We start from the raw sequence: 57028 nt of genomic DNA, 5'->3' as shown, positions 1-57028 counted from the left end.
CGTACTCACCGGACTGCTTGGCCTTGGCCAGCGACTCGTTGACCTTGGTCAGCAGCGCGGTGTTGCCCTTGCGGACACCGATGCCGTACTTGTCACCGGTCACGAACTCCTTGGTGACCTCGGTGTCCGGGTTGTTCTTGGCGAAGTTGTAGAGCACGCCGTTGTCGTTGATCGCGGCGTCGACCGCGCCGGTCTTCACGGCGGTCTGCTGCAGGGCCAGGTCGTCGAAGTCCACGACCTCGTAGCCGAACTCGGCCTTGTGGGCCTCGGCGTAGTCCTTGCCCGTGGTGCCGACCTGCACGCCCAGCTTCTTGCCGCGCAGCTGGGAGAGGTCGGTGAAGCCCGCGCCCTTCTTGATCATCAGGGCCTGCTCCGCGTCGAAGTACGGGTCGGAGAAGTCCAGGTTCTGCTTGCGGGAGTCGGTGATGGTCATCGCCGCGGCGGCCACGTCGCACTGGCCGCTGTTGAGCGACTCACCCGACTGGATGCCCTCGTCGAACGGCGCGTCGACGATCTTCTGCTGCACGCCGAGGTCGCGCGCGACCAGGTCCACCAACTCGACGTCGAAGCCGACGATCTTGCCGCCCTCTCCGGGGAACTGGAACGGCTCGTAGGGCAGGTGGGTGCAGGTGGTCAGCGAACCGGGAGCGATGAGGCTCAGTTCGCCGCCGCCCTGGGCTCCGCCGCTCGTCGTGGATTCGACACAACCTGTCACTGCCACAGCCAAGGTCAGCGCAGGCAGCACTGCCAGCGCACGGAGGGTTCTGCGACGCGCCACGATGTAACTCCTAGTAGGTGAGAACGCGGGTGCTCGAATGGTGCCACTCGATCGGACGTAAACCCAATAGCTCACGTTGCGAATCCATCAAGTTCGTCGAAATCCGACATCAACCTTCCGGTCATCGTTCGGCAAACCTGACGCGACCGCAGCCCTCGAGCGAAAGAATTTCCCGTCCTCGGCATCAGCGCGCATCAGAACCACGTCCTCCCGACCAGCCGGAACCTCGTCCACTGTGGCCACCGCCACGACTCCGCGGCCGCCTCGCCCACCACTCGCAGTGCCCGGCGCACAACCGCGTGGCGACATCTCGCCACCCGTCGGGCGGATTCCGGGGAGCGCCATGTCGACATGTCCCCAGAACGACGGAAGGGCCCCTCCCGGTGCGGGAAGGGCCCTTTCGCCGAAGCTGATCAGCGCGGCGGTGGCGGGGGCGGGCAGTGGATGATCGGCTGCGGGTTGTACTTGACCTTCTGGTTCTCGGTGCGGACCTCACCGGTCGTGATGTCCCGGATGGTCCGGGTGTCGACGACGGTGAAACCGGGCGCGCCCTTGCTCGGGCTGCACGGACCGGTCGCCGGGCCGGGCTTCTCCATCGGCGGCGTCGGCTCGGTGCGCGGACCGGTCGTCGACTGCACGTCGAACTGCTTGGTGCCCCACAGCTTCACCTTGATCGACGACGGAGTCCACTCCGTGGTGATCATGATCCCGCTCTTGGCGACGTTCTTGAACTTCACGTCGATGATGCTCTGGCCGCTCGGGCCCTGGAACACCGTGGCCTCGCGACCGGCCGGGTAGCGGCTGATGTAGTAGCTGTGCGCCTTGTGCTCGACGTCCTTCATGCCCGCGAAGTACGAGGCGTTGTACAGCGTGGTCGCGAACTGCGAGATGCCGCCGCCGACAGCCTTGCCCGGGTGGCCGTCCTCGATGATCCCCGACTCCACGTAGCCCTGCGGGACACCGCGCGGACCGGTGTAGCCGTTGAGGCTGAACGTCTCGCCCGGCCGCAGGATCGCGCCGTTGACCTGCTCGGCGACCCGGCGGATGTTCACGCCCGAAGCCGGTTCGAAGCCACCGGTCTGGAACTCGCCGACGACCTCGCGGATGCCGAGCTGGTTGGCTTGGTCGGTGGTGAACTGCGCCGGAGCCGGCACGTACACCGCCGGCACCGACCGCTGCTGCGGCTTGCGCAGGGTGTCGAGCATCGGGCTCAGGCTCTTCTCCCAGTCCACGCCGAGACCGTCCTCGGACGGGTGCACGACCGGGGCGCCGTTCTCCAGCTTGATCTCGGCGTTCTTGCCGGGCTTCGTGGTGTCGCGCAGCTGCGGTTCGAGGGCCCCGACCAGCGTCGGGCCGTCGAGCGAGGCCTTCAGGCCGCCCTGCCCGTCGGGGGTGAAGCGCAGCGCCTCGGCGATCGCCTCCGGCTCCAGCGTCGCGTCCTTGCCCTGACCGCGAACGGTCACCGGCGAGGCCACGGCGGGCTCGGCGATCTCGTGCAGCGCCTTCTGCACGCCCTCGCGGGTGGTGCTCACCGGCAGCTGGGTGACCGGCAGCTGGATCGGCCCGCCCTCGGCCCAGTGCGCCTGGATCTTGTTGGCCGCGTGCTGGATGTCGAGGTTCTGGCCGGGCACCGGGTTCACCGCGATCGGCGTGGTGCCCTCGAAGCGGATGTTGCCGTCGGTGGGCTCCAGGCCCAGCTGCGGGCTGACCTCCTGCAACGCGGCCACCAGCTGCTCGCGGTCGCTGGTGCTGACCGGCGTGACCTCGTGGGTGCTGAACAGCGAGCCGATCCGGGTGAAGGGGTTCAGCGGCTGGTCGTTGGCCTTGTCGACGGTCGCCGCCCAGTCCATCTGCAGACCGACGTCGTCGGGCTTGACGGTGGCGCCGCGGTCGCCGACCTGCAGCCGGACCGGCTTGTCGAGGCCGGGTTCGAGCTCGTCGCGGAGCTTGGTCTCGGCGGCGGCCGGGTCGAGGGTGCCGACGTCCACACCGGCGACGACCGTGCCGCGCGGCAGCGATCCGCTGGTGAACAGCAGGTCGCCGACGTAGATCAGCACCAGCGCCGCAGCGGCGGCACCGGCGATCAGCCCGCCCTTGAGCAGGCTCTGCCGCTTCTGGTCGGCGGGCGAGGGCTCGCCGGGCGCGTTCCAGCCGAGCTGGGTGCCCGCGACACCGCCCTGCTGCCCGCCGATCATCGCGGTCTGCGCACCGCCCGCCTGGGACGTCTGACCGTGGTAGGCCGTGGGCTGGTCGGCGCCGACGGTGGGGATGGTCTGGGTGGCGCCGATGGGGAACCCGCTGAAGTCGGTCGGCAGCGCTGCGATCTGCTGGGTGCGCTCGCTGTCGGACTCGGGAGCCGACTGGTCGCTGCGCGCTTCGGGGTCCTGGACGGGCCAGGCCTGCGTGGTCTCGACGTCCGACGCGTCCTGCTGGCCCGAGTCGGTGCGCAGCCGTTCGGTGGACGGATCCGCACCTCTGCGGTTCTCGTGGTTTTCCGGCACCGCTTCCCCTTCTCCTGTCGGTCCTGCGGTGGGGCGTTGGAGGTGTTCGCTCGCCCGCGCTCGCCGGGGGCCCGGCTCGGGGCGCCGACTACAGGTACAGACCCGTGCCCTGCTCGGTCTGTTCCGTGGCCACGGCGTGCAGATCCCGTTCCCGCATCACCAGATAGGCCTGCCCCTGGACTTCGACCTCGTACTGCTCGTCGGGGTTGAACAGGACCTGGTCGCCGACCTTGACGGTCCGCACGTGACTGCCCACGCCGAAGACCTCGCCCCAGATCAGCCGCTTGGCCATCTGCGCGGTCGCCGGAATCACGATGCCGCCACTGCTGCGGCGTTCCCCGGACTCAGCGGCGATGCGCACCATGACCCTGTCGTGCAGCATCTGGATTTCGAGCTTGGCATCGGTCACCCGAAAAGTTTACTTGCCCCCACCGGGAGACTTGAGGGCCAGGGGGCCCTCGAAACACCGCGTTGACCACGCGATTCGCGATTTCGCAGGGCACAGCGCGCGGACGGGGCCGGTCCTGGTCGGAGCCGGCCCCGTCCGCGTCGTCACGACCTGGGGTTTTCCGGAGCTGATACCGGTACGGTCTCAATTCGCCCCGGCGCGCTGATCAGGCGTCGAGACCACCCATCACCAGCGGGAGCCGGTCCGGCCCGTCCGCCGTGATCTTGATCGGCACGCCCCAGTCCTGACGGGTGAGCCGGCACGCGGGGTGCTCGATCCGATCGTCGTCGTCGCAGCTGGCGGCCTGGGCGACCACGTGCAGCACGCCCTGCTCGACGCCCTCGGCCAGCACCAGGCGGCGGGTCAGGTCGGTGCCCACGCCCGCGCCCTCGACCAGCAGCTCCTCCGGCGTCGAGGTGACCTCCAGGCGGGTGGAGGGCCCGTAGCGCTCGTCGAGCTTGGTGCCCGGCGGCGGCGTGAACACCACCGCGAGCTCCACCTCGCCCGTGCCGATCTCGGTGGCGGGCCGCTTGACCTGCTGCGACGCACCGTCGATCAGCTTCGCGGCCAGCCCCGGCGGGACCGGGCGCTCCAGCCGGTGGGCCGCGGAGGCGACCACGACCAGCTCGCCGTCCACGACGGTCGCGCCGGAGGGCTCGGAGACGTCGGTGGCCAGCGTGGACACCTCCTCTGTGGCGGGCTCGTAGCGGCGGATCGCGCCGTTGTAGGTGTCGCAGACCGCGACCGAACCGTCCGGCAGCACGGCCACCCCCAGCGGGTGCTGGAGCAGCGCCTTCGCGGCCGGGCCATCGGCGTGGCCGAAGTCGAACAGCCCGGTGCCCACGGCGGTGCGGATCGCGAACCCGTCGCCGTCGGCCTCGACCCAGCGCAGCGCGGAGGTCTCGGAATCGGCCAGCCACAACCGGTCGCCGCCGTCGGCGAGGCCGGAGGTCTGGGCGAAGAACGCCTGGTCAGCGGCGCCGTCGCGAAGGCCTTCCACGGTGGTGCCCGCGAACCTGCGGACCTCTCCGGTGCGCGGGTCGAACAAGCCGAGCGTGTGGTTGCCCGCCATCGCGATCACCACGCCCCCGGCGGGTTCCCACCAGGCGACGTCCCACGGGCTTGTCAGCGGCGTCTCCAGCCCGGGGCCGCTGTCGGAACCGTCGCGCCACTGGTCACCGGTCCCGGCCAGCGTGGTCACGCTGCCGTCGGCGAGCCGCAGACCGCGCAGCAGGTGGTTGACGATGTCGGCGACGACCACGTCGTAACCGACCTCCGCCGCCAGTTCCTCGGGCAGCAGGGCGAGCCCGGCGGGCTCGGCGAACGTCGGCGCGACGCCGTCGGCACGGCCGCGCTCGCCGGTGCCGATGCGGCGGACCACGGTCTCGCCGTCGGACTCGAACTCCACCAGCGAGTGGTTCGCCGAGTCCGAGACCAGCAGGTTCCCGCTGTTCAGCGCGATGACCTTGCCGGGGAAGCGCAGCGTCGTCTCCGGCGCGGGCGGCGGCACGTAGGGCCCGTCGCCGCGGTGCAGCGTGCCCTTGGCGTCGTGCTCGGCGACGACCTCGGAGATCACGCTGCGCAGCGCCTCGACATGCCCCTCACCTGCGGCGACGTGCACGACGTAGCCCTCGGGGTCGATGACGACCAGCGTCGGCCAGGCCTTGACGGCGTAGTTCTGCCAGGTGGTCAGCTCCGGGTCGTCGAGCACCGGGTGGTGCACGGCGTAGCGCTCGACGGCCGCGATCAGCGCGTCCGGATCGGCCTCGTGCTCGAACTTCGGCGAGTGCACGCCGACGGTCACGACCTCGTCGGCGAACTCGGCCTCCAGCGGGCGGAGCTCGTCGATCACGTGCAGGCAGTTGATGCAGCAGAAGGTCCAGAAGTCGAGGACCACGACCTTCCCCCGGAAGTCCTCGAGCCGGAGTTCCCGGCCCCCGGTGTTCAACCACTGCCGCCCCACGAGCTCGGCGGCCCGCACCCGACCACGACGTTTCTGCTGCTCAGTCACACCAGAAGTCAACAACACACCCGAACACAGTGTTCCCGGGGTGCCCACCCGGGAGGCCCACCTCACGCGATCCCCCCAGCCCCACGGGCAAACCGGCCCACGACCACGACCAGCCCCCGGATCACCGCCGCGATCAGACCCCCGAAAACTCCGGTAATCAGGTCCCCGAATACCGGCGTAATCCGGGTGCGGACGGCGGCTCCGGGTCGGTCCTGCTGGTCACGGTGGGGGGAGGAGGGTTTCGGCCGTGGTCGTGAGGGTGGTGAGGGCCGTTCTGGTGACCGGGTGCTGACCGCCTCCGAGGCGGGTGGCGGCGAGGATCCGCCGGGCCGGGGCAGGTTCGCCGCGGAGCGGGATGCGCACGACCGGCCAGTCGTGGAGACGGGCCAGGCGCGGGACCAGGATGATGCCGAAGTGGTGCGCGACCAGGGCCGTTCCGGTGTCCCACTCGTCGGCGTGGTGCGCGATGTTGGGGCTGAAACCGGCTGACGTGCAGGCCGCGCGCACCAGCTCGTGGTAGGTGCTGCCGGGACGGCCGACGATCCACTGCTCGTCGGCGACGTCGGCGAGCGAGACCCTGCTGCGCTCGGCCAGCGGGTGACCGGCGGGAACGACCAGGTCCAGCGGGTCGTCGACGAGCGGCTGCTGGTCGAAGCGCTCGTCGGCGGAGGGTGGCAGGTCAGCGGTGTTGATCACCAGCGCGAGGTCGGCGTCGCCGGAGAGCAGCAGGTCGAAGCAGCGCGCCGGTTCGGCCTCGATCACCCGGACGCGGATCTGCGGGTAGCGCTCGCGCAGCGCGGCGGCGGCCGGCGGCAGCAGGTGGGTGGCAGCGGTGGAGAACCCGCACAGCGTGAACGACCCGCTCGGTTCCTCGGTCGTGGCGGCGAGTTCGGCGTAGGCGCGCTCGACCTGCGCGTGCAGCACCTCGGCGTGGCGCAGCACCGTCCGGGCGGCCGCGGTGAGCTTGATGCCCCGGCCGGACTGGATGATCAGCTCGGTGCCGAGCTCGTCGGCGAGCTGTCGCAGCTGGTACGACACCGCCGACGGCGTGTAGTTCAGCGCCGCAGCGGCGGCGGTGACGGTGCCGTGGTGGGAGACCATCTGCAGCACCTTGAGCCGAGGATCGATCATGCGGCCATTTTGCACGGTCTGCTGAAGGACCGTTTGATTTTCTTCAGCGGTTTTCGTCGGCAACCTGAACCCGTGATCCCCTCGGCGTCTCCCGCTCGCTCACTGCGCACCGGCCTCTACGTCCTCGTCGTCCTCACCGTCGGCGCCTACCTCCCGAGCCCGCTGCTGCCCGGCTACCAGCACGACTTCGACTTCAGCGACCTGGCCATGACCCTGATCTACGCGACGTTCGCGCTGGTCAGCGCACCTGCTCTGCTGCTGCTCGGACCGGCCACCGACGTCGTGGGGCCGCGCTCGGTGCTGCGCGCGGGCCTCGTCGCGGCGGCCATCGCCTCGGTCTGCTTCGCGCTGGCCTCCGGGCCGATGTGGCTGGTGGCCGGGCGTGCCGCGCAGGGCATCGCGCTGGGTGCGGCGACCGGCGCTGCGGGAGTGCTGATCAGCGAGAACGGACGCGGGACGCTGCTGGTCAGCACGGCGTTCGCGGCGGGCACCGCCGCCGGGCCGATCGTGGGCGGGGTGCTCGCGCAACACGCCCCGGCGCCGTTCGTCCTGCCCTTCGTCCTGCACCTGGCGCTGCTGGCCTACGGCTGGTCGCGGGTGTCCGAGCTCGCCGCGCCAGCGCCGAGCGGACGCCGGTGGCGTCCCGTCCGGCCCCGGATCCCGGCGGGCATGCGCTCGGTGTTCGCGGCGTCCGCCGCGACCGGGTTCCTCGCCTGGACCGCGGTCGGGCTGTTCCTCGCGCTGATCCCCGCCCTGCTCGACCGCGCGGGCCACACCGATCTCGCCGTGTCCGGCTGCGTGCTCGGCTCGGTGCTGATCGTTTCCGTGCTGACCCAGCCGCTGGTGACCCGGCTCGGGGCGCGGCGGGCGCAGCTCCACGGCCTCGGCGCGCTGTTCACCAGCCTCGTCCTGCTGGCCCTGACCGGCGGCGGGTCGGCGACGTTCGCGCTGGTCGCAGCGGTCACCGCCGGCGCCGGGCACGGGCTGGCCTACGGGGGTGCCGCCGCTGCCGTCGAGGCCACCGCGCCTGCCGGGCAGCGGGGTGCGATCACCGGCGCGCTTTACCTCGCCTTCTACCTCGGCGCCGGTTGCCCGGCGATCGCGGTCGGGCTGATCACGCTCGGGAACCCGCTGGAGACCGCGATGTCCTGGGTGAGCGCGGTGGCGGCGGGGCTGGTGCTGCTGGCGGCGGTGTTCGTGAATTCGCTCGCGCGCGCTTCCACTTCCCGGCAACATCGGCGGAATGCAAGCGGACATCCCAGATCGCACTTCACGAGCGCTGAGCGCGGCGGTGGCCGCCGGCCGGGACCTCGGACTCGACGTGAGCGAGCCTCAGGTGCTGCACGACCTGTTCTCCGTCGTCGTCCACCTCGCACCGGCACCGGTGGTCGCCCGGGTGCCGGTGGTGCTGCCCCGGTGCAACGACGCCACCGTCCAGGCGGCGCGCCAGCGGACGGAGCTCGACGTGGTGACGTGGCTGGCTGAGCAGGGACATCCGGTGATCCCGCCGAGTCCGCTGGTTCCGCGGGAACCCGTTCAGCGCGACGGCTTCTCGATGACGTTCTGGCAGTTCACCGAGATCCTGGAGACGGTCGAGCCCGACTACGCCCGCAACGCGGGCCTGGTCGCCGACCTGCACCGGGCGCTGCGCGACTACCCGGGTGAGCTGCCGTTCCTGGCGGCCGCGGAACCGCAGATGATCACCGACGCGCTCGCCGACCTGGAAGCCCGTCCCGACCTGCTGGATCCGGCGGATCTCGATCGCGCCCGGAAGGAGTGGGAGGTGCTCGAACCGCTGGTGAGCTCCCGCGCGACCTTCGAGGCGGAGTTCCCGGTCGACCTGCAGCCGATCCACGGCGACGCACCGCCGTTCAACATCGTCCCCACCCCGCAGGGCGAGCTCTGCGCCGACTTCGAGCTGGTCGCGCTCGGACCCGTCGAGTGGGACCTGGCGGCCTTCGGCCCCGAGTGCGAGGCGTCCTACGACTCCCGCGCGCGCGAACTGGGTCTGCGGGATCTCGACGAACGGGTCCTGCGGTTCGTCAACGCCGTCGGGATGCTGCGGTCGGTGTCGTGCCTGGCGCTGGTGCCCCAGCTGCCGATGCTCGCCGAGGCGGTGAAACCCGCGATCGATCAGTGGCGGGCGATGCCGTTCGCGGGCGGCCTGACCAGCTGAATCAGGACGTCCGCGCGCCGAAGAGCGCATGACGAGATGCAGGGCTGAGGGCGGGAAAGGCCCTAGAAATTGGAAAGCCCCGCGATGCTGCCAGGTCGGGGGTCCGACAGCACCGCGGGGTCATCTGGAATATCGACACCCACCCTGCGTTCGTTACACCCCTTGCGGAATGTGTCCTACGTCACTCCACATCACCTGTACCGGGGACGGGAGTCGGCGCCGGCGCACGGCTCGTGGCGATGTTGCCACCCGGCCCATCGGGCCGTATTCCCGAATCTAGCCCTGGAGCTATAGATCGGTAGACAGAGGAATCCTCGCCGGAGGGCTGCGTTCGGCCCTAGTCCTGGGTCAGCAGGTAGCGGCCGAAGTGGGGGACCGTGAAGGCGATCTGGCCGCGCTCGCCGGAGTAGACGAGGCCCTTCTTGATCAGCGCGTCGCGTGCCGGGGACAACGACGACGGGCGGCGCTCCAGGTACTCGGCGATCTTGGCCGTGGGCGCCGGTTCGTCCTTGCCCTCGACCAGTTCGGCCATCGCGCGCAGGTATTCGCGCTCGGCCGGGGTGGCGCGCTCGTAGCGGGAGCCGAAGAAGCCCACCGCCAGCTCCGACTCCGCCTCCGGTGCGGCCAGGCGGACGTCCTCCTCGGCGATCTCGGTGCGCACGGCCGCGTCCCAGGTCGCCTTGCCGTAGGCCTGGACGAAGTACGGGTAACCGCCGGAGACGGTGAACAGCGTGTCGAGCGCGGCCGGGGTGATCTCGGCTTCCTCCCGCTCGATCGGAGCGATCACCGCGCGGTCGGCGTCGGAGCGGTCCAGCCGGTCGATGCGGACGTAGCGGAACAGCCGCTCGGAGTAGGACTTGCTGGCCGACAGCACGGCGGGCACGTGCGGCAGACCGGCACCCACGACGACCAGCGGAGCACCGGACTGGGACAGCTCGTGGCACGCGGCGCACAGCGCGGAGACGTCCTCGGCCTGCACGTCCTGCATCTCGTCGAGCAGCAGCGCGATGCCCGTCCCGACGTCGGCGGCCAGGTCGGCGACCTCGGTGAACAGCTCGACCAGGTCGATCTCGATGTCGCCGGAGTCGGCCCGGCCGACCGCGGCCGGCACGTCGATGCCGGGTTGCCAGCGGTCGCGCAGCTTCGCGTCGTTCGGGTTGGCCTTCAGCGCGAAGGCCTTCAGCACCGCCAGGACCTCCTCGACCCGGTCCGGCGCGCGGTGGCGGACGGCCAGGTCGCGGATCGCGCGGTGCAGGGCCGCCGACAGCGGCCGCCGCAGACCGGCTTCCGGACGGGCTTCGACCTTGCCCGCGCCCCAACCGCGCCGGACCGCCATCGAGCGCAGCTCGCCGAGCAGCACCGTCTTGCCGACTCCGCGGAGGCCGGTCAGCACCAGGCTCCGCTCCGGACGGCCTCGGGAGACGCGTTCCAGCACGACCTCGAAGGCGTCCAGCTCGCGGGTGCGTCCGGCCAGCTCAGGCGGTCGCTGTCCGGCGCCGGGGGCGAAGGGGTTGCGGACCGGGTCCATAACCGTCGGACTGTATCCCCGTTTCTAGCTCAGATTCGATACTTGCCGAGATTCCGGTAGCGCGTGTTCGCCGCCGCGCCACCGCCGGGGACCGGATTTCACCAGTCTGGACACCCCTCGACTCGCCACCGCCGAAACCGGACATCCACCCAGGGCCGACACGGATTACCGCCGTAATCACGGTCCCGATTACCGGCGTAATCCGTCCCCACCCGGAATACCGCCGTAATCCGGTGCCGGAATACCGCCGTAATCCGGTGCCCTCGGGGGTATCCGGGTGTATTGGATATTTGCTAGATAGTGGTATGCGGGGTGATGGACGTGCGAAAGCCCCCGGTGGCCCATGGAACTGAAGGGTCATCGGGGGCTTTTCGACGGGTGAGTGCGGGTCAGCGTTCGATGATGGCGGTGAGGCCTTGGCCGCCCGCCGCGCAGATCGAGACCAGGCCCTTGCCCTGGCCCTTCTCGGCGAGCAGCTTGGCCAGGGTCGCCACGATGCGCCCGCCGGTGGCGGCGAACGGGTGACCGGCGGCCAGCGACGAGCCGTTGACGTTGAGCTTGGCCTCGTCGATCTCACCCAGGACCTTGTCGCGGCCCAGGCGGTTCTTGCAGAAGTCCGGGTCCTGCCAGGACTTCAGCGTCGCCAGCACCTGCGAGGCGAAGGCCTCGTGGATCTCGTAGAAGTCGAAGTCGCCCAGCTGCAGGTCGTTGCGGTCGAGCAGCTTCGGCACCGCGTAGGCCGGGGCCATCAGCAGGCCCTCGTCCCCGCTGACGTGGTCGACGGCCGCCGGAGCGATGTCCGAGAGGTAGGCCAGCACCGGGATGTTGTTGGCCTTGGCCCACTCCTCGCTGGCCAGCAGCACCGTGGAGGCGCCGTCGGTGAGCGGGGTCGAGTTGCCGGCGGTCATCGTGGCGCCCTCGCCCTTGCCGAACACCGGCTTGAGCTTCGCGAGCTTGTCGACCGAGCTGTCCGGGCGCAGGTTCTGGTCCTTGGACAGGCCCTGGAACGAGGTGATCAGGTCGTCGAAGAAGCCGCGGTCGTAGGCGGCGGCGAGCCGGTGGTGGCTGCGAGCGGCCAGCTCGTCCTGGGCCTCGCGGGTGATCTCCCAGGCCAGCGCGGTCTTCGCGGCGTGCTCGCCCATCGACAGGCCGGTGCGCGGCTCGGAGTTCTGCGGGATCTCCGGCACGACGTGCTGCGGCCGGGCGCCGGCCAGCGCCTTGATCTTGGCGCCGGTGGACTTGGCGTGGTTGGCCTTGAGCAGCACCCGCCGGAAGTCGTCGTTGACCGCGATGGGCGCGTCGCTGGCGGAGTCGACGCCGCCGCCGATGCCGACCTCGATCTGGCCGAGCGCGATCTTGTTGGCGACCGAGACGACGGCCTCCAGGCCGGTCGCGCACGCCATCTGCACGTCGTGGGCGGGGGTGCGCGGGTCGAGCTTGGAGCCCAGCACGGTCTCCCGCGCGAGGTTGAAGTCGCGGCTGTGCTTGAGCACGGCGCCGGCGACGAACTCGTCGACGGTCTTGTCCGCCAGGCCGAAGCGGGCGACGAGCCCGTCGAGCGCGGCGGTGAGCATGTCCTGGTTTGAAGCGCGAGCGAAGGGACCGCCGGATCGCGCGAACGGGATCCGATTGCCGCCGAGGATCGCGACTCGCCGAACGGTGGCCATACCTACTCCCTCGTTGCTGGTTCGTTCCTGGCCAATCTAACCTACCCGCGGGTAAGTTAGCCGTCGAGTGACCGCGCGACTTCGTGTCCGAACCCTCATGAACCGCCTCCTCGGGAGTGTCCAGAGATGTCCGATCGATACCTGCAGTTCACCCAGTCCGCGTTCGGGCGCCAGTTCGTCAAGAAGCTGGGGCTGCCCGACCCGACTCCGCTGCGCCGCTTCACGCCGGGCGAGCCGCTGATCGCCGGGCCGGTGCTGCTCGGCGGTTCGGGCCGGCTCGCCGACTCGGTCAACGCGACGCTGCAGGACGTCGGCGCCGACGCGCGCAAGGAGCGCGTCGACGGCGAGCGCTACGCCGCGCTGGTCTTCGACGCCACCGGCATCACCTCCAGCGAGGGCTTGCGCGAGCTGTACGACTTCTTCGCCCCCTCGATCCGCCAGATCGACCGCTGCGGACGGCTGATCGTGCTGGGCACCCAGCCGGAAACCCTGTCCGACCCGCGCGCGGCCACCGCGCAGCGCGCGCTGGAGGGCTTCACCCGCACCGCGGGCAAGGAGCTCAAGCGCGGCGCCACCTCGCAGCTGGCCTATGTCGCCGAGGGCGCCGAGAAGGCCACCGACTCGACGCTGCGGTTCCTGCTGTCCGGCAAGTCCGCCTACGTGTCCGGCCAGGTCGTCCGCATCGGCGCGGCCGAGGTGCCGGAGATCGCCCAGGACCGCCCGCTGCGGGACAAGATCGCGCTGGTCACCGGCGCTTCCCGGGGCATCGGCGCGGCCATCGCCGAGACGCTGGCCCGCGACGGCGCGCACGTGGTGTGCCTGGACGTTCCCGCGCAGGGCGGTGAGCTCGCCGAGGTGGCCAACCGGATCGGCGGCTCGACGCTGCAGCTCGACATCACCGCTGCGGACGCGCCCGCCAAGCTCGCCGAGCACTTCACCGAGCGGCACGGGGGCCTGGACGTCGTGGTGCACAACGCGGGCATCACCCGCGACAAGACGATCGGCCGGATGAGCGAGGCCCAGTGGGACTCCGTGCTCGCCGTGAACCTGGCCTCGCAGGAGCGCATCGACGAGAAGCTGCTCGGTGAGGACTCGCCGCTGCGCGCGGGCGGCCGGATCATCTGCGTGTCGTCGATGAGCGGCATCGCGGGCAACGTCGGCCAGGGCAACTACGCCACCTCGAAGGCGGGCGTGATCGGCCATGTGCAGTCCACCGCGCCGCTGGCCGCGAAGAAGGGCGCGACCATCAACGCCGTCGCGCCGGGCTTCATCGAGACCAAGATGACCGCCGCGATCCCGCTGTTCGTGCGGGAGGCCGGTCGCCGGATGAACAGCATGTCGCAGGGCGGCAAGCCGATCGACGTCGCCGAGACCATCGCCTGGTACGCCAACCCCGCCTCCGCCGGGGTGAACGGCAACGTGGTCCGGGTCTGCGGCCAGAGCCTGCTCGGCGCCTGAGGTCAGGAGACGAGATGCCGGAACTTTTCACCGCTCCCAGCCTGGGGCCGCTCTACCTCAAGGCCGCTGCGACGGGCCCGACCCGCCGCGGCGGTGAGCTGCCCGAGACCGAGTACGTGCGGCGCGGGATCACCGTCGACCCGGCCGAGCTCGCCGAGTACAACCGCGTCTGCGGGTTCGGGCTGCGCGACGAGCTGCCGATCACCTACCCGCACATCCTGTCGTTCCCCGCGTCGGTGCAGCTGATGACCGACAAGCGCTTCCCGTTCCCGCTGGTCGGGCTGGTCCACGTGGCCAACCGGATCCAGCAGGACCGGCCGGTGCTGGTGACCGACGAGCTGATCCAGGCGGTGCGGGTCGCCGACCTGCGTCCGCACCCGAAGGGCAAGCAGTTCGACGTGGTCACCGAGACCAGCGTCGGCGATGAGGTGGTGTGGCGGGAGACCTCCACCTACCTGCGGGTGGGCAAGCGGGACGACAGCGCCCCGCAGAAGCAGCGCCGGGAGGTCGAGCCCGGTTCGGCCTCGGCCGTGTGGCGGGTGCCCGCCGACATCGGCCGCGAGTACGCGGCGGTCTCCGGCGACCGGAACCCGATCCACCTGCACGCGCTGACGGCGAAGGCCTTCGGCTTCCCGAAGGCGATCGCGCACGGGATGTGGTCCAAGGCCCGCTGCCTGGCGGCCCTGGAGGGCCGGCTGCCGGAGGCGTACACCGTCGACGTCGACTTCGCCAAGCCCCTGCTGCTGCCGGCGAAGGCCGACTTCACGATGCGCCCGACGGCATCCGGCTGGGACTTCGCCCTCCACTCCCGCTCCGGGAAACCCCACCTCAGGGGCTCGGTCACGGCCTGACCCGAGGATCGGGTGCTCCTCGCGACCACCCCCGACGTCGCGAGGGGCGCCCGGTCCGGCCTCCGGGCTCCGCCGGGTTCACGATTTCAATTGGAAACCTGTTTCCCCGGTCAGGAGGGGGTGCTGGTTTCCGTCTTCGCGGAGGGGAACCAGGAGCGGCCTTCGACGAGTTCGCCGAAGCCGAGCCAGAGCAGGTTCATCAGGCGCATGGCCATGCCCTCGGCGGTGAAGTCGGGGTGCTGGAACCACCACTCGACCAGGGCTTCACCGGCGCCGACCAGGGCGGCCGCGAAGGGTTCGGTCTGCTCGGGCTGCATCGGCTGCTTCTGATCGGTGGTCGCCTCGGCGAGCAGGCCGGCGATCAGGGCCGTGGCGCGTTCCCGCCACTCGGAGAGCTCCTGGACGTAGGGCTCGCCGGGGACGTCGCCCTGGCGGTGCAGCAGCTGCCAGCCCGCCTTGTTGACCTGCACGTACTCGAAGAACATGTGCAGCCGGTGCCAGAGCTGGTCGGCCGGGGCCAGGCCGGTCCCGATGTCGGCGCCGATGGCTTCGACCAGCTTGGCCGCCTCGCGCCGGACGCAGGCGATGAACAGCGCGTCCTTGGCTCCGAGGTAGGCGTAGAGCATCGGTTTCGAGATGCTCGCCGTCTCGGCGATCTCGTCCATCGATGCGTTGTGGAACCCGTGCTTGGCGAACACCTCCACGGCGGCGTCGAGGATCTGCCGCTCGCGCACCTCCCTCGGCAGGCGCCGGGACCGGGGGCGCTCGCTGTCCCGATGATCTTCCATCTCACCTCATACGCTGGTAATTCGCCTCAGATTAGTGGAGCGGCTCAAGTTTGCGTGGCTTGCCCGCCAACCTACTCGCACGTAGTCTTACTCCCCAGTAGGCAATGGAGGTGGCAGCGTTGCCGCAGAGCCCGACCGACCCCGTCGCAGTCCTCGGCGAGATCGACCCGCGGGAGATCGGCAAGACCGAGCTGGTCGAGCTGCTGCGCGCCGCCGCCGAAACCGCCGCCACCGGCGGTGCCGACCTCAGCGGGCTGAGCCCCGAGCAGTTCGCGCGACTGATCTCGCGCGCCTCGGTCGACCAGCTCAACGCCGTGCTCGCCGCACCCGCGCTGCGCGCGAGCATCATCGACGAGATCTTCCGGCGCATGAGCGAGCACTACCAGCCCAAACAGGCCAAGCGCAGCCACGCGGTGGTGAACTGGCGGATCGGCAAGGACGACGACCTGCTGCACTACGAGTGCGCGCTCACCGACGGCCGCTGCCAGGTCACCGAGGGCGCCCAGCACGAGGCGCCGACGGTCACCATCACCATGACCCCGCTGGACTTCCTCCAGCTGACCTCCGGGAACACCACCGCGCCGAAGCTGGTCATGGCGCGGCGGGTCAGGCTCTCCGGCGACATCGGCTTCGCCGTCAACCTGCCCGAGCTCTTCCAGATCCCGAAGGCGTGAACCTCACCCCACCCGACACCGGGTCCGCGGAAAGCCCCCGCGACGACCCGGGCCCATGCGAACGGTCCGCGCTCCCAGCCCCCAGTGGAGCCCGGTCCGTTCGCGTTTTCCCGTTCGATTCAGTAGCAGATCAACTTGATATCCGGGTTAACCGCAGGTCAGTGTCGTATGACACGGTGCGGAATTGCACAACGGGTACCGATGTTGCCCTTGTAGAGGGCAGTATGCGGCCTGGCTGATGTGTGAGATCGATTCATCCGGCTGGATCGTGATCGCTGTTGCACCATGTGCGTGGGCAGGTGCAAGGGCACTGGTCCGATCGGATGAACTGCGCGTCGTCGCGTCAGGATGAGCGACGGCACGCGTCACACCGATGAGCGAAGGGCCGATGGCCCGGACCTCATCGGACGAGCCCCGCGGGGAGAGCTCGGCTCGGCCAACGCTTCGATGACGAACGGGAGGGCGAAGCGGTGAAGAAGTTGACGACCCCTGAGGTGGAGACGCCGATCTTCCGGGAGCTCAACAACGAGCTCGGCGAACTGCCGGAGATCGACATCCACGACTTCGACAAGCACGCGTTCGACTTTCTCCGCGAGTACGACGAGCAGAAGTCCAAGGAGCCCGAGCAGGAGGCCCCGGCGGAGGCGGCGGAACCCGTCGCCGTGTCGGCCGGCTCCGCGTCCTCGGAGTCCGGTTCTTCCAGCTCCGGTACTTCCGGAAACCGCCGCGGCGGACGCCGCCGCAAGGGCAACTGAGTCGGACGCCGCTGAACAGACTTGGCCGAACGGCCCGCACCATCCGGGGGGATGTGCGGGCCGTTCGGCTGTCCGGACGCTGTCGGTAGCTCATGTCACGCTGACCGGCGTGACCGGATGGCAGGAATTCACCGAGCAGGCGCCCGAGCTGGCCGCGACCGTGCGGGCACGGCTGGAGTCGGCGCAGCACCACGTGCTGGCGACGCTGCGCAAGGACGGTTCACCGCGGGTCAGCGGCACCGAGGTCGGCTGGCACCGGGGCGAGTTGACCCTCGGGTCGATGCCCGGCGCCCGCAAGGCCCGGGACCTGCAACGCGACGGCCGATTCGCGCTGCACGCCAACCCGGGCGACGGCTCGATGGCCGAGCCGGACGTCAAGATCTCCGGTGTCGCCACCGAGGTGACCGGCACCGATCAGCGGGCGTGGGTGGACGAGGTCGGACCGCCGCAGGACGACGCGCACCTGTTCCGCTGCCGGATCACCGAGGCCGTCACCACCGAGGTGTCCGCCGACCAGACCCACCTGGTGATCACGCTGTGGACCCCTGAGCGGGGAGTTCGGACGTTCCAGCGGGCATGAGCAGGGGGCACCCCCGCAACGCGGAGATGCCCCCTGCCGGCGATCAGTAGGTGAAGGCCATGCTCAGGTTGGCCAGCAGCGCGCCGACGTCGGCGAGGTACTGGGAACCCTGCTGGCCGTCGACCACCCGGTGGTCGAAGCTCAGCGCCAGCTGGCAGACCTTGCGCGGCACCACCTGGCCGTCGACCACCCACGGCATGTCGCGGATCGCGCCGAAGGCGAGGATCGCGGACTCACCGGGGTTGATGATCGGCGTGCCGGTGTCGACGCCGAAGACGCCGACGTTGGTGATGGTGATCGTGCCGCCGACCATGTCCGCCGGGGTCGTCTTGCCCTCCCGAGCGGTGTTGGTCAGCTGCTCCAGGGCTTCGGCGAGCTCGCGCAGCGACATCCCGTCGGCGTCGCGGACCTTGGGCACCACCAGGCCGCGCGGCGTGGCCGCGGCGACCCCGAGGTGCACGTAGTCCTTGTAGACGATCTCGCCGGCCGCCTCGTCCCAGGTCGCGTTGACGTCCGGGGTCCGGCGGGCGGCCAGGCACATGGCCTTGGCCGCGAACGCCAGCGGCGTGATCTTCACGCCCTGGAACGCCGGGTCCGACTTGAGCTGCTCGCGCAGCTCCATCATCGGCGTGACGTCGACGGTCAGGAACTCGGTGACGTGCGGCGCGGTGAACGCGCTGTCCACCATCGCCTGGGCGGTCGCCTTCCGGACGCCCTTGATCGGCACCCGCCGCTCGCGGTCACCGGAAGGGGTGGCCGGGGCGGACGGGGCCGGAGAGGCCGCGGTCTGGACGTCCTCGCGGGTGATCACGCCACCGGTGCCGGACCCGGCCAGCGAGCGCAGGTCCACGCCGAGGTCCTTGGCGAGCTTGCGGACCGGCGGCTTGGCCAGCGGAACGGTCCCGCCGACCTCCTCGACCTGCGGTGTCGCCGGTTCCGGCGGTGCGAGTGCGGTGCCGGTCGCAGTGCCGTTGGCCGTGCCGTTGGTCGCCGCGTGCCGGTCCTTGCGGGGACGCCGCTTGGCCGCCGAGGTCCGGGGGCCGTAGCCGACGAGCGTGGCGATCCGGCCGTTGGACTCCTCGCCGATCTTGCCGGAGCTCTCGTCCGGCTCGGGTTCCGGTTCGGGCTCGGCACCGGCCATGTCGATGCTGATGATCGGCGTGCCGACCTCGACGGTCTGGCCCGGCTCCACCAGCAGGTCGCGGATCGTGCCCGCCCACGGGCAGGGCAGCTCCACCGACGCCTTGGCCGTCTCGATCTCCACGATCACCTGGTTGACGGTGACGTTCTCGCCCGGCTGCACCTTCCAGCCGACGATCTCCGCCTCGGTCAGGCCTTCGCCGACGTCGGGCAGCGGGAACTTCTTGAGCGCCATCGATGAACTCCCCTCAGTACGCCAGCGAACGGTCGACGACGTCCAGCACCCGGTCGAGGTCGGGCAGGAAGCCCTCCTCCAACTTCGACGGCGGGTAGGGCGTGTCGAACCCGGTCGCCCGCAGCACCGGGGCCTCCAGCGAGTAGAAGCACTCCTGCTGCACCCGGCTGGCGATCTCCGAGGTGATCGACGACTCCGACGGCGCCTCGCTGACCAGCACCAACCGGCCGGTGCGGCGCACCGACTCGAACACCGGACCCAGGTCGAGCGGGGACAGCGCGCGCAGGTCCACGACCTCCAGGTCCAGCCCGTCCTCGGCCGCGGCGGTCGCCGCGTCGAGGCAGGTGCGCACCATCGGGCCGTAGGCCGCGACGGTCACCGCCGAGCCGGGCCGCACGACGCGGGAGCTCAGCAGCGGCAGCGGGTCGACGGAGGTGTCGAGCTCGGCCTTCTCGTAGTAGCGGCGCTTGGGCTCGAAGAACAGCACCGGGTCGTCGCACTCGATGGCCTGCTGCAGCATCCAGTAGGCGTCCACCGGGTTCGAGCAGGACACCACCTTCAGGCCAGCGATGTGCGCGAACAGCGACTCCGGCGACTCCGAGTGGTGCTCGACGGCACCGATGCCGCCGCCGAAGGGAACCCGGATGACGATCGGCACCCTGACCTTGCCCTGGCTGCGGTAGTGCAGCTTGGCCAGCTGGCTGATGATCTGGTCGAAGCCGGGGAAGATGAAGCCGTCGAACTGGATCTCGCACACCGGCCGGTAGCCGCGGATGGCCAGGCCGATCGCGGTGCCGATGATCCCGGACTCGGCCAGCGGGGTGTCGAGCACCCGGTGCTCGCCGAAGTCTTTCTGCAGGCCGTCGGTGATCCGGAAGACGCCGCCGAGCTTGCCGACGTCCTCACCCATGACCAGCACCTTCGGGTCGCGCTCCAGCGAAGCGCGCAGTCCCATGTTCAGCGCCTTGGCGATGGTGACCGTCTGGGTCCCCGACGCGGCGGTCGGGCGTTCGAGAGCGGGCGCGGCCATCAGTGAACACCTCCTGCCACGGTCTCGTCGGCGAACCCGGCCAGGTAGCGCAGGTAGTCCTCGCGCTGGGCGGCGATCTGCGGGGTTTCCTCGGCGTAGACCTGCGAGAACATCCGTTCCGGTGGTGGTTCGGGCATGTTGAAGCAGAACTCGCGGAACCGCGCGGCGAGCTGGTCGGCCTCGGCGTCGACGGAGTCGAAGAAGTCCTGGTCGGCGGCGTGCTCGCGGATCAGGTGCACCCGCAGTCGCTCGATCGGGTCCTTGAGCTTCCAGGCCTCCTGCTCGTCCGACATCCGGTAGCGGGTCGGGTCGTCGGAGGTCGTGTGGGCGTCCATCCGGTAGGTGAACGCCTCGATGAGCACCGGCCCGTTGCCGTTGCGGCACTCCTCCAGCGCCCACTTCGAGACCGCGAGGCTGGCCAGGACGTCGTTGCCGTCCACCCGGATGCCGGGGAAGCCGTAGCCGCTGGCGCGCTGGTAGAGCGGTACTCGGGTTTGGCGCTCCAGGGGTTCGGAGATCGCCCACTGGTTGTTCTGGCAGAAGAAGACGACCGGCGAGTCGTAGACGGCCGACCAGACCATCGCCTCGTGCACGTCGCCCTGGCTGGTGGCGCCGTCGCCGAAGAACACCATCGTGGCTTCGCCGTCCGGATCGCCGACCTTGCCGTCGAAGCGCTGGCCCATCGCGTAACCGGTGGCGTTGAGGCACTGGTTGCCGATGACGATCGTGTACAGGTGGAACCCGGTGCTCACGGGGTCCCAGCTGCCGTGGTCGGTGCCGCGGAAGATGCCGAGCAGCTCGGTGGGGTCGATGCCCCGAGTCCAGGCCACGCCGTGCTCCCGGTAGCTCGGGAAGGCCATGTCCTGCGGTTTCAACGCGCGGCCCGCCCCGATCTGGGCGGCCTCCTGGCCGAGCAGCGGTACCCAGATGCCCAGCTGGCCCTGGCGCTGCAGCGCGTTGCCCTCCCGGTCGGCGCGGCGGACCAGCACCATGTCGCGGTACAGGTCGCGCAGCTGTTCGGGGGAGATGTCGATGTCGAAGTCCGGGTGCTGGACCCGCTGGCCTTCCGGGGTGAGGAGCTGAACGAGGTCAGCCCCACCTTCACTCGTCGCGCGCAAACCGGCGATCACCTGCTCCCGTGTGGGCTTGGCTGCGGTTGCGGCAGGGAGGTCGGTGCGCTTCGCGGGCGGATTACCGGATGACGACGTCCATTGCTCGGGGGACATGTGTGATCTCCTCGTGTCGCGCCGATGTCCACCGCTTGTGGCGGTGGTGAACGGCTGCCCCGACGACCTCCCGCTGACCTGGTGGGTCACCCGGTCGGCCGAGCGGAGCGGTGGATCGCTCCTCGTCATCCTGGCACGAAATCCACGTGCTCCGTGAGCCCTGCCACAGGGAGTGGATCGGTACAGCGGCGAACGACCGACTCCCGTGAGATCACGTTAGTTCTTCTTCGGACAGTGCGAATTCGCAGGTCATCTAATTAATGGAGGACCAACTAACGAGTTACGGACCATTGCGGTACCGATATTGGGGAGGTGGTCGCCCGGGTTGCGCAAATACGACAACGACCACCCCGGTGGGGGGCTGGCCCGAACAGACCAGTTGCACGAGTTGAGCTGACAAACGTCACGAGCTCGGCCGGAAACGTCCCGCCGCGCCCGGTCCGCTGCCAGACTCCGATCCATGACGACGCTGAGCCTGCCCGAGGAGTTCGTGCTGCTGCTGCACAAGTCCAACGGCTCCTACTACGCCAGCTCCGACCACACCGGGGCCGCCGAACTCGGCGAGCTGGTGCTGACCGAACGCGTCGGCCTGGAGGACAAGAAGCTGACCGTGCTCGACGCCGAGCCGAGCGGTACCGCCGCAACGCCCGCAAGCACCACTCCGAAGCCCTCGCCGAGCGAGGGCTGTTGCGCCGGGAGCGCAAGAAGTTCCTGCTGATCTCCTACGACGCGTTCACCCCCGACCCCGGTGCGCGAGACGCGCTCGTCGCGCGGATCCGGGCCGCCGCGCGCAACGAGGTCGAGCTCGACGAACGCCTCGCGCTGCTGGCCGCGCTGGTGCACGCCACCGGACTGCACGCGCACCTCGGCCTGGACAAGGCCGAGCGCAAGCGGCTCAAGGAGATCAGCAAGGGCGAGCAGCTGGGCGCCGCGGTCCGCGACGTCGTCGCGCAGACCACGGCCATGCTCGCCGCCACGACCGTCGTCGCGGCGGGCGCGGCGAGCGGCGGCGCGACCGGCGGCTGACGGCATCCCCACCTGCCGGGCGAGGTCCGGACAACGGCTCCGGCCGGGCATAGGATCGCGCTCGTGGATCGAGCTGCTGTTGCCAAGACCGTTGACCAGGCGTGGGACGAGGCGGTTCTGCCGAGCCTCTCCGAGCTGGTGAGGATTCCGGCCGTGTCGCCGTCGTTCGACGCCGAGTGGGAGAGCACCGGACACCTCGACGCCGCCATCGAGCACGTGCGGGCGTGGATCGACGGCCGCGGCATCGAGGGCGCGGACATCGAGGTCGTCCGGTTGCCCGGGCGGACGCCGCTGCTGCTGGTGGACGTCCCCGGATCGACCGGCGCGCCCGAGGAGTCGGTGCTGCTCTACGGCCACCTCGACAAGCAGCCGCCGATGGGCGGCTGGTCGGAGGGCCTGGGCCCGTGGACGCCGGTGGTGCGCGACGGCAAGCTCTTCGGCCGGGGTGCCGCCGACGACGGCTACGCCGGCTACGCGGCGGTCACCGCCATCGAGGCGGTCCGCGCGCACGGCGGCGCGCACGCGCGCTGCGTGGTGCTGCTGGAGACCGGCGAGGAGTCCGGCAGCCCCGACCTGCCCGCCTACCTGGAGCACCTGAGCGACCGGCTCGGCACCGTGTCCCTGGTGGTGTGCCTGGACTCCGGCGCGGCCGACTACGAGCGGATGTGGCTGACCAACTCGCTGCGCGGCATGGTGCAGCTGGAGGTCACCGTGCAGGTGCTCGACTCGGGCCTGCACTCCGGCATCGCCAGCGGCATCGTGCCCAGCTCGTTCCGGATCCTGCGCCAGCTGCTGGACCGCGTCGAGGACTCCGCGACCGGCGAGATCCTGCTCCCCGAGCTCAACGTGGACATCCCGGACAACCGGATCGCCGAGGCCCGCGCGGCCATCGAAGCCGTGCCCGGCATGGTCCGCGACTCGGTGCCGTGGCCCGAGGGCATGCGGCCGGTCGCCGACGACGAGGTCGAGCTGGCGCTGAACAACGCCTGGCGACCCACGCTGTCGGTGATCGGCGCGGACGGGCTGCCCAAGCCCGCCGACGCGGGCAACGTGCTGCGCCCGTCGACGACGCTGCAGCTGAGCTTCCGGCTGCCGCCGACCGCCGACCCCGAGGCCGCGCTGGCCGCCGTGCAGCGTCGGCTGTCCGAGGACGTCCCGCACGGCGCACGCGTCACCTTCGGGCAGTCCGAGGCCGGGTTGGGCTGGAACGCCCCCGACCCGGCCCCGTGGCTGTCGGGCGTGCTGGACACCGCGGGAGAGGAGATCTTCGGCGCGAGCTGGCGGACGATGGGCCTGGGCGGCTCGATCCCGTTCATGGGACTGCTGCACGAGGCCTACCCGGACGCGCAGTTCGTGGTCACCGGCGCACTCGGCCCGGACAGCAACGCCCACGTCCCGGACGAGAGCCTCGACTTGGCCTTCGCGTCCAAGATCACCAGCGCCATCGCCTACATCCTCGACGCCCACGCCACCAGGTGAGCAGCACCGCCGTGCAGCCCGTTGCGGCGGTGTCCGGCGTGACCGGGCGGTACGGCCGGCGCGCGGTGCTGCGCGGCGTCGACCTGGCGGTCCACCCCGGTGAGGTGGTCGGCGTGCTCGGCGCCAACGGGTCGGAGAAGTCGACGCTGCTGCGGATCCTGGCCGGGGTGTCCCGGCCGTCCGGCGGTGCGGTCCGGACCGCACCGCGCGTGGGCTACGTGCCGGACCGGTTCCCGGCGCGGCAGCGGATGAGCGCCCGCGCCCAGCTCCGCCACCTCGGCCGGATCAGCGGCCTGACCAGCGCGGAATCCGATGAACGCGCAGCTCGCTGGCTGGCCAGGTTCGCGCTGGCGGGTGGTCCGGGACGCACCGCTGCGCGAGCTGTCCAAGGGCAACGCGCAGAAGGTCGCGCTCGCTCAGGCCCTGCTGACCGAACCGGACCTGCTGGTGCTCGACGAACCGTGGTCCGGGCTCGACGCCGAGACCCGCCCGGTGCTCACCGAGGTCATCGCGGAGGTGGCGGCCGACGGCGCCGCCGTCGTGTTCACCGACCACCGCCCGGAGCTCGTGCTCACCGCGGCCACCCGCTCGTACCGGCTGACCGGCGGGCGGCTCGTCGAGCTCGAAGCCGGGGTCGCGACCTGCCGGATCGTGCTGCACGGCGGCCAGGCCGCCGACTGGTCCGGCCGGGACGGCGTGCTCCACGTCGGCCGCGGCCGGAACGTGGAGCTGGAGGTGGAGGTGGCGCGGCGGGAAGCCGTGCTGGCCGAGGCGATCGAGCTGGGCTGCTCGGTCGTCGCGGTGGAATCCCCCGGGAGGCAGCGGTGATCGCGCTGATCCGCTACCAGCTCGCCGAGCTCGGGCACTCCCAGCGGTACGTGCCACCGGTGCTGGTCCACATCGGACTGCTGGCCGTCTTCTACAGCGCGAACCAGGGTCCCGCGCTGCCCGGGTACGCCGTCACGGCCGCCTCCTCGCTGGTCGCGGCGGCCTGGTTGATGATTGCCTCGGCCGGGTTGTCCGGCCCGGAGCAGCGCATGATCGTCGCCGCGCACGCGGGCTCGTCCACCCGCGTGCTGATCGGCGTGGTGCTGACCGTCCTGTCGTGCTCGGCCGGGCTCGCGGTGCTGGCGGTGGGCTGGGGCGCCGTCACGCACGGCGCCGACGTCCCGCTCGCCACGCTCGGCCTCGGTCTGCTGGTGCACCTGATCTGCACGGTCTTCGGCGTCGCCGTGGCGCTGCCGTGCTCGGCCCTGGTGATCCCGCGCATCGGCTACACCCTGGTCGCGGCGGTGGTCGGGCTGACGGTGACGCTGCTGGCGAAGTGGGTTCCCTTCGCGTTCCCACTGCTGTTCGCCCTCGGCGCCGACACCGCACCCCCCGCGGTGCTCGTGCAGGCCGGCCTCACGGCGGTGCTGCTGCTGGTCCTGACCACGGCGTTGACCGCGTGGCGTCAGGACTTCGGGATGAGCACCCACATGACCAGGTAGGCCACGAACTGGGGTCCGGGCAGCAGGCAGGAGAGCAGGAACAGGATCCGGACGGTGGTCGGCTTCAGGTCGAAGCGCCGGGCGAGGCCCGCGCAGACCCCGGCGATCATGGCCTGGTCCTTCGGGCGGGACAGGGATGTCTTCTGGTAGGTCGTCATGACTCCACGATGCGCCGCGCGCGCTCGCGGAGCCTCAGGGACGACCCCTGACCGGACCCGGAGCTCTCGTCCCCGGGAGGGGCGGTTCCAGTCGTCGTTGCCGTGATCGATGTCCGATGCGCCCGGTCAACCACGACCAGAACTCACCCCTCGGTGACGTCCCGCGCTCAGCAGGCCGGGGTGTAGGTGCGGGTCGCCAGGACCTGGTCGCCGGAGACGACCTCGACGGTGCTGCGCGCGTTGTTGGGCAGCGAGGTGCTGGAGATGACCACGCCCTTGGCGCCCACCGAGCCGGAGCCCTTGGTCTCACCGTTGATCTTGACCGCGTACGCGGTCATCGGGGCGTTCGGAGACCCGGTGATGCGGTACTCCACGGACGGGGTGCGCGCCGGGTCCGGGAAGGCCGGCGCGAGCATCGGCATCGAGTTGACCAGGGCGGACATGTCCTGGCACCGGGCCTCGCCGAGCTGGACCTGGACCGGGGCGGGCGGGGCCGCGGCGGCGGTTGCCGCTGTGGCGGGGACTGCCACCGCGACTGCGGCGAGAACGACGGTCAGCATGCGACCTGGCATCTGCGAAGCACCTCCACGAGAAAGAGCGGATCAGCGCTTCGAAGCTAGAGCTCCCCGGGTCGACGCGAGAGTCTCCTGCCCCCAACGAGGGACACCGGGTAACACGAACCGGTCGCGGGCACCGTCGAGGAACCCGCCGCACGGGTCGTCGACACCGCCGGCGTGCTCGCCCCGGACGGTCAGCGCGGTGCGGACCTTGTCGCGGGCCGGGTCGAGGACCTCGCGGACGATCAGCACGCACAGCAGCACGACCATCGCGTCCCGGATCAGCACCGCGCCCAGGAACCAGCCCTCCGGCAGCCCCTTGTTGGCCGTGCCCAGGTAGTAGTACATGCGCGGCGCCCACACCGCGGCGTCGATGACCATCCAGGTCAGCAGCAGCCGCCAGCGGGGCAGCGCCAGCACGGCCAGCGGCACCAGCCACAGCGAGTACTGCGGGCTCCACACCTTGTTGGTCAGCAGGAACGCGGCCACCACCAGGAAGCACAGCTGCGCCAGGCGCGGACGGGTCGGCGCGGCCAGCGCCAGCCAGCCGATCGCCGCGCAGGCCACCAGGAACAGCCCGAGGCTGACCGCGTTGAGCACCACCGGCGTCGCACCGGCGGGCAGGCCGGCGTCGAAGCCGCCCCAGCCGGTGAAGTGCATCAGCGCGTTGTACAGCGAGTCCGGGTCGGCCGGCCGGTTGCTGTTCAAGCGGAAGAACTCGCCCCAGCCGTCCGGGTAGGCCAGCAGGATCGGGACGTTGACCGCCAGCCAGGCCAGCGCCGCGGCCAGCACCGCCCGCGCGGCATCGGGCAGCTTGCCCGCGCGCCAGGCCAGCACCAGCAGCGGACCGAGGAAGAACAGCGGGTAGAGCTTGGTCGCGCCGCCGATGCCGATCAGCGCACCGGCGAGCACGGGTCGTCGCCGCGCCCAGGCCAGCAGCCCGGCGGTGCCGAGAGCGGTGGCCAGGGCGTCGAAGTTGGTGAAGGCGTGCGCGAAGACCAGCGGCGAGACGGCGGCCAGCGCGACGTCCCAGACCCGTCGGCGGGCCAGCAGGACCAGCGCCCAGATCGTCACCAGCCAGGCCGCCGCCAGGAAGAACGCGGTGATGTTGAAGTACAGGACGCTGGTGAGCCCACCGGGCAGCCAACCGAAACCGGCCAGCGTCGCCCAGCCGTCGGCGGCCCGGGCGTTGATCCACTGGAACAGGCCGGTGAGCACCGGGTACTCCATGTACCGGACCTGCTCGTCGGGCGTGCCCCGGTTCTCCACCCAGCCCGTCTTGTACGGGAAGACGTCGTCCCGCGCGAGATCGCCCATGCCGTAGCGCGGGATGATGTCGGTGTAGCACATGGCGGTGTACTGCTTGCTGTTCCGCCAGTCCAGCTGCGGTCCGCTGCCGGTGTCGTAGGTGATCTGGCAGGGGACCTTGAACAGCCACGCCGCCGCCAGCGTCAGCACCGCCAGCAGCAGGATCACCCGCAGCGGCGTCCAGAACCACTGCCTGCCGACCTGCGCGTGCCTGCCGAGCGGTCCGCCGGTGATGCGGCTGACCTTCCGCGCGAGGGGTTCGGTCCAGGTCGGGGAGACCCGGTCCGCCGGTGGGAGCGACGAGCTGTCCACCGCCGCCGACGACGCGTTCCCCGAAGATGCCGCTGTTTCCCGGTCGGCGGTTTCGTTGGTGGACACGCCCGGATGCTACTGGCCCGGAAACAGCGGAGGGGCACCCGCCAGGTCGGCGGGTGCCCCTCTCAGCTGTGCTCCGGCTATCCGCCGAATTCGCGTGTCGGCTGGACGTCACCGGGACTGTTCGACTCCGACTCGCACGGCGGCTCGAAGAAGCCACCGCAGTTGTCGCCCTGACCGGGCCGCTCCCGACTGGTCGTCGGCTGCTGGCTCTGCGACTCGCTGGGCTGCGTGGTCGGCGGCATGGACGACGTCGGCGGCTCCGAGGACGTCGGCGGCGGGGGCAGCGGGATGTCCTCGAACTGACCGATGGTGTCGGTCTTCTTGAACTGCTCCACCTTGAGGCCCTTGTGGTAGTTGTTCATGAACTGCTGCCACACCATCGCCGGGTACTTGCCGCCGTAGAAGCTGGTGCCCGAGTTGTCCTCCAGCGGCACGTTGCGGCCGTTCTCGCTGGCCAGCATCGACACCGAGGCGGACAGCTGCGGCGTCGCGCCGATCATCCAGGCGGTGGCGTTGTCCTTGGTGTCCTGGTACTGGTGCGTACCGGTCTTGGACATCACCGGCCGGTTGCCCTCGAGGCCGCGCTTGGCGTGGTCGGCGACCTCGAACATCGACGAGATGGTGTTGTAGGCCAGCTTCGCGGCCTCCGACTCCGACTCGTCGTAGAGCGTCTTGACCGGCTCGTTGTGGATCTTGATCGGTGGGCCCTCGCGCGGCGCGATCTCCCGGACCAGGTGCGGCGTGTGCGACTTGCCCTGGTTGGCCAGGGTCGCGTACGCGTTGGCCATGTCGATCGGCTTCACCGGGTACATGCCCAGCGCGATACCGGACTGGGTCTGGCCGTCGGCGTTCTGCAGCGTCTTGACGTCGCCCTTGCCCGACTTGTAGGCCCCCGGGATTCCCGCGGCGTGGGCGGCCTCGGCGACCGCCGGCGGGCCGACCCTGGCCGCGATGTTGACGAACACGGTGTTGACCGACTTCGTCATCGCCTCGCGGACACCGCAGCGGTTCGGGATGTCGCAGTGGACGCCCGGGGCGTTGGCGAAGTCGGTGCCCGCGATCTTCTGCGGGCTCGACCCGTCGTAGAACTCGCCGATGCCCAGGCCCTTGTGCAGACCGGCCAGCACCGCGAACGGCTTGAACGACGAACCGGGCTCGGTGGGCGCGACCGCCCAGTCGTAGCCGCCGACGTCACCGCCGCCGCCGTAGTAGGCCTTGACCTCACCGGTCTTGGGTTCGACCGCCACCAGCGAGGTCTTGATGTTGTCCGGCAGCGTGTTCTCGGCCTGGCTGGTGACGGCCTCGACCGCGGCCTTCTGCGCCTTCGGGTCGATCGTCGTCTTGATCTTGTAGCCGTCGCGGGCGAGCAGGTCCTCGTCGTAGCCGGCCTCCTCCAGCTCGCGGAGCACCTGGTCCTTGATCTTGAACTGGTCCGGCGTCAACCGCTTGTCGATCCGCCAATCGTTCTGCCCCCGGGTCTCTGGCAGCTGCAGGCCCTCGCGCTCGGAGGCGGGCAGGAACCCGTTCTTGACCATCTGGTCCAGCACGTAGTCGAACCGCGAGGTGGCCTGCTCCAGGTCCTCGCGCGGGTCGTTGCCCTTCGGACGCTGCACCATGCCCGCCAGCACCGAGGCCTCGGCGGGAGTGATCTCGCTGGGCTTCTTGCCGAAGTAGGCGTTGGCCGCCGCGGTGATCCCATTGGCGCCCCGGCCGTAGTAGGCGGTGTTGAGGTACGACAGCAGGATGTCGTCCTTGCTGCGCTCGTTGGTGATCTTGAACGCCAGCACGATCTCCTTGATCTTGCGGACGTAGTCGGGATCCGACTTGTTCAGCTCCAGGTCGAGCTTGATGAACTGCTGGGTGATCGTGGAACCACCACCGACACCGGAGCCGGTGAACATGAAGAACACCGACCGGGCGATGCCCTGGAAGTCGAAGCCCGGGTTGGTGTAGAAGCTCGCGTCCTCGGCGGAGATCGTCGCGTCGCGCAGCGGCTTGGACACCTGGTTGAGGTCGCGCACGACCTCGCGGGACCCGTCCGAGCTCACCGTCGCCAGCGGCGAGTCGTCCGCGTAGGTGATGGTGATCGGCTGCTTCATGTTCAGCAGCTTCTGCTCGTCCGGCGCCTCCCAGAAGAGGTAGCCGTAGATGAACACCAGCGTCGGGATGATCACCGCGGCGGCCGCGGCCACGTAGCAGGCCCTGCGGACGCGGCGCCACATGACGGCGCGCTTGGCTTGAGCGGCACTCATTTCGTCGTCCGGATCCTCGCTGTCATCGCTGCCCGGGAAACCGGCGGCGCCGACGTCCGCGGCACCGCCGCTCTTGCGGTCGCCGAGCGGATCGTTGTCGCCGTAGGGGTCGTCATCGAGATCGTCGGCGTAGTAGTTGTACGTCGCCTGGTCCGAGTGCGTCAGCAGGTTCGGCTCGCGACCGACACCGGCTCCGGCCGCTCCGCCCGCACCACCAGCGGCGGCAGCGCCCGCGGCACCGCCCGCACCACCAGCGGCGGCAGCGCCCGCGGCACCGGCCGCACCAGCGGCGGCGGCACCCGCGGCGGCCGCACCACCAGCGGCTCCGGACGCGCCGGAACCGCCCCGGTCGCCGCCCGGGGTCTGCGGGATGTTCTGCGTGGGCGCCTCACCCGGCGGCGGAGCCGGGCGGCCGGCCGGCGGCTGCTGCCCGGCCGGCGGCTGCCCGGGACGACCCGGGGGCGGAGGAGGGGGCGACGGCGAGTAGCTCGTCGCGTCGTCCTCCCCGTTTAACTTGCTGGTCAGCGGTGACGAACCGGGCGCGGAGTCGTCGTCGAAGGACGGCGTCCAGGCACCGGTCGTCTCCTCCGGAGCCTCGGCACCGGGCCACTGCGGCTGCTGCCCACCGGCCTGGCCGCCGGGGCGTCCCGGCGGAGGGGGCGGCGGTTGCCCGCCGGCGCCCGGACGACCGGGCTGCTCACCCGGCCACGGGGGACCACCGCTCGGGGGCGGCGGGGGTCCACCGGCCGGGCGCTGCGGTGGCTGGCCCGGGTTCTGCGGCGGGGGTGGCGTGGGGCGACCGTCGGGGTTCGGATGCCGGGAGTGGCGGCCCTTGGCGTGGTCGTCACGCTCGTCGTTCACGAGTTGGCCTCCAGGACAGGCGTCGGGGCGACGCCGGTGATGCGTTCACGTCGGGGGTGCGCCGCATCGGCGCGTGCGGTCGTGCCGGGTGCACGAACGATCTCACTCCGCTGCAGTCTTGCGCCCGGATCGGCCGTCGTTCAAGCCATCGGTCCCGAGAACGTAAGACAGCACCAGGTGGTTCCAGTTACATGTGCGGCACACCTCGACGACGTAGACGTTGAACTCCTCGAAAAGGCTCGCCATCCGGTCCAGCTCCTCGGGCTTGCGCGCCGAACCGGACGCGTGCTTGAGGGCATCGCCGAACACCCAGGAGACCTGGGTCAGCTCTTCCTTCCTGCACACCGGGCAGGTGGTGTCGCTGGGCTCGCCGTGGAACTTCGCCGCCTGCAGCAGGTACGGGTCGGCGTCGCAGACCTCCATCACCCCGACGCGGCCAGCGTGCAACTGCGCCAGCAGCGCTCGGCGCTGCAGCGCGTAGTCGACCACTTGCCGTTGGGTCCGCACGACCACAGGGTACGTGTCGCCCCCGCGCGCTCCATGCGCCGTTCAGGGCAGGCGGGCAGCCCCCGCGCCACGTGCGGTGACGCCGGACACCTCCGGAGCAGCTCAACCGCGTCACGCGATATATCGGCGCGATACAATCCGTCGGGTGATCGGGTCAGCGTTGACAGTCCCTATTATTCGCGGCGCCTATTAGACGCTGGTAGGAGGTGCAGATGCTCGAACTCGCGGTGCTCGGACTCCTGCACGACTCCTCCATGCACGGCTACGAGCTGCGGAAACAGCTCAACGACACGCTCGGCGTGTTCCGCGCCCTGTCCTGCGGCTCGCTGTACCCGACGCTGCGCAGGCTGTGCCGCGCCGGGCTGATCGAAGAGGAATCGGACTCCGAGGAGTCCAAGACCTGGGGACGTCGGGCCCGCCGCGTGTACCGCATCACCGCCACCGGGGAACGCCGCTTCGCGGAGCTGGTCGCCGACAGCGGCCCCCGCGCTTGCGAGGACAACGCCTTCGGCGTGCACGTGGTGTTCTTCTCCCGCACGCCCGCCGAGGCGAGGATGCGCATCCTGCTGGCCCGGCGCCGCCGGGTGGAGGAGCGCCAAGAAGGTTTGCGCAGCGCACTGGCCCGATCCGGGGAATGCCTGGACCGCTACACGCGGGAACTGCACCGGCTGCGACTGGACCACAGCGAGCGCGAGGTTCGCTGGCTGGACGAGATCATCGAGACCGAACGAGCCGAGCAGGCCGCTGCCTCGGCGCCCGGGCGGCCCGATGCCGGTGGGCACTAGACCACCGGCAGGCAACGAAGCAAGGACACGACAGATGACCAAGAAGGAGGGCCCTGTCATGGGCGGAGATCGTCCCGGTCGCTCGGTGCGAGTGGCGATCGTCGGCGTTGGGAACTGCGCTGCATCCCTGGTGCAGGGCGTGCACTACTACTCCGACGCCGATCCGGACACCAAGGTGCCCGGGTTGATGCACGTCGCCTTCGGCGACTACCACGTCAGCGACGTGAAGTTCGCCGCCGCGTTCGACGTGGACGCCAAGAAGGTGGGTCGGGACCTCTCCGAGGCCATCGTCGCCAGCGAGAACAACACCATCAAGATCGCCGACGTGCCGCCGCTGGGCGTCACCGTGCAGCGCGGGCACACCCACGACGGTCTGGGCCGGTTCTACCGGGAGACCATCGAGGAGTCCGACGAGCAGCCGGTCGACGTGGTCCAGGCGCTGCGCGACGCCGAGGTCGACGTCCTGGTGTCCTACCTGCCGGTGGGTTCGGAGGAGGCCGACAAGTTCTACGCGCAGTGCGCGATCGACGCGGGCGTGGCCTTCGTCAACGCGCTGCCGGTGTTCATCGCCTCCGACCCGGAGTGGGCCGCCAAGTTCACCGAGGCCGGCGTGCCGATCGTCGGTGACGACATCAAGTCGCAGGTCGGCGCCACCATCACGCACCGCGTGCTGGCCAAGCTGTTCGAGGACCGGGGCGTGCACCTGGACCGCACGATGCAGCTCAACGTCGGCGGCAACATGGACTTCCTGAACATGAAGGAGCTGGAGCGCCTGGAGTCGAAGAAGACCTCCAAGACGCAGTCGGTGACGTCGCAGGTCGACCGCGACCTGGGCAAGCGCAACGTGCACATCGGTCCGTCGGACTACGTGCCGTGGCTGGACGACCGCAAGTGGGCCTACATCCGGCTGGAGGGGCGCGCCTTCGGCGACGTGCCGCTGAACCTGGAGTACAAGCTCGAGGTGTGGGACTCGCCGAACTCGGCGGGCATCATCATCGACGCGATCCGCGCGGCCAAGATCGCCAAGGACCGCGGCGTCGGCGGCCCGATCCTGTCGGCCTCGTCGTACTTTATGAAGTCGCCGCCGGAGCAGTACTCCGACTCCGACGCCTACCAGGCCGTCGAGGACTTCATCGCGGGCAACGCCGAGCGCTGACCGCCGGGATGCAGAAGCGGGGCACCCACCTCACCGTGGGTGCCCCGCTTCGTTCAGCAGGGGTTACTAGACCCACGCAGTACCTCCCTTCCGATCGGCGACCAAGCTGTTGAACCACCTCGGTGGTCAGGACCTCACCTTGGCCGTGAGCTGCTGTTCGGCACGGGCCAGGACCGAGTGGACCGAGGCGAGGCCGTCGGTGGTCACCCAGGAGACGCGCAGACCGGGGCGGACCCGCTTGCGGCCGACGCGCATCGGCCAGCCGGCCACCTCGCGCGCCTGAGCGGCGATCCGCTCGCCCGTTCCGCTGGGGTGCTCGGCGATCACCGCGAACTCGTCGCCGCCGTAGCGGGCGACGGTGTGCTCGTCGTTGAGGCCTTCGCGCAGCCGTCCGGCCAGGGTGGACAGCATCTCGTCACCGCGCTCGAAACCGTGCGTGGCGTTGAACTCGGCGAGCCGCTGCACGTCGATGAGCACCAGCGTCGACAGCGTGCCCCGCGAGCGGGAGCGGACCAGCGACTGCTCCAGGCGGTCCAGCAGCAGCACGCGGCCGGGCAGGCCGGTCAGCGGGTCAAGCAGGCCGGAGGAGTGCGACACGTCGGTGTGCACCGACTGCAGCAGCACCAGCACGCGCCTGCGACCCTGCACGGTGACCGCGTGGTAGTCGGCCCAGATGCGGCTCTGGGTGTGACCGCTGATGATGACCAGCGGGATGGACAGCGGGCAGCCCGCGCGCAGCACCTGCCCGGCCAGGTCGGCCCAATCGGGCATCGGCGAGCCGGTGTCGTCGCGGACCTGCCAGGCGTTCGGGCGGGTTCCGGTCAGCAGGTCGGCCTTGTCGAGCTGCATGAGCTCGGCGGCGACGTCGTTGGTGGCCAGCACCTGGCCGCGGTCGTCGGTCAGCAGCACCCCGACGTTCAGCCCGCTGACGAGTTCGTCCCACACCGGCGCCAACTGGGCTGCAGCCACGTCAAGGACACTCATTCGGCCCCCTCCCTCTCCACCAAACGGAGCAGTCCGCTCGAGCCTCCCCTTGTGATGGGGCGATTTTCAAGAGCGAAGCGACCACCCGTAATGGTGGATTCACGCTTTGCGCATAACCCAGCGTCAACGCTCTCGCCACTCCTTCCCCACGCGTCACCTCGATCAACGGAACTTGATCATTCGTGCAGGTGAAACTCGATCGGGACGGCCTCGTCGAAACGTCGCGAGCCCGGGAGCGATGGAGAGTGCGTCACGAACAGGCCTCGCCGGAAGCCGACCGTCCACCGGCGTCGAGGTCATCTCTACCCTTGAGGCAGCCGAGAGGATGGTGCATGCCGATGCCCGGAACTGCGGACCTGGGTCCGCTGGCCGAGCGAATGCGTGATCACAGGTCATTGCTGACCGTCATCGCGATCGCCGAGCTGATCGCCGTCGTGGTGGTCTCCACCGTCAACACCCACGACCACATCGACGGCGAGGTCTACCGGCAGGGAGCCCAAGCGCTGCTCGCCGGCCGCGACCTCTACCACAACCTGCCGCCCACCGAGTCCGGCCTGTTGCTGCCTTTCATCTACCCGCCGTTCGCCGCGATCGTGTTCGCGCCGCTGGCGCTGGTGCCCAAGGCGGTGTCCACCGCGGTGATCATGCTGGTCAGCCACCTCGCGCTGCTGGCCACGCTGTACGTGGTGCTGCGGGAATCGACGTTCCTGCAGGCGCACCGCGACAAGGTGCTGCTGGTGACCGCAGCCGTGCTGCCGATCGCCACGATCAGCGAGCCGGTGATGGAGACGATCACCTACGCGCAGATCAACATCGTGCTGATGGCGCTGGTCGTGGTGGACCTGCTGTGGCGGGTGGAGGGCACTAAGAAGCTGCCCTACCCGCGCGGACTGCTGATCGGCATCGCCGCGGGCATCAAGCTCACCCCGCTGGTGTTCCTGCTGCTGCCGCTGCTGCGCCGGGACTTCCGCACGATCGCGGTGGCGCTGCTGGGCTTCGTCGGCACCGCGCTGGTCGGTCTGCTGATCACCTTCGACAACGCCCGCCGGTTCTGGCTGCACGAGATGTTCGCCAACAGCCACGTCAACTTCGGGCCGAAGTTCACCGGTGACGCCTCGACCTACGCGGGCAACCAGTCGCTGAAGTCGCTGCTGTCGAAGCTGACCGCGCCGAACCTGACCGTCGTGCTGGGCGTGCTCGCGGTGATCGTGCTGGTCCTGGCGGTGCTGGGGATGATCAACGCGATCCGCCAGCGGGACCTGCCGACTGCCGTGGTGATCAACGGCGTGCTGGGACTGCTGCTCTCGCCCATCTCCTGGTCGCACCACTGGGTGTGGGCGATCCCCGGCCTGGTGCTGCTGGGCGGAGCCGCGTTCGTGCGGCGCGACTGGGCGATGCTGCTGATGACGGCGCTGATCGGCGGGTTCTTCATGATGGGCCCGCACTGGAAGATGCCGCAGGGCAAGGGCCTGGAGCTGACCTGGAACGTCTTCGAGCAGTTCGTCGGCAACTCCTACGTCTACTTCGGAGCGGCTTACCTCGTCTACAACGGCTACCTGTGGTGGCGCGAACGCGACCGCACCCCGGTGGACATCCCGAGAGCCGAGAAGCCCCCGGTGACGACCTGAGGATTGTTGACGGCCGTGCGGGTGGCGGAATCTGAGCGGCTCCGCCGCACGGATCGAGCAGCCCCTGGAAACCGAGAAGGCCCCCTCCGCGCGGAGAAGGCCTTCTCGGTTTCGCCGGTCAGATGCGGTTCATGACCACGGTCTCGGCGTTGTCGAAGCGGTGCATCAGCTCGGGGCTGATGGCCGGCATCGGCAGGGTGACGTCCGGGGCGCCCGTCGTGCCGGACAGCAGCGGCAGCTCGGACCGCGAGGCCACCATCGTCTGCGCCGGGAGCGCGGTGTCCTCCAGCGCGGCGGTGATCCGGTTCGGCGTGGGCGCTGAGGTATGGCCGTTCTGCAGCGCGTTGAGCTCGCCGAATCCCGGGATCGGCGCGGACAGGCCGGGCCCGCTGCGCTCGACCGTTCCGGGCGTCTTGGACAGCTCCAGCAGCGACAGCCCGTCCAGCAGCGGCACCTCGGTGACCGGGGCCTGCCGCTCGCCCGGCACGTCCAGCGGCACGAAGTCCACCGGCGCGGCCGGGGGAGCGGGCGGCTCGGCCAGGGCCGCGGACAGCACCAGCGGCGGCACGGTGTGCAGGTCGCTGCGCAGCCCGCCCACGTCGGCGGCGGTCAGGTCGACCGAGTCGGTGGCCAGCAGGCCGCCGGTCTCCACCGGCGCCTGTGCGCGGGAGGCCAGGGCACCCTCGTAGAGCTCCATGATCCCGTTGGCCGGGCCGAAGCCGTCGAAGTAGACGAGGTCGTCGTGCGGGATGACCAGTTCGGCGGTCTGCGGGCCGCTGTCCATCGCGGGGTCGCGGACCACGTCGCCGATCGACGCGGACCAGCTCAGCGAGCGGTGGAAGCCCTCGGCCGGGGTGACGGGTGCGGGCCCCTGCGGCGAGCGGCGCAGATCCAGCGGCTTGGCCGCGGACGGGTCCGCCGCCCAGCCGGCCAGCTGCAGCGGCGACTCCTGGAAGCGCAGCGCTGGGATCTCGCGGGTCAGCTCGTTGGCGGACTCGTCGAGGTCACGGCGTGACTCGACCACCGGGCTGTTGTGCTGCGCACCCTCGGTGAACAGGTCTCCGGCCAGGCAACGGCCCAGCGGAGCGGTGTCGTCGAGCGCAGGCGGGAACACCGACTCTCCCAACGGCATAGGACGCTGCGGGCAGGCGTCCCCGGCGGAAGCGACCCCCGTACCGACGGCCAGCATGCCACCAGTGACCAGCGCGGTCTGAACGCCGCGCTTCGCCCAAGTCTGCATGGATCTTCTCCTTAACCAGGCTCCCCGCGTTCCGGGGGAAAATCAACTTCGAGCGCCGCACCGTCATCGGAACTTGATCATGATCGGCCGGCGGTGGACTCAGATCGCGAAGTACCGGCTCGGCGGAATCGCCACGCTGCGAACCACGGCCGGTCAGCGGGTCAGTCAGGTGTCGCGCCGGGCTGCGGGGCGGGGACGCCGCGCAGCACCTCGTCGCGGCCGGGCGCGCACGCGTCCGGCCGGGCGCCGTCGGCCCTCGGGGCCGCCGGGTACCAGCCGGGCAGGCCGGTGCCCGGTTGCTGCCCGTCCGCCGTCTTGGCGCAGCCGGTCGAGGCGGGCAGCGTGGAGTTCCCCCGCGGGAACTCCGGTTCGGGGGTGTCGCCAGGGCTGGCCGGCGCGGAACGTCCGGTCACCCGGACCGGGCCGTCCACCTGCGGGGATGACGCGGACGGCTCGGGGGCCGGAACGGGGGTGTCCGCGACGGCTCGCGGAACGTCCGCCTGCCGGTCCGGCCCGGCGGCGGGTTCGGGGGACGTGGCGGGCTCGGTGCCCTGCGGTGTCCCGGCGGGTTCGGCGGTCTCCTCTTCGAGATCACCGGTGAGCAGGTGTCCGACCGGTTCGTCGGGCACCAGGGTGAGCGGGTCGACGCGGTCGAGCGGGAACGAAGCGGGGTCGACCTGGCCCAGCGAGGTGGCCGGGAGCTCGGCCGCATCGGCGAGCGCTGTGCCGTTCGCGAGCCCGGCGTCGTCGGTGAGCGCTGCGGCGTCGGCCAGCAGCGGCGCTTGGGTGAGCGGCGCGGGCTCCTCGGGTTCGGCCTCCGCGGGCTGGCCGATCAGCAGTGCCGAGGAGGTTCCGGCGACCGCCGTTCCGGCCAGGACCAGGGCACGACCGAGGAACCGCCGTGCGGCGGTCTGCGTCGTGCGGTCATGGACGGACATCGCGGTGCCAGAACCTCCTCGGCCTGCTGTGACTCCCCCACGGAGCTTCGTCCTCCCTCGCGTCGGGAACTCTGTCAAAACAAGGTCGACTTCCGTAAGCGCGCAGGAGCCGGTTCGCTACATCGTGTTACACCCCTCGACTTGCCGAACCCCCCGAACCGGACATCCACCCCACGCCCCGGCCCACCCGCCCGCAGCACCCGGATCACGGCGGTGATCAGACCCCGGGACCCGTGCAACCCCGGAATACCGGCGTAATCCGTGTGCCACCGGGCCGGGTCGTGGCGGGGTGCGCGTTGTGGGGATGCGGGTTGGTGATCGGCGATACGGTGGCGGGGTGAGCGAGCTGAAGATCAGCGGGCCGGACGACGCCTCGACCTCGATTCCCCGGGTGCTGCGGGTCACCGCCGCCGTGAGCTGGCGAATGCTGGTGATCGCCGCTGCCCTGTACGTGACGGGGATGATCATCACCCGGGTCTACGTGGTCGTGATCCCGGTGGCGATCGCACTGCTGCTGTCGGCGCTGCTGGCACCGCTGGTGTCCTGGCTGGCGCGACGCAACGTGCCCCGGGCGCTGGCCACGGCGATGGTGCTGATCGGCGGTCTCGCGGTGGTCGGCGGCGTGCTGACCTTCGTCGTCAACGCCTTCATCAACGGCTTCCCCGACCTGCAGCGCCAGGTCGTGGCCAGCCTCGAGGCGATGCGGCGGTGGCTGGCGGTGTCGCCGCTGCACCTCAACGACGACCAGATCGCCAACTACATCCAGCAGGCGCGCGACTGGCTGCAGTCCAACCAGGCCGTGCTGACCAGCGGCGCGCTGTCCACCGCGAGCACCTTCGGCAACCTGCTGACCGGGATCGTGCTGGCGCTGTTCACCCTCATCTACTTCCTGCACGACGGCCGCCGGGTGTGGCTGTTCCTGATCCGCCTGGCGCCGCGCCAGGTGCGCGAGAAGGTCGACCGCGCAGGCATCGCCGGGTTCACCTCGCTGGTCGGGTTCGTGCGCGCGACCGCGCTGGTCGCGGTGGTGGACGCGCTCGGCATCGGCCTGAGCCTGGTGATCCTCGGCGTCCCGCTGGCGATCCCGCTGGCGGCGCTGGTGTTCCTCGGCGGTTTCGTGCCGATCGTCGGCGCGGTGGCCTCGGGTGCGGTCGCGGTGCTGGTGGCGCTGGTGACCAAGGGCTGGGTCGTGGCAATGATCGTGGTCGGCATCGTGCTGGCCGTGCAGCAGCTGGAAGGCAACGTGCTGCAACCGCTGATCCTCGGCCGCGCCGTGCAGATCCACGCGCTGGGCGTGGTGCTGGCGATCAGCATCGGCGTGGTCGTCAACGGCATCGTCGGCGCGCTGCTGGCGATCCCGATGGTCGCGGTGCTCAACGCCGCGATCCGCGCGCTGGTCGCCGTCGAGGAGGAGATCCCGGACACCACCGGCCTCCCGCTCGAACCCGCGGAGGAGCCGTCGGAGGAACCCGAGGCGGAAGAACCCGAGGACGACGGGAAGAAGGACTGAGCGCCCTCAGGCGAGCGTGACGGCGTTGCGGCCCGCGGCCTTGGCCGCGAGCATCGCGGCGTCGGCGGCCACCAGGAGATCGGTCAGGTCGTAGGCGAAGCGGCCGGTGGCCGCCACCCCGATGCTCACCGTCAGCCCGCTGAGCTCCCGCTGCTCGCCGCGGATGTCGCGGGTGGCCACCATCAGGGCGGCGGTGGCCATCCGGATCCGGTCGGCGACCCGGTAGGCGGTGTCGCTCGGGGTCCCGGGCAGCAGCACCACGAACTCCTCGCCGCCGAAGCGGCCCGCCAGGTCCTCGCGGCGGATGTTGGCCCGCAGCATCTCGGCGAACGCCGACAGCACGGTGTCGCCGGCCAGGTGGCCGAGCTCGTCGTTGACCCGCTTGAAGTTGTCCAGGTCCAGCAGCAGCAGCGCGACCGGCTGCTGCCGTTGCCGGGCGCGCATCAGCTCGACGCGCGCGAGCCGTTCCCAGTGCGAGGAGTTGGCGAGACCGGTCTTGCCGTCGTTCTGCGCGGTCCGCCGCCACTGCGGCAGCTGGCTGGCGAGGTCCAGCAGGACCATCGGCGGACCGGCCAGCAGCGCGGACAGCGGAGCCGCCGACATCGCCACCGCGAGCAGCCCGCCGAGGCTCGCGGCCACGATCCCCAGCAGCACGTCGATCGGCTCGCCCAGCACCGCGGCGCGCGGAGCTTCCGGCGTGCGCAACCGGATTCCGCCCGCGACCACCGAAGCGCGCACCAGCAGCAGCACGACGCCGGCGGTGAAGAAGCCCACCGAGGACCACACCGGTTCCTGCCACCCGAGGACCAGCCGCGCCGCGAACGCGGCGAGGGTGGTGGCCGCGGTGGTGAACAGCCAGCGGTGCGGTTCCGGCCGGTCGTGCAGAACCCCGTGCAGCGTGGGCCCGAGCAGCAGCAGGACCAGCAGATTCGTTGGCAGCAGCAGGATTCCGGCGGCCAGGTAGACGATGTGCAGGGTCCAGGGGTTCCGCCGGATCTGCCTGCGGAGGTTGATCGACGCGGAGGTGATCACGATGGTCCCGCCGGCGGTCACCGCGAGCGCGCCGAAGTTCAGCAGGTCTTCGGCGTTCGGCCGACTCCCGGTCACGAACACCAGCACCACCAGGGCGAGCGCCAGCGCTTGGACCAGCAGGACGTACGCGATCGCAGCAGGGCGCATCCGCCACAGCGACCAATCCCCCATCGCTCACCTCCCGCCCGGAGCCTGGCACAGCGAGTCAGCCCCACGAAGCACAACGTGAAAACGTCGACGACGTTTCGCTCGGAACGCCCCCGACCGGGCGTCGCCGATCGGCGGATCGGAGCAGTGCGGCGGATATCGCTTTCCCTCACACGCGATTCCGCAACCGACTCCCCGTGCGGCAGGATGGTCGCCCGGGAGGAGTTCGAATTGACCGGTTCGCAAGCAGCGTCGCCGTCACCTCAGGTGGCCGACGGCCGCACTCCGCTGTGGCGGGGCCACAACGTCTTTCGCGTCGTGACGTTCCTCTACGCCGCGTTCTGGTTCGTCATGTCCTACCGCTCCTACGAGCGGCCGTGGCTGGCGGCGATCTGCATCTGCTGCATGGCGGTGTGGACCGGCCACACCGTCTGGCGCTACCGAATCCGTGCCGGGCGCACGAACCTCCTGGTGGCCACGGATGTCGTGGTGGTCAACGCGCTGTTCCTGCTCAACGAGTTCATCCTGACCGACGCGCAGATGAACTCCCCGGACCCCTCGGTGGTGACGGTCTGGCACTCCACCGGGGTCACCGCGGCCGCGGTGCAGTGGGGGATGAAGGGCGGTGTCGCGACGGGGATCGTCGCCGCCGCGGCCAACCTGCTGGTGCGCGGTCGCACCGGCTCGGACATGGCCCTGGACACGCTGCTGCTGGTCGGGGTGGGCCTGGTGATCGGGCTGAACTCGGACACCGCGCGCCGCTCCACCGAACGGCTCGCGAAGGCGCTGCGCGCCGAAGCCGCCACGGCGGAGCGGGAGCGGCTCGCCCGGTCCATCCACGACAGCGTGCTGCAGGTGCTGGCGCGGGTTCGCCGTCGCGGCGCGGAACTCGGTGGCGAGGCGGCCGAACTCGCCGAGCTGGCGGGGGAGCAGGAGATTAAGCTGCGCTCGCTGATCGCCACGAAGCCGGAGGCCACAGAGGACGGTGAGACCGACTTGGCGGCACGGCTGCAGGTGCTGCGCACCGCGCGGGTGCACGTGTCCGTGCCGGGCAACCCGGTGCGGCTGACCGAGCAGCTCAGCGCGGACCTGGCCGCGGTGGTCCGGGAGGCGCTGGCCAACGTCGACAAGCACGCCGGCGAGAAGGCGCAGGCGTGGGTGCTGCTGGAGGAGCTGCCGGACGAGATCGTGCTCAGCGTCCGCGACGACGGACCGGGCATCCCCGAGGGACGGCTGGACGAGGCCGCCGCCGAAGGGCGGATGGGGATTGCGAAATCCATCCGGGGTCGGGTCACCGCCCTGGGTGGGATGATCACCCTCGACACCGCGCCGGGCGAGGGAACCGAGTGGGAGGTGCGGGTCCCGCGCGTTCCCGAGCCCAAACGCCGCAGAGGAGGACAGCGATGAGCGAACCGCCGGTCACCGTGATGGTCGTCGACGACCACCCGATGTGGCGGGATGGCGTCGCCCGCGATTTGAACGAGCGCGGTTTCGACGTCCGCGCCACCGCGAGCGACGCCGGCTCGGCGCTGCGCATCGCGCAGGCGGTGACGCCGGACGTGGTGCTGATGGACCTCAACCTCGGCGACACCTCGGGCGTTCAGGCGACCCTGCAGATCACCCAGGAGATCCCGGGAACGCGGGTGCTGGTGCTGTCGGCCAGCGGCGAGCACGCCGACGTGCTGGAGGCGGTCAAGGCCGGTGCTTCGGGCTACCTGGTCAAGTCGGCCTCGGCGGAGGAGCTGGTGGACGCCGTCCGCCGCACCGCGGCGGGCGACGCGGTGTTCACGGCGGGACTGGCCGGTCTGGTGCTGGGCGAGTACCGCCGGATGGCGATCACACCGGACTCCGAGCACCAGGCCCCGCAGCTGACCGAGCGCGAGACCGAGGTGCTGCGGCTGGTTGCCAAGGGCATGACGGCCCGGCAGATCGCGAACAAGCTGGTGATCTCCCACCGCACGGTGGAGAACCACGTCCAGTCCACGCTGCGCAAGCTCCAGCTCCACAACCGGGTCGAACTCGCCCGCTACGCCATCGAGCACGGCCTCGACCAGGACGGCGACCCGGACACCGAAGAACCCTGACCCCGGGGCGAGAACCGCGGTGTTCGCGCTGACGAATCCTGCGGTTCTCGCCCCGGGTGCGGGAGCTGTCAGGTCAGGGTGGTCTTGGTGGTCTGCCTGGCGGCGGCTGCGGAGGGGGCTTCGAGGGCGGCTTCGGCGGCCTTGCGGAACGTGTTGTGCGGGTGCTGCGCCAGCGCGGCGCCGACGGCCTGGACGGCCGAGGCGTTCATCGACAGGCTCGTCACGCCCAGCCCGGCCAGCACCCCGGCGAGGTGCGGGTCGGAGGCGGCCTCGCCGCAGACACCTACCGATTTGTCGACATGTCGACCCGCCTGCCCGACCATCGCGATGAGCCGGAGCAGCGCGGGCTGCCACGGGTCGTTGAGCCCGGCGAGCGCCCCGACCATCCGATCGGCGGCGAAGACGTACTGGGCCAGGTCGTTGGTGCCGAGGCTGACGAAGTCCACGGCCTGCAGGATCTCGGCGGCCGACAGCGCGGCGGCCGGGACCTCGATCATCACGCCCACTCGATCGATTCCGCCGGCGCGAGCGCGCTCGGCGAACCACGCGGCTTCCTCCGCGGTGGCGACCATCGGCGCCATCACCGACACCTCGGCACCGGAGTCCTGGGCGGCACCGGCGATCGCTTCGAGCTGCGCGTCCAGCAGGTCGGGCCGGTCGAAGGCCACCCGCAGGCCGCGCACGCCCAGCGCCGGGTTCGGTTCGACGCCCATGTCGAGGAACGCCAGCGGCTTGTCGGCACCGGCGTCGAGGGTCCGCACGACCACGGGCTTGCCCGCGAAGGGCGCGAGGACCTCGGCGTAGGCGGAGCGCTGGGTGGCGACGTCGGGTTCGGCATCGGCGCCGAGGTAGCAGAACTCGGTGCGGAACAGCCCCACGCCCTGCGCGCCCGCTTCGACGGCGGTGGTCGAGTCGGTGGCGGATCCGACGTTGGCCAGGACCTTGACCGGCACGCCGTCGGAGGTCTGCCCGACACCGTTCCACTCGGCGTGCTCGGGCCGCTCGGCGACGCGCACGGTCAGGTCGTCGGAGAGCACGACCTCGCCTTCGTCGCCGTCGACGGTGGCACCGGTGCCGGCCGCGTCGAGCACGCCGCGGACCGCGACCACGGCCGGGATGCCCAGCGCGCGGGCGAGGATCGCGGTGTGGCTGGTGGGGCCGCCCTCCTCGGTGACCAGCGCGAGCACCAGCTGCGGGTCGAGGTCGGCGGTGTCGGCGGGCGCGAGGTCGCGCGCGAGGAGCACGCTCGGCGCGGCGAGCTCGGGAACGCCGGGCGGGGTGACGCCTTCGATCTCGGCGATGATCCGGTCCCGCACGTCGTGCACGTCGCGGGCGCGTTCGGCCATGTAGCCACCGGCGGCGCGCAGCGCGTCGGCGAAGCCGTTGGCGGCTTCGTGGACAGCGCGGACGGCGGGCAGCGACCGGGTCGCCACGAGCTGTTCCGCCTGCGAGATCAGGGCCGGGTCCATCGCCATCGCCGCGGTGGTCTCGAGCACGGCCTTGGCATCACCGCCGACCCTGGCGGCGCGCTGGAACAGCCCCTCGGCGACCGCGTCGGCGGCGGGGCGGATCCGTGCGGCCTCGGCGACCAGGTCGTCCGGGGTGGGCGTGGCGGCGGGCTCGGGCAGCGGGTCGGCGACCCGGACGATCGGCCCGGCGGCGCGGCCGGAGCTGACTCCGACACCAGTCAAACGCGACATGGTCTAGACCATACCTTTCCCAGTTGCTCAGCAGAAGCGCGCGGCGCGGATACGATACGCACCACAACACCCCGCTCCGACCAGCGTAGGGACGTGTTCGGCAGTTGGCTTGATCGTGTGGGCCGATGGGCACGCAGAGTTCCCACCGTGGATTCCTACGTCACCCGAATGCAGCAGCGGGTGACATTACTCATAGGTAACAACTGAGTAGCCGTACGGATCCGGCTCGCACCCCTGAAATCGCAGGCTATGGGCATGGCATTCACCGCGACGCTCACCGATCCGACACTCGACATGGACTGGTTCGCCGAACAGCTGGCCGCCGTCGTGACCTTCTTCGCGGCCCAGCCCAAGCCGGCGGACGACGAACCCGAACCCCGCTCCGAGATCTCCGGCCGGACGGATCCCGTTCCGGGAGAGCCGGTCGACACCAGCCACCACGACGAGTCCCGGTCCCCGGTCGCTTCGGCCGGGGCGGGCCGCAAACGCGAGCCGCGAAAAGGCCGGAAAAGATCGAACGAAAAACGCGACTAGCGCCCCGACCAGGGGAAACACCCTGGAATCAAATATGAATGTGCTCTCAGACACAAATGATTATTCCACCTTTGATCCACCGTTCGAGCGAATTCCGGTGTCAAGGTGGATCTTTTCCAGGGACGTTGCCGTCAAACTGAACGGGTTGCCGCTCGTCGGTATTCGCGCCATCGACGATCGCAACCTGCTGTGGGCCGGCCGCAACGCCCCCCGTGCGGTCGGCCCACGGCGCTGCTTCAGGCGGGGAGCAGGTGCGGAGCGTGCTCGGCCACCGCGGACAGGACTTCACCGGTCGACGGGTTGACCGCCTTCCAGTCCCCGATGACCACGGTCGGCACGGTCTCGTTGCCGTCGGCGATGGAGCGCACGACGTCCGCCGCTTCCGGGTCCTGCCAGATGTCGACCTCGTTGAACGCCAGGCCCGAGCGCTGCAGACCGGCGCGCAGCGACATGCAGAACGGGCAGCCCGGCCTGCTGTACACGGTGACTTTTTCGGCGGACATCCGACCTCCAGGTTCGCCCACGGCTCTCTCCTGAGAGCTTGAACAATCGCGACGGCGAATTCATTCGCACGAGACGCAGCTCATGTCGTCCACACAGGACGCCTTGGAGGCCGGTGGTGACGCCCGTTACGGTCTGACCGACGTCCCACGAGGCGGGGGCGCCTCGCTGATCGAGGGGTAGAGGACATGACCGAGCTGTCTCCGCGCGAACGGGCGCGGGCTGCCACCGAGCAGGACATCCGGCGGCACGCGCGGATGCTGCTGGTGGAGCACGGCAGCGACGCGGTGACGCTGCGCGCGATCGCTCGCGAGCTGGGCATCACCGCGCCCGCCCTCTACCGCTACTACTCCTCCCGCGAGGACCTGCTGCGGCAGCTGTGCGACGACATCTGCGCGGACCTCTCCGTCGAGCTCTCCGCAGCGTTCGACCCGGCGAGCGAGCGCTTCCTGGACCGCACGTTCGCGGTGTGCCGCCGGTTCCGCTCCTGGGCGCTGGCGCACCCGAAGGAGTTCGCGCTGGTCTTCGCCACGCCGAAGGACCGCTCCCGGCAGCCGGACCGGTTCGCCGGCGTGTTCCTGGGCATCGTCGCCCCGATGATCTCGGAGAACCCCAACGCGGACGAGAAGGTCAAGGCCCCGGTCGACCTGCCGGACCTGTCGGTGCAGCAGAAGTCGCTGGCCGAGGCCTTCTCGCACGAGGGGATCGACATGCCCCCGGGAGCCCTGGACGCCGAAGCGGTCTACTTCCTGATGCGCTGGTGGGTGCGCCTCTACGGGCACATCGCGCTGGAGGTCTTCGGCCGCTTCCCGTTCGAGGTGTTCCACGCCGACCAGCTCTTCGACGCGGCTCTGCAGGAGCTGGCGGAGGAGAGCGGGCTGACCTGAGCTGACTCAGTGTGGTCGGAACGCGTCGGGGTCCAGCCGGACCTGCACTCGCGGGTGAACGACGTCAGCCACGTGCTCGACGATCTTGCGGTGCGCGCCGACGTAGGGCGGCGGCTCGGTCCTCGCGCGCAGCCGAGCGGGCCCGAGGTGCCTCTCCGCGCGCAGCACTTCCCTGAAGAACACTGCGAATTCGGAGTTCAGGGCGGACCGAGCGATGAGCGAGTCGCGCAGCGCCCACACCGTCAGCGCACCCGGTCCGGACCCGGCGTGCTGGCCGTGGCCACCGCGCAGCGGGAAGGTCAGCAGGAAAACCGCCGTCACGAGGAGTGTTCCCACCGCGAAGAGCAACCCGGGTGAGAGCACCGGAAGCGTGAATACCTGAATCATGTTGTCATACCTCCACTTTCATTGGTCCGATGTGGAGAGACTAGCGGCACGACGGTGGCGCCCGGCAGCGGCTTCCCGGCTGCGGTGCGACGTCTGGTCCTGGAGAGCTCGGCGCTGGGGCGGCCTTCGCCGGATTTGCCCGTGATCGACATCCGGCACGCCCGGTCGGTTCGGATCGAAACCGCCCGACGCCCGGGGGCGCGGGGTGATCTTTTCCGGGATCGGGGTTGACTGAAATCGCGGGATTGTAGCTAATGGTCGGGACCGCTACGCCAGGTTCATCAGATCGGGGAATCGGAAGGCGCAGGGGTTGTGATTGCGGTGGGCAATTTGGTTGCTCAGGTTCACGGAATTCCGTCGATCGGCGGAGTACCGGGTGATACTGGCGGCGTTGTCACTGAGCGCATCTGAATGTCGATCCGGAACGGATCGCTGATCACGCGAGTGTCGCAATGGCACGCTACCTAGATCACATCTTCGCTGGTCATGCGGTCTTCTTGGTCACGATCAGTGGTTGCTTGCGCAGTAAATCTCTTTCGATTGTCGCCTCATCAGCGTGGTAGCTTCATCGGCCCCAGCGATTTCGAATTCATTCACGCACGCTAACGACGGAGCACTCCCAAGTGGACGTGGCATTGTGGGTTGCCCTCGCGGCAATCGTTGTGATTCTGCTGGCCTTCCTGGTTTCCCTGCAGCGACTCAAGTTCCAGATCCGGCTACGCGACGAGGAAGCGCACCACTTGGTCACGCGGCGACTTCCGGCGCTGATGGACGCCGAGCGCGGCCTGCCCATCGACGTGCCCGGACCACTGCGGCCCACCATCGCCGACTCCGCCTTCCAGCACGAGCTGCAGACCGCCATCGGCCAGTTCGCGGGCTTCGCCGACGAGACCAGGCAGCGGGCCGACCGGGCCGCCAAGGCCACCCTGATCTCCACGATGCGCGGCGTGCAGAGCCTCGCCAACGAGCAGCAGCTGGCCATCACCGAGATGCAGCACGAGCACGACGACCCCGCCGTGCTCGCCGGCCTGATGAAGATCGACCACGCGAACTCGCAGCTCGTGCGGCGCGCCCAGGCCACCGCCGTGCTGTGCGGGACCTGGCCCGGGCAGCAGCGCTCCGCCGCGCCGGTGCTCGACGTGGTGCGCGGGGCGACCTCCCGCATCCGCGACTACCTGCGCGTCGAGGCGCACTCCGAGAGCGAGCTCGCCGTGACCAGCCGCGCCGTCGAACCCGTCGTGCTCGCGCTGGCCGAACTGCTCGACAACGCGGCCCGCTACTCGCAGCCCGCCACCCAGGTCCAGGTGCACTTCCAGCCCGCGCACAACGGGCTGTCCATCGTCGTCGACGACGCCGGGGTCGGCATGAGCCCGGAAGCTCGCGAACGCGCGAAAGCGCTGCTCACCGGCCGGGAAGTCGTCGACATCAACAAGCTGGGCGACCCGCCGCAGATCGGGTTCGCGCTCGCCGGGGTGCTCGCCGCCCGGTACGGGTTCAAGGTCTTCGTGGAAGCCGCCTCGCCCTACGGGGGCATGCGCGCGGTGCTGTTCCTGCCCAACGAACTGCTCACCAAGGCCGAAACGCCCGCGCCCGCAACGACGATGAACGAACCGGCCGCTGATCAGCAGACCAGCGGCGGACTGCCGAAGCGGCAGCGCCGCAGCACCACCACCGTGCCGGTGCAGGCCGCCGAGCAGGGGAACTGGGGAAGGGGCAAGCCATCGGTGATGGGGGCGTGGCAACGCGGCAGCCTCACCGGTCGCGGGTCCGAGGACAAACCGGACGACGAAGAGGGAACCACCGCGCCATGAACAGCAACCGGCAACACGACCTGGGGTGGATGCTCGACGAGGCACTGCGGATCCCGGAGGCCAAGCACGCGATCCTGCTGTCCTCCGACGGCCTGCTGATGGCCCACTCCGCGGGCATCACCTCCGACGAGGCCGACCGGCACGCCGCCGCGATGTCCGGCCTGCAGTCGCTGGCGCGCGCCAACGCGGCCTTCTGCGGCTCGACCGAGCACTCCTGGCAGCAGACCATAACCGAGTACGACCACGGCTACGTCTTCCTCGTCGCCGCAGGTCCGCGCGCCTACATGGCCGCATCCGCGGGACACGGCGTGGACGTGGAGACCATGACCCACCGGCTGATGGAACTCGTCCAGCGGCTCGGCAAGGAGCTCACCGCCGACTTGCGCATCGGTGAACTCGCGTGAAACGCGGTGAACGCGCCTTGGTCCGCCCGCACGTCGTCACGCGCGGCCGAACCCGGCCGTCGCGCAACACCTTCGAGATGGACACCCAGATCTTCGCGGTCCGCGAAGCCTCACCCGGCACCGTCGGGCCCGAGATGCGGCGCGTGCTGGGGCTGTGCCGGGACGGGGCGATGTCGGTCACCGAAGTCGCCGGGCACCTCGCGCTCCCGATCAGCGTGACGAAGGTGCTGCTCGGAGACCTGCTGGACAGCGGCCACATCGTCACCCGCAGCGCCCAGCGCGACCTCGAAGCACCGCGGCTGGACCTGCTGCAGGACGTCCTGGACGGGCTCCGCGCCAGCTTGTAGAGAGCAGGAGACCTCGTGACCGACGACCGAACCCGGCTGCACGGACCGGAATTCGCCGCCGACCCGCAGACCGTCTACCGGCGGCTGCGGGCGGCCGGCCCGACGGCTCCGGTGGAGATCGCCCCAGACGTGCCCGCGACGCTGGTGCTCGGCTACGCCGAAGCCCTGCAGGTGCTGCGCGACCCCGCGAACTTCCCCAAGGACCCCCGTGCCTGGCAGCGCACCGTGCCGCAGGGCTGCCCGGTGCTTCCGCTGATGAGCTACCGGCCCAACTGCATGTTCACCGACGGCGCCACGCACACCCGGCTGCGCGGCGCCATGACCGACGCGCTCGCGCGGGTCGACACCCGGGAGCTGCGCACGAACCTGGAGGAGACCGCCGACGCGCTCATCGACCGCTTCGCCGCCGACGGACGAGCCGACCTGGTCGAGCAGTACGCGCGGGTCCTGCCGCTGCTGATGGTCACCCGCATCTGCGGGGCCCCGCCGGTGATCTCGGAGAAGATCGTCTCCGGTGCGCTGGCGCTGTCCGACGGCGTCGACAGCGGGCGCGGGATCGGCACCGCCGTGGCCGAACTGGTCGCCGCCAAGCGGAGCAAGCCCGGGTCCGACGTCGTGTCGTGGCTGCTCGCGCACCAGGCCGGGCTCACCGACGACGAAGCCGTGCACCAGGTGGCGCTGCTGTGCGGGACGGGGAGCGAGCCGCTGCAGAACCTGATCGCGAACACGCTCCGGTTGCTGCTGGTCGACGAGCGCTTCGCCGGGGACCTCTCCGGAGGAAGCCTGCCGGTGGCCGACGCGCTCGACGAGGTGCTGTGGACCGATCCGCCGATCGCCAACCACGGCACCGTCTTCCCGACCCGGGAAGTGCAGGTGGGCGGCAACCCGGTGCCCGCCGACCAACCGCTGCTGATCAGCTACGCCGGTGCCAACACCGACCCGTCCGTGGACGCCGGAGGCCGCGTCGGCAACCGGGCGCACGTCGCCTTCGGCGCGGGAAGGCACGCGTGCCCGACACCCGCGCAGCGCATCGCGCGGATGACGGGCACCGCGGCCGTCGAACGAGTCCTGGACCGGTTGCCGGACCTGGCACCCGCCGTGCCCGCCGACGCGCTGGAGTGGAAGCCCGGGCCGTTCCACCGCTCCCTGGCCTCGCTGCCGGTGACGTTCCCGCCGCCTCCCCAGCAGATCCGGCCCTGGCTCGGCTCGCCCCCGCCGGTCGTCCGGCGCGACCCCGGCCCCTACCCGCCGGCGAGCCGCTGGGAGGCGTTCACCAGGTGGCTGCGCGGCGGTTGATCACAGCGAGCTGACCGGTGCCTCGTGCAGGTTCTTGATGACGTTGCGCGCGTCCGGGTACTGGGCGGAGCCGGATTCGTAGAGCACGTAGGCGGTTCCGCCGAGGTCGTCGATCCCCTCGGACATGCTCGGCGAGCGGAAGCAGCGCGTCGACGGGATGTCGATGTCGGTGGCGCCCTTGTCGATCACGTAGAGGTTGCTGCGCACGTCGCGGGACAGCGAGGTGCTGTAGACGAACTTGTCGCCGGTGACCATCAGGCCCTGCGTGCCCTTGGGGATCTCGAAGGACTTCCCGGTGGTCAGCGTGCCGTCGGCGGCGACGCTGTAGGCGTACATCTTCTCGCGGCCCTCGCGGCTGTACTTGCCCGCGTAGAGCGTGTTCCCATCACCGGCGAGGAACGACGCGCCGTAGACCTCGCGGGCCTCGCCGGTCTGCTTGACGTACGGGCTGCCCTCGGCCTTCAGCGCGTCGGCGAGCTCGGAGAGCTTGTACTTGCGGATCGTGTAGTGGCCCTCGGCGTTGTTGCGGCCGGTGACGAACGCCCAGCCCTGGGAGATCGCGATGCCGCTGGCGTGGGTCTCGGCGATCTCGACGTCGCCGACGGTCTTACCGGACTTCGGGTCGACGCCGTAGATCTTGGCGTTGGCACCGTCCTTGCCGTAGGCGCTGATCAGCAGCAGGCCGTTCCCGGCGCCGTCCCAGTCGTTCCACGCGGCCAGGCCCTGCGGGGTGTGCTCGGGCAGTCCCGGGATGTCCGGTCCCGCGCTGAACTTCTCGTCGTAGGTGTAGCCCGCCGACGGTCCACTGTAGAACGACGCGTCCTGCCCGCTGGAGTCGGAATCGCAGGTGATCTCCGCAGCAGCTTCAGCGGCCCCTCCCGCGGCCGCACCGGTGGCCGGAACCCCCACCAGCAACGCACCGCACGCGGCGGCCACAACGCTCTTCCGGACCAGCGCCCTCATCGCTCTCTCCCTCAGTGGCGATCAACACGAACACCACCTCAGACGCACCCGAGCCGATTCGGTTCCCTCCACTTCCGACCACACCGGCCCCGGAATTCGAATTTCGCGCGAAATTCGAGCCCGAACTTCGGCGCTCGAAGTTCGCGCGAAATTCGAAAAGGGCGGGGCACGGCCCGGGGGTGGTCCTGTCGGGGGCGAGTTGGGCTTGCTGGCGGGAGGATTCGGCTCCGGTGGCGATGGGGGCGGTCAGCCACTGACGCGGGGTGCCGAAGGCCTCGACGAGGTCGACCGCGTGCGGCCGGATCTCGCCGCACAGGTCGTTGATCGCCTGGGTGATGGCCTTGGCGCGGCGCGGGCTGATCCGCTCGTGCTCCAGGAACCAGGCCTTGTCCTCCTCGATGATCGACAGCGTGTAGAGGTCGCAGAGCTTGTCGAGCAGTTCGGCGTTGCGCGGGTCCTGGCAGCGGTCGACGGCCGCGACGAACGCCTCCAGCACGATCCGGTCGATGTGCACCCGAGCCGCGCGCAGCACGTGGTCCTGCGCGTTGTTGAACACCTCGAAGGCGTTGTCCTTGCCGGCCTTCCGCAGCCTGCGGCCCAGGCCATCGAGGACGTGCTCCTCGCGGTCCTCGAAGGCCTTCAGCTGCCAGCCGCGGTCGAGGATGTCGTCCTTGTTCGACGCGTCGATGATGCGCTGCACGATCGAGTGCGCTGCGGAGCGCTCGATGACCGCACCGACGAACTGGTCCGCGACGAACTTCGCCAGACCGAGCGTGCCGATCCCGTCGAACTGGTCCTTGTAGTTGGTCAGCAGCCCCTTGGCGACCAGCTGCAGCAGCACCGTGTTGTCGCCCTCGAAGGTGGTGAACACGTCGGTGTCGGCCTTGAGCCCCGCCAGCTGGTTCTCGGCGAGGTAGCCGGCGCCGCCGCACGCCTCGCGGCAGGTCTGGATGGTGTGCGTGGCGTGCCAGGTGGTGACCGCCTTCAGCCCGGCGGCGCGGGACTCCAGCTCGCGCTGGGCGCGCTCGTCACTGCCGCGCTGCACCTCGTCGAGAGCCTGCACCAGCTCCTCCTGCGCGAAGTGCAGGGCGAACGACCTCGCCAGCGCCGGGAGCAGTTTCCGCTGGTGGGCAAGGTAATCGAGGACCACGACCTCTTCGTCGGCACCCGGCCGGTCGAACTGGCGGCGCGCGTCGGCGTAGCGCAGCGCGATCTCCAGGGCCAGTTTCGTGGCCGCCCCCGCCGTGCCGGCGACCGAGATGCGGCCGCGGATCAGCGTGCCGAGCATGGTGAAGAACCGCTTGCCCTCGCTGTCGATCGGGCTGCTGTAGGTGCCGTCCTCGGCGACGTCGCCGTAGCGGTTGAGCAGGTTCTCGCGCGGAACCCGCACCTCGTCGAAGTAGATGCGGCCGTTGTCGACGCCGTTGAGCCCAGCCTTGCGACCGCAGTCCTCGATGCGCACGCCCGCGCAGGGGTTGCCGGTCTCGTCCCGGATCGGGACCAGCAGCGCGTGCACGCCGTGGCTCTTGCCGTCGGTGATGAGCTGGGCGAACACCACGGCCATCCGGCCGTCGCGGGCGGCGTTGCCGATGTACTCCTTGCGCGCCGCCTCGTGCGGGGTGTGGACGACGAACTCCTGCGTCGCCGGGTCGTAGGTGGCGGTGGTGCGCAGCCGCTGCACGTCGGAGCCGTGACCGGTCTCAGTCATCGCGAAGCAGCCCGCCAGCTCGGCGCTCATGATGTCGCGCAGGTAGCGCTCGTGGTGCCGTTCGGTGCCCAGCGCGACGACCGCGCCGCCGAACAGGCCCCACTGCACACCGGACTTGACCATCAGCGACAGGTTCCCGCACAGCAGTTCCAGCGAGACCACCGAACCACCCTGGTCGCCGGCACCGCCTTGCGCGACGGGGAAACCGAGCCCGGGGACGCCGGACTTGGCCAGCAGGCGCAGCTGCTCCAGGGTTCGCGCCCGGTGGCTCTCGGTGTCGAGCCCGTCGGCGTTGGTGAGGTCGTTCTCGCGCAGCGACTCGCGGACCTTCTCGCGCACCGAGGCCCACCGGCCATCCAGCAGATCGCGGAGCTCAGCTGCGTCGAATGCGGGGTTGGTCATCGCGGCCTCCACTGTGTCGTCCCGACGCCGCCCACCGTAGTTACCGGCGGGTAACCCCGCCATGCGACGTAACTCACCACGCAGCGTAGTGCCGCACACGCAACCCGAACCCCGAACACGACGAAGGGGCGCCCCCAAAGGAGACACCCCTCCACACCACGACATCCGCCCCGCCGCGGAGAACCCGGATTACCGCCGTAATCAGGCACCGGAATACCGGCGTAATCAGGAACCACGCACCGGATTACCGACGCATTCGGGATCAAGGTACCGGATTACCGGCGTAATCGGGGGTCTGATTACGGCGGTAATCCGGGTTGCGAGCGAGAGGACGTGGTCAGGCGACGATGTTGACGAGGCGGTTGGGGACGACGATGACCTTGCGGGGGTCCTTGCCGTCCAGCGCCGCGACGATCTTGTCGTCGGCGAGGGCCGCGGACTTGACCGCGTCCTGGTCGGCCGAGGCCGGGACCTGGACACGGGAGCGGACCTTGCCGTTGACCTGGATCGGGTACTCGATCGAGTCCTCCACCAGGTACTGCTCGTCGGCGACCGGGAACGGGCCGTGCGCCAGGCTGCCGGTGTTGCCCAGGCGGGTCCACAGCTCCTCCGCCAGGTGCGGCGTCAGCGGCGCCACCATCAGCACCAGCGGCTCCACCACCGAGCGCGGGGTGCCCGCGGCCGACGAGTAGGCCTTGGTGATCCGGTTGTTGAACTCGATCAGCTTCGCCACCGCAGTGTTGAACCGCAGCTCGGCGAAGTCCTCCCGGACGCCCGCGATCGTCTTGTGCAGGGCGCGCAGCATCTCGGTGTCCGGCTCGTCGTCGGTCACCCGCAGCTCGCCGGTGTTCTCGTCGACGACGTTGCGCCACAACCGCTGCAGGAACCGGTGCGAGCCGACGACGTCCTTGGTCGCCCACGGACGCGAGGCCTCCAGCGGGCCCATCGACATCTCGTACAGCCGCAACGTGTCCGCGCCGTAGGCGTCGGCCATCTCGTCCGGGGAGACCGAGTTCTTCAGGCTCTTGCCCATCTTCCCGTACTCGCGGCGGACCTCCTGGCCCTGGTAGAAGAACTTCCCGTCGGACTCCTCGACCTCTTCGGCCGGGACGTAGACGCCGCGCGGGTCGGTGAAGGCGTAGGCCTGGATGTAGCCCTGGTTGTACAGCCGCCGGTACGGCTCCTCCGAGGACAGGTGACCCAGGTCGAACAGCACCTTGTGCCAGAAGCGGGAGTACAGCAGGTGCAGCACCGCGTGCTCCACGCCGCCGACGTACAGGTCCACACCGCCCGGGTCGTTGCCGCCGTGGGCCTGCGGGTCCTTGCCCATCCAGTACCGCTCGTTGGCCGGGTCGACGAACCGCTCGGAGTTGTCCGGGTCGATGTAGCGCAGCTGGTACCAGCAGGAACCCGCCCACTGCGGCATGACGTTGGTGTCGCGCTCGTAGTGCTTGAGCCCGTCGCCCAGGTCGAGCTCGACGTGGCGCCACGCCTCGGCCTTGGCCAGCGGCGGTTCGGGGCGCGAGTCGGCGTCCTCCGGGTCGAAGGTGCGCGGCGAGTAGTCCTCGACCTCCGGCAGCTCGACCGGCAGCTGGTCCTCCGGCAGCGCGCGGGGCACGCCGTCGGAGCCGTAGACGATCGGGAACGGCTCGCCCCAGTAGCGCTGGCGGGCGAACAGCCAGTCGCGCAGCTTGTACTGGACGGTGCCGCGGCCGTGGCCGTGCTCCTCCAGCCAGGCGATCACGGTCTTCTTCGCGTCGGCGATGTCCAGGCCGTTCAGGCTCAGACCGGTGGTCTCCGACGCGGAGTTGATGGCCGGTCCGTCACCGGTGTAGGCCTCGCCGTCGAACCCGTCGGCCGGCTGCACGGTGCGGATGATCGGCAGCCCCAGCACGGTGGCGAAGTCCCAGTCGCGCTGGTCCTGGCCGGGGACCGCCATGATCGCGCCGGTGCCGTAGCCCATCAGCACGTAGTCGGCGATGAAGATCGGGATGCGGGTGCCGTTGACCGGGTTGGTGGCGTGGGCACCGGTGAAGACGCCGGTCTTCTCCTTGTTCTCCTGCCGGTCCAGGTCCGACTTCATCGACGCGGCGCGCCGGTAGGCGGCCACGGCGTCCGCCGGGGTGGCCGCGCCGCCGGTCCAGCGGTCGTCGGTGCCGTCCGGCCAGGCATCGGCGGTCAGCTCGTCGACCAGGGGGTGTTCCGGCGCCAGCACCATGTAGGTGGCGCCGAACAGGGTGTCCGGACGGGTCGTGAAGACCTCGACGGAACGGTCGGACTCACCGACCGGGAACACCACGTTGGCGCCCTGCGAGCGGCCGATCCAGTTCCGCTGCATCGTCTTGACCTTGTCCGGCCAGTCCAGCCGGTCCAGGTCGTCGACCAGGCGGTCCGCGTAGGCGGTGATCCGCATCATCCACTGCTTCAGGTTGCGGCGGAACACCGGGAAGTTGCCGCGTTCGGTCAGCCCGTCCGCGGTCACCTCCTCGTTGGCCACCACGGTGCCCAGGCCCGGCGCCCAGTTGACCGGCGCTTCGGACAGGTAGGCCAGCCGGTGGGAGTCGACGACCTCGCGCTGCTCGTCCGGGGACAGGTCCGCCCACGGGCGGCCGTCCGGGGTGGCGCGCTCACCGGCGGCGAACTCGGCCTCCAGCTCGCTGATCGGGCGTGCGCGGCCCTTGCCGCCGTCGGCGTCGGCGTCGTACCAGGCGTTGAAGATCTGCAGGAAGATCCACTGCGTCCAGCGGTAGAACTCGATGTCGGTGGTCGCGATGCGACGGCGCTCGTCGTGGCCCAGGCCCAAGCGGCGGATCTGCCCCAGGTAGCGCTCGATGTTCTGCTCGGTCGTGGTCCGCGGGTGCGTGCCGGTCTGCACCGCGTACTGCTCGGCGGGCAGGCCGAACGCGTCGAAGCCCATCGTGTGCAGCACGTTGCGGCCCAGCATGCGGTGGTAGCGGGCGTAGACGTCGGTGCCGATGAAGCCCAGCGGGTGGCCGACGTGGAGACCGGAACCGGACGGGTACGGGAACATGTCCTGGACGAACAGCTTGTCCTCGGGCACCTCGCCCCCGGCCATCGAGCCCGCGGGGTTCGGCGCGTGGAACGTGCCGCGCTCGGTCCACTCCCGCTGCCAGCGCTGCTCGATCTCGGTCGCGGTGCCCGCCGTGTACCGGAACGGCGGGACCTCTTCGGACGAAGAAGCCGCCCCCGCTGTGTTGACCTCTCCTGGCTGGCCAGTCATGTCGTTGCGTCCTTCCCTGCTCCGCCGGAACGCGCGCGTTCGTGCGCCCTAGTGTGCCGCCCCCGAAAAACGGAAAACCCCCCAGCCCTGCTCGGGCATGAGGGGTCGCCGCGCTGAACCGGTCTCATCGGCTCAACGCGGCCTCGCAAGAAGCAGCCTCGCGCTCACGGGTCCAGGGTAGCGGACCAGGCAAAACGGTTTCCGGGCAGCCGCGGCAAGCCGCGTGTGGGGCAGCGCACCCGTAGCCGATGTCGAGCGGATCGCGGTCGGCCGGAGGTTTAGGCTGCTGGGGTGCTCGCTGTTCAGGTGATCCTCTGCGCGGTTCTGGTCCTCGGCGGAGCGGCTTTGCT

At 70.3% G+C, this 57028-nt stretch carries 47 protein-coding genes and 3 pseudogenes (2 of these 50 only partly in view); 24 read left to right on the top strand and 26 right to left on the bottom strand.

Annotation, left to right across the window (positions count from 1 at the left end; genetic code table 11):
* The 5 genes from R4I43_RS25605 to R4I43_RS25585 all read right to left on the bottom strand — a co-directional run.
* A protein-coding gene (locus R4I43_RS25605) for a transporter substrate-binding domain-containing protein (protein WP_407691313.1) crosses the window boundary here: on the bottom strand, positions 1–778 show its 5' portion. 41 nt of this gene lie to the left of the window's left edge; only the first 778 of its 819 coding nucleotides appear in the window; its start codon is at positions 776–778; the stop codon falls past the left edge of the window.
* Positions 779–1191: 413 nt separating this feature from the next.
* Positions 1192–3279 (bottom strand): VanW family protein, encoded by a 2088-nt coding sequence (locus R4I43_RS25600; RefSeq protein WP_324268246.1) that lies wholly within the window; start codon positions 3277–3279, stop codon positions 1192–1194.
* Positions 3280–3367: 88 nt separating this feature from the next.
* The gene (locus R4I43_RS25595) at positions 3368–3688 is read right to left on the bottom strand and encodes a GroES family chaperonin (RefSeq protein ID WP_145740778.1); all 321 of its coding nucleotides are present in this window, start codon (positions 3686–3688) and stop codon (positions 3368–3370) included.
* Between the two features lie 205 nt (positions 3689–3893).
* The gene (locus R4I43_RS25590) at positions 3894–5738 is read right to left on the bottom strand and encodes an NHL domain-containing thioredoxin family protein (RefSeq protein ID WP_324268245.1); all 1845 of its coding nucleotides are present in this window, start codon (positions 5736–5738) and stop codon (positions 3894–3896) included.
* 219 nt (positions 5739–5957) lie between these two features.
* Entirely contained in the window at positions 5958–6869 is a 912-nt protein-coding gene (locus R4I43_RS25585) for a LysR family transcriptional regulator (protein ID WP_324268244.1), read from the bottom strand.
* 72 nt (positions 6870–6941) lie between these two features.
* On the opposite strand from R4I43_RS25585, the gene R4I43_RS25580 reads away from it, so the two are divergent.
* Both R4I43_RS25580 and R4I43_RS25575 read left to right on the top strand, forming a co-directional pair.
* Positions 6942–8354 (top strand): MFS transporter, encoded by a 1413-nt coding sequence (locus R4I43_RS25580; RefSeq protein ID WP_324268243.1) that lies wholly within the window; start codon positions 6942–6944, stop codon positions 8352–8354.
* Complete coding sequence (locus tag R4I43_RS25575; RefSeq protein WP_324268242.1) at positions 8335–9045, top strand: aminoglycoside phosphotransferase family protein; 711 nt, start codon at positions 8335–8337, stop codon at positions 9043–9045. Before R4I43_RS25580 ends, R4I43_RS25575 begins: the two co-directional genes overlap by 20 nt.
* A 337-nt stretch (positions 9046–9382) precedes the next feature.
* Here the strand turns inward: R4I43_RS25575 and R4I43_RS25570 are convergent, their stop codons facing one another.
* Positions 9383–10573, bottom strand: coding sequence for an ATP-binding protein (locus R4I43_RS25570; protein ID WP_324268241.1), 1191 nt, complete (start codon positions 10571–10573; stop codon positions 9383–9385).
* 389 nt (positions 10574–10962) lie between these two features.
* Positions 10963–12240: an acetyl-CoA C-acetyltransferase gene (locus tag R4I43_RS25565; RefSeq protein WP_324268240.1), complete on the bottom strand. Its 1278-nt coding sequence runs from the start codon at positions 12238–12240 to the stop codon at positions 10963–10965.
* A gap of 126 nt (positions 12241–12366) precedes the next feature.
* Between R4I43_RS25565 and R4I43_RS25560 the strand changes: the two genes are divergently transcribed.
* Both R4I43_RS25560 and R4I43_RS25555 read left to right on the top strand, forming a co-directional pair.
* Entirely contained in the window at positions 12367–13698 is a 1332-nt protein-coding gene (locus tag R4I43_RS25560; RefSeq protein ID WP_324268239.1) for a 3-oxoacyl-ACP reductase, read from the top strand.
* 14 nt (positions 13699–13712) lie between these two features.
* Complete coding sequence (locus R4I43_RS25555; RefSeq protein ID WP_324268238.1) at positions 13713–14549, top strand: MaoC/PaaZ C-terminal domain-containing protein; 837 nt, start codon at positions 13713–13715, stop codon at positions 14547–14549.
* Positions 14550–14659: 110 nt separating this feature from the next.
* On the opposite strand, the gene R4I43_RS25550 is transcribed toward R4I43_RS25555, so the two are convergent.
* The gene (locus R4I43_RS25550) at positions 14660–15337 is read right to left on the bottom strand and encodes a TetR/AcrR family transcriptional regulator (protein WP_324268237.1); all 678 of its coding nucleotides are present in this window, start codon (positions 15335–15337) and stop codon (positions 14660–14662) included.
* Positions 15338–15447: 110 nt separating this feature from the next.
* Between R4I43_RS25550 and R4I43_RS25545 the strand changes: the two genes are divergently transcribed.
* The 3 genes from R4I43_RS25545 to R4I43_RS25535 all read left to right on the top strand — a co-directional run bounded on the left by R4I43_RS25545 (position 15448) and on the right by R4I43_RS25535 (position 17346).
* Complete coding sequence (locus R4I43_RS25545; RefSeq protein WP_324268236.1) at positions 15448–16011, top strand: SCP2 sterol-binding domain-containing protein; 564 nt, start codon at positions 15448–15450, stop codon at positions 16009–16011.
* Between the two features lie 470 nt (positions 16012–16481).
* Positions 16482–16766 carry a hypothetical protein gene (locus R4I43_RS25540; protein WP_407691312.1) on the top strand — a complete coding sequence of 95 codons (285 nt, stop codon included), beginning with the start codon at positions 16482–16484 and terminating at the stop codon, positions 16764–16766.
* Between the two features lie 109 nt (positions 16767–16875).
* A complete protein-coding gene (locus R4I43_RS25535) occupies positions 16876–17346 on the top strand; it encodes a pyridoxamine 5'-phosphate oxidase family protein (RefSeq protein ID WP_324268234.1) in 471 nt (156 codons plus the stop codon).
* A 43-nt stretch (positions 17347–17389) separates the two neighbouring features.
* Here the strand turns inward: R4I43_RS25535 and R4I43_RS25530 are convergent, their stop codons facing one another.
* The 3 genes from R4I43_RS25530 to pdhA are packed head-to-tail and all read right to left on the bottom strand — an operon-like array spanning position 17390 to position 20977.
* Positions 17390–18721: a dihydrolipoamide acetyltransferase family protein gene (locus tag R4I43_RS25530; protein ID WP_324268233.1), complete on the bottom strand. Its 1332-nt coding sequence runs from the start codon at positions 18719–18721 to the stop codon at positions 17390–17392.
* A gap of 13 nt (positions 18722–18734) precedes the next feature.
* On the bottom strand, positions 18735–19751 hold the full coding sequence (locus R4I43_RS25525) for an alpha-ketoacid dehydrogenase subunit beta (RefSeq protein ID WP_324268232.1): 1017 nt from the start codon (positions 19749–19751) through the stop codon (positions 18735–18737).
* A complete protein-coding gene (pdhA, locus tag R4I43_RS25520) occupies positions 19751–20977 on the bottom strand; it encodes a pyruvate dehydrogenase (acetyl-transferring) E1 component subunit alpha (RefSeq protein ID WP_324268231.1) in 1227 nt (408 codons plus the stop codon). The genes R4I43_RS25525 and pdhA overlap by 1 nt, the downstream gene beginning before the upstream one ends.
* Positions 20978–21437: 460 nt before the next feature.
* Between pdhA and R4I43_RS25515 the strand changes: the two are divergent.
* The 4 genes and pseudogenes from R4I43_RS25515 (at position 21438) to R4I43_RS25500 (ending at position 24972) form a co-directional block, all read left to right on the top strand.
* Positions 21438–22003, top strand: a pseudogene (locus tag R4I43_RS25515) (GOLPH3/VPS74 family protein).
* Between the two features lie 54 nt (positions 22004–22057).
* Positions 22058–23482 (top strand): M20/M25/M40 family metallo-hydrolase, encoded by a 1425-nt coding sequence (locus R4I43_RS25510; protein WP_324268254.1) that lies wholly within the window; start codon positions 22058–22060, stop codon positions 23480–23482.
* Between the two features lie 11 nt (positions 23483–23493).
* Positions 23494–24310 (top strand): annotated as a pseudogene (locus R4I43_RS25505) (ABC transporter ATP-binding protein).
* A complete protein-coding gene (locus R4I43_RS25500) occupies positions 24307–24972 on the top strand; it encodes a hypothetical protein (RefSeq protein WP_324268230.1) in 666 nt (221 codons plus the stop codon). Before R4I43_RS25505 ends, R4I43_RS25500 begins: the two are co-directional and overlap by 4 nt.
* On the opposite strand, the gene R4I43_RS25495 is transcribed toward R4I43_RS25500, so the two are convergent.
* The 5 genes from R4I43_RS25495 to R4I43_RS25475 all read right to left on the bottom strand — a co-directional run bounded on the left by R4I43_RS25495 (position 24936) and on the right by R4I43_RS25475 (position 30993).
* Positions 24936–25130: a PspC domain-containing protein gene (locus R4I43_RS25495; protein WP_324268229.1), complete on the bottom strand. Its 195-nt coding sequence runs from the start codon at positions 25128–25130 to the stop codon at positions 24936–24938. The genes R4I43_RS25500 and R4I43_RS25495 overlap by 37 nt on opposite strands.
* Positions 25131–25297: 167 nt before the next feature.
* Positions 25298–25702: a hypothetical protein gene (locus R4I43_RS25490; RefSeq protein WP_324268228.1), complete on the bottom strand. Its 405-nt coding sequence runs from the start codon at positions 25700–25702 to the stop codon at positions 25298–25300.
* A gap of 30 nt (positions 25703–25732) precedes the next feature.
* Positions 25733–27373: a glycosyltransferase family 87 protein gene (locus tag R4I43_RS25485; RefSeq protein ID WP_407691311.1), complete on the bottom strand. Its 1641-nt coding sequence runs from the start codon at positions 27371–27373 to the stop codon at positions 25733–25735.
* A gap of 77 nt (positions 27374–27450) precedes the next feature.
* Positions 27451–30486 carry a transglycosylase domain-containing protein gene (locus R4I43_RS25480; RefSeq protein WP_324268227.1) on the bottom strand — a complete coding sequence of 1012 codons (3036 nt, stop codon included), beginning with the start codon at positions 30484–30486 and terminating at the stop codon, positions 27451–27453.
* A 102-nt stretch (positions 30487–30588) separates the two neighbouring features.
* Positions 30589–30993, bottom strand: coding sequence for a DUF5318 domain-containing protein (locus R4I43_RS25475; RefSeq protein WP_324268226.1), 405 nt, complete (start codon positions 30991–30993; stop codon positions 30589–30591).
* Positions 30994–31205: 212 nt separating this feature from the next.
* Here R4I43_RS25475 and R4I43_RS25470 point away from each other — a divergent pair, with 212 nt between their 5' ends.
* Together R4I43_RS25470 and R4I43_RS25465 are read left to right on the top strand one after the other, a co-directional pair.
* Positions 31206–31778 carry a PadR family transcriptional regulator gene (locus R4I43_RS25470; RefSeq protein WP_324268225.1) on the top strand — a complete coding sequence of 191 codons (573 nt, stop codon included), beginning with the start codon at positions 31206–31208 and terminating at the stop codon, positions 31776–31778.
* Between the two features lie 34 nt (positions 31779–31812).
* Complete coding sequence (locus R4I43_RS25465; protein WP_407691310.1) at positions 31813–32934, top strand: inositol-3-phosphate synthase; 1122 nt, start codon at positions 31813–31815, stop codon at positions 32932–32934.
* 126 nt (positions 32935–33060) lie between these two features.
* On the opposite strand, the gene R4I43_RS25460 is transcribed toward R4I43_RS25465, so the two are convergent.
* Positions 33061–33918 carry a sensor domain-containing diguanylate cyclase gene (locus R4I43_RS25460; protein WP_324268224.1) on the bottom strand — a complete coding sequence of 286 codons (858 nt, stop codon included), beginning with the start codon at positions 33916–33918 and terminating at the stop codon, positions 33061–33063.
* 338 nt (positions 33919–34256) lie between these two features.
* On the opposite strand from R4I43_RS25460, the gene R4I43_RS25455 reads away from it, so the two are divergent.
* Positions 34257–35546 carry a glycosyltransferase 87 family protein gene (locus R4I43_RS25455; RefSeq protein WP_324268223.1) on the top strand — a complete coding sequence of 430 codons (1290 nt, stop codon included), beginning with the start codon at positions 34257–34259 and terminating at the stop codon, positions 35544–35546.
* A gap of 118 nt (positions 35547–35664) precedes the next feature.
* Here the strand turns inward: R4I43_RS25455 and R4I43_RS25450 are convergent, their stop codons facing one another.
* Positions 35665–36786, bottom strand: coding sequence for a hypothetical protein (locus R4I43_RS25450; RefSeq protein ID WP_324268222.1), 1122 nt, complete (start codon positions 36784–36786; stop codon positions 35665–35667).
* A gap of 161 nt (positions 36787–36947) precedes the next feature.
* A complete protein-coding gene (locus tag R4I43_RS25445) occupies positions 36948–37724 on the bottom strand; it encodes a hypothetical protein (protein WP_324268221.1) in 777 nt (258 codons plus the stop codon).
* A 337-nt stretch (positions 37725–38061) separates the two neighbouring features.
* Between R4I43_RS25445 and R4I43_RS25440 the strand changes: the two genes are divergently transcribed.
* Entirely contained in the window at positions 38062–39234 is a 1173-nt protein-coding gene (locus R4I43_RS25440) for an AI-2E family transporter (protein WP_324268220.1), read from the top strand.
* A gap of 6 nt (positions 39235–39240) precedes the next feature.
* Here R4I43_RS25440 and R4I43_RS25435 read toward each other — a convergent pair whose 3' ends face one another.
* On the bottom strand, positions 39241–40437 hold the full coding sequence (locus R4I43_RS25435; RefSeq protein WP_324268219.1) for a GGDEF domain-containing protein: 1197 nt from the start codon (positions 40435–40437) through the stop codon (positions 39241–39243).
* A gap of 207 nt (positions 40438–40644) precedes the next feature.
* Here R4I43_RS25435 and macS point away from each other — a divergent pair, with 207 nt between their 5' ends.
* Together macS and R4I43_RS25425 are read left to right on the top strand one after the other, a co-directional pair.
* Positions 40645–41820: a MacS family sensor histidine kinase gene (gene macS / locus R4I43_RS25430; RefSeq protein WP_324268218.1), complete on the top strand. Its 1176-nt coding sequence runs from the start codon at positions 40645–40647 to the stop codon at positions 41818–41820.
* Positions 41817–42497 carry a response regulator transcription factor gene (locus R4I43_RS25425; protein WP_324268217.1) on the top strand — a complete coding sequence of 227 codons (681 nt, stop codon included), beginning with the start codon at positions 41817–41819 and terminating at the stop codon, positions 42495–42497. Before macS ends, R4I43_RS25425 begins: the two co-directional genes overlap by 4 nt.
* Positions 42498–42565: 68 nt before the next feature.
* On the opposite strand, the gene ptsP is transcribed toward R4I43_RS25425, so the two are convergent.
* On the bottom strand, positions 42566–44197 hold the full coding sequence (gene ptsP / locus R4I43_RS25420) for a phosphoenolpyruvate--protein phosphotransferase (RefSeq protein WP_324268216.1): 1632 nt from the start codon (positions 44195–44197) through the stop codon (positions 42566–42568).
* Between the two features lie 255 nt (positions 44198–44452).
* Here ptsP and R4I43_RS25415 point away from each other — a divergent pair, with 255 nt between their 5' ends.
* Positions 44453–44731, top strand: coding sequence for a hypothetical protein (locus R4I43_RS25415; RefSeq protein ID WP_324268215.1), 279 nt, complete (start codon positions 44453–44455; stop codon positions 44729–44731).
* 236 nt (positions 44732–44967) lie between these two features.
* Here the strand turns inward: R4I43_RS25415 and R4I43_RS25410 are convergent, their stop codons facing one another.
* Entirely contained in the window at positions 44968–45234 is a 267-nt protein-coding gene (locus R4I43_RS25410) for a glutaredoxin family protein (protein WP_324268214.1), read from the bottom strand.
* 186 nt (positions 45235–45420) lie between these two features.
* Between R4I43_RS25410 and R4I43_RS25405 the strand changes: the two genes are divergently transcribed.
* Positions 45421–46119, top strand: a complete 699-nt coding sequence (locus R4I43_RS25405) for a TetR/AcrR family transcriptional regulator (RefSeq protein ID WP_324268213.1) — start codon at positions 45421–45423, stop codon at positions 46117–46119.
* A gap of 6 nt (positions 46120–46125) precedes the next feature.
* Here R4I43_RS25405 and R4I43_RS25400 read toward each other — a convergent pair whose 3' ends face one another.
* A complete protein-coding gene (locus R4I43_RS25400) occupies positions 46126–46506 on the bottom strand; it encodes a hypothetical protein (RefSeq protein WP_324268212.1) in 381 nt (126 codons plus the stop codon).
* A gap of 662 nt (positions 46507–47168) precedes the next feature.
* Between R4I43_RS25400 and R4I43_RS25395 the strand changes: the two genes are divergently transcribed.
* The 4 genes from R4I43_RS25395 to R4I43_RS25380 are packed head-to-tail and all read left to right on the top strand — an operon-like array spanning position 47169 to position 50364.
* Positions 47169–48317 (top strand): ATP-binding protein, encoded by a 1149-nt coding sequence (locus R4I43_RS25395; RefSeq protein WP_324268211.1) that lies wholly within the window; start codon positions 47169–47171, stop codon positions 48315–48317.
* A complete protein-coding gene (locus tag R4I43_RS25390) occupies positions 48314–48721 on the top strand; it encodes a roadblock/LC7 domain-containing protein (RefSeq protein WP_324268210.1) in 408 nt (135 codons plus the stop codon). The genes R4I43_RS25395 and R4I43_RS25390 overlap by 4 nt, the downstream gene beginning before the upstream one ends.
* Positions 48718–49068 carry a DUF742 domain-containing protein gene (locus tag R4I43_RS25385; protein ID WP_324268209.1) on the top strand — a complete coding sequence of 117 codons (351 nt, stop codon included), beginning with the start codon at positions 48718–48720 and terminating at the stop codon, positions 49066–49068. The genes R4I43_RS25390 and R4I43_RS25385 overlap by 4 nt, the downstream gene beginning before the upstream one ends.
* 15 nt (positions 49069–49083) lie before the next feature.
* Positions 49084–50364 (top strand): cytochrome P450 family protein, encoded by a 1281-nt coding sequence (locus R4I43_RS25380; protein ID WP_324268208.1) that lies wholly within the window; start codon positions 49084–49086, stop codon positions 50362–50364.
* Here the strand turns inward: R4I43_RS25380 and R4I43_RS25375 are convergent, their stop codons facing one another.
* The 3 genes and pseudogenes from R4I43_RS25375 to leuS all read right to left on the bottom strand — a co-directional run bounded on the left by R4I43_RS25375 (position 50365) and on the right by leuS (position 56678).
* On the bottom strand, positions 50365–51327 hold the full coding sequence (locus R4I43_RS25375) for a hypothetical protein (RefSeq protein ID WP_324268207.1): 963 nt from the start codon (positions 51325–51327) through the stop codon (positions 50365–50367).
* 229 nt (positions 51328–51556) lie between these two features.
* Positions 51557–53437: pseudogene (locus tag R4I43_RS25370) on the bottom strand (acyl-CoA dehydrogenase family protein); the annotation flags it as partial.
* Between the two features lie 337 nt (positions 53438–53774).
* The gene (leuS, locus tag R4I43_RS25365) at positions 53775–56678 is read right to left on the bottom strand and encodes a leucine--tRNA ligase (RefSeq protein WP_324268206.1); all 2904 of its coding nucleotides are present in this window, start codon (positions 56676–56678) and stop codon (positions 53775–53777) included.
* Positions 56679–56969: 291 nt separating this feature from the next.
* Between leuS and R4I43_RS25360 the strand changes: the two genes are divergently transcribed.
* A protein-coding gene (locus R4I43_RS25360; protein WP_324268205.1) for an SdpI family protein crosses the window boundary here: on the top strand, positions 56970–57028 show its 5' end (the start). It continues 343 nt past the right edge of the window; only the first 59 of its 402 coding nucleotides appear in the window; the start codon lies at positions 56970–56972; its stop codon lies beyond the right edge, outside the window.

The organism is Saccharopolyspora mangrovi, assembly GCF_035320975.1.
Lineage (GTDB): Bacteria > Actinomycetota > Actinomycetes > Mycobacteriales > Pseudonocardiaceae > Saccharopolyspora > Saccharopolyspora mangrovi.
This window is presented reverse-complemented; position numbering and strand designations above follow the sequence as displayed.

What these genes read in the sequence shown, in the direction of transcription:
- leuS (WP_324268206.1), bottom strand. Translation starts at nt 56,678, where the DNA reads ATGACTGGCCAGCCAGGAGAGGTCAACACAGCGGGGGCGGCTTCTTCG.
- R4I43_RS25565 (WP_324268240.1), bottom strand. Translation starts at nt 12,240, where the DNA reads ATGGCCACCGTTCGGCGAGTCGCGATCCTCGGCGGCAATCGGATCCCG.
- R4I43_RS25490 (WP_324268228.1), bottom strand. Translation starts at nt 25,702, where the DNA reads ATGCCAGGTCGCATGCTGACCGTCGTTCTCGCCGCAGTCGCGGTGGCA.
- R4I43_RS25435 (WP_324268219.1), bottom strand. Translation starts at nt 40,437, where the DNA reads ATGGGGGATTGGTCGCTGTGGCGGATGCGCCCTGCTGCGATCGCGTAC.
- R4I43_RS25410 (WP_324268214.1), bottom strand. Translation starts at nt 45,234, where the DNA reads ATGTCCGCCGAAAAAGTCACCGTGTACAGCAGGCCGGGCTGCCCGTTC.
- R4I43_RS25375 (WP_324268207.1), bottom strand. Translation starts at nt 51,327, where the DNA reads ATGAGGGCGCTGGTCCGGAAGAGCGTTGTGGCCGCCGCGTGCGGTGCG.
- R4I43_RS25415 (WP_324268215.1), top strand. Translation starts at nt 44,453, where the DNA reads ATGGCATTCACCGCGACGCTCACCGATCCGACACTCGACATGGACTGG.
- R4I43_RS25450 (WP_324268222.1), bottom strand. Translation starts at nt 36,786, where the DNA reads ATGCAGACTTGGGCGAAGCGCGGCGTTCAGACCGCGCTGGTCACTGGT.
- R4I43_RS25460 (WP_324268224.1), bottom strand. Translation starts at nt 33,918, where the DNA reads ATGAGTGTCCTTGACGTGGCTGCAGCCCAGTTGGCGCCGGTGTGGGAC.
- R4I43_RS25425 (WP_324268217.1), top strand. Translation starts at nt 41,817, where the DNA reads ATGAGCGAACCGCCGGTCACCGTGATGGTCGTCGACGACCACCCGATG.
- R4I43_RS25465 (WP_407691310.1), top strand. Translation starts at nt 31,813, where the DNA reads ATGACCAAGAAGGAGGGCCCTGTCATGGGCGGAGATCGTCCCGGTCGC.
- R4I43_RS25470 (WP_324268225.1), top strand. Translation starts at nt 31,206, where the DNA reads ATGCTCGAACTCGCGGTGCTCGGACTCCTGCACGACTCCTCCATGCAC.
- R4I43_RS25455 (WP_324268223.1), top strand. Translation starts at nt 34,257, where the DNA reads ATGCCCGGAACTGCGGACCTGGGTCCGCTGGCCGAGCGAATGCGTGAT.
- R4I43_RS25570 (WP_324268241.1), bottom strand. Translation starts at nt 10,573, where the DNA reads ATGGACCCGGTCCGCAACCCCTTCGCCCCCGGCGCCGGACAGCGACCG.
- R4I43_RS25560 (WP_324268239.1), top strand. Translation starts at nt 12,367, where the DNA reads ATGTCCGATCGATACCTGCAGTTCACCCAGTCCGCGTTCGGGCGCCAG.
- R4I43_RS25585 (WP_324268244.1), bottom strand. Translation starts at nt 6,869, where the DNA reads ATGATCGATCCTCGGCTCAAGGTGCTGCAGATGGTCTCCCACCACGGC.
- R4I43_RS25530 (WP_324268233.1), bottom strand. Translation starts at nt 18,721, where the DNA reads ATGGCGCTCAAGAAGTTCCCGCTGCCCGACGTCGGCGAAGGCCTGACC.
- R4I43_RS25555 (WP_324268238.1), top strand. Translation starts at nt 13,713, where the DNA reads ATGCCGGAACTTTTCACCGCTCCCAGCCTGGGGCCGCTCTACCTCAAG.
- R4I43_RS25390 (WP_324268210.1), top strand. Translation starts at nt 48,314, where the DNA reads ATGAACAGCAACCGGCAACACGACCTGGGGTGGATGCTCGACGAGGCA.
- ptsP (WP_324268216.1), bottom strand. Translation starts at nt 44,197, where the DNA reads ATGTCGCGTTTGACTGGTGTCGGAGTCAGCTCCGGCCGCGCCGCCGGG.
- R4I43_RS25550 (WP_324268237.1), bottom strand. Translation starts at nt 15,337, where the DNA reads ATGGAAGATCATCGGGACAGCGAGCGCCCCCGGTCCCGGCGCCTGCCG.
- R4I43_RS25525 (WP_324268232.1), bottom strand. Translation starts at nt 19,751, where the DNA reads ATGGCCGCGCCCGCTCTCGAACGCCCGACCGCCGCGTCGGGGACCCAG.
- R4I43_RS25405 (WP_324268213.1), top strand. Translation starts at nt 45,421, where the DNA reads ATGACCGAGCTGTCTCCGCGCGAACGGGCGCGGGCTGCCACCGAGCAG.
- R4I43_RS25495 (WP_324268229.1), bottom strand. Translation starts at nt 25,130, where the DNA reads ATGACGACCTACCAGAAGACATCCCTGTCCCGCCCGAAGGACCAGGCC.
- pdhA (WP_324268231.1), bottom strand. Translation starts at nt 20,977, where the DNA reads ATGTCCCCCGAGCAATGGACGTCGTCATCCGGTAATCCGCCCGCGAAG.
- R4I43_RS25445 (WP_324268221.1), bottom strand. Translation starts at nt 37,724, where the DNA reads ATGTCCGTCCATGACCGCACGACGCAGACCGCCGCACGGCGGTTCCTC.
- R4I43_RS25400 (WP_324268212.1), bottom strand. Translation starts at nt 46,506, where the DNA reads ATGATTCAGGTATTCACGCTTCCGGTGCTCTCACCCGGGTTGCTCTTC.